Origin of the sequence: Vreelandella stevensii S18214 (genome assembly GCF_000275725.1) — a bacterium.
GTDB lineage: Bacteria > Pseudomonadota > Gammaproteobacteria > Pseudomonadales > Halomonadaceae > Vreelandella > Vreelandella stevensii.
In genome coordinates, this window is record NZ_AJTS01000029.1 from 1 (window position 1) to 57,407 (window position 57,407).

Here is a 57,407-nt window from a genome sequence, read left to right on the forward strand (position 1 = left end):
GTTTTCAAAATAGTCGAGATAAAAAAGCGGCAGGTAATGCCCGAGGGCAAACCTGCCGCAAACCACCGATCAGTACCCTGACCAGAGAGTGCCTGGCAAAGGCGTGGGCTTAGATCTCGAAGCCCAGGCCAAAATCTTCGCTGGAAATCGCCATCAAGCTACCGGCACCTGCCTGGATCATGGCGGCGTGCGCCCTGGTACGTGGCAGCAGACGCTGGTAGTAGAAACGCGCGGTATTCAGTTTGGCCGTGTAGAAAGCGGCATCTTCACCCCCCTGTGCGCTAGCGGCCTGTTTTGCAGCGCGAGCAAACAGATAGGCGACGGCGACATAGCCGGAGTACATCAGGTAATCGACGCTGGCAGCCCCTACTTCTTCACGATCCTGCATGGCCTTCATACCGATACCCATGGTGAGTTCACCCCACTGGGCATTGAGCCTGGCCAGCGGTTCGATGAATTCCTTGAGCGCAGGGTTGTCGGCTTCAGCCTGGCAGAACTTGTGAATCTCCTTGGTGAAGACCTTGAGAGATTCACCCTGGCTCATCAGCACCTTGCGGCCCAGCAGGTCCAGCGCCTGGATACCGGTCGTGCCTTCATAGAGACGCGTGATACGCGCATCACGTACCAACTGCTCCATGCCCCACTCTTTGATGAAACCGTGACCGCCAAAAATCTGCACGCCTTCATTGGTACACTCGAAGCCCACTTCCGTCAGGAAGGCCTTCACGATCGGCGTCAGCAGGCCAAGCAAGGTCTCGGCACGCTCCTTCTCTTCGCCTGCTGCGCCATGCTCGACCACATCCAGCATCTGGGCGGTGTACAGCACCAGCATGCGCCCGCCTTCTGCAAAGGCTTTTTGGGTCAGCAGCATACGACGCACGTCGGGATGGACAATGATCGGGTCGGCGGCTTTATCAGGGGCCTGAACACCTGAAAGGCCACGCATCTGCAAACGATCACGGGCATAGCTGAGCGAGTTCTGGAAGCTGGCCTCCATCAGACCAAGCCCTTGAATCCCCACGCCCAGACGGGCCGCATTCATCATGGTGAACATGCAAGCCAAACCCTTGTTCGGCGCGCCTACCAGGTAGCCCGTGGCACCATCAAAGTTCATGACGCACGTTGCGTTGCCGTGAATCCCCATCTTGTGCTCAAGAGAGCCACAGCTGACACCATTGCGCTGCCCAGGATTACCCTCGGCATCGGGCAGGAACTTGGGTACGACAAACAGTGAAATGCCTTTGGAGCCTTCCGGCGCATCCGGCAGCTTGGCCAGCACCAGATGAACGATGTTCTCGGCCAGATTGTGCTCACCGGCAGAAATGAAGATCTTGGTGCCGGTGATCTGATACGTGTCGCCCTCAGCAGGAACCGCACGGGTCTTGATCAGCCCGAGGTCGGTACCGCAATGGGGTTCGGTCAAACACATGGTGCCGGTCCATACGCCCTCGACCAGCTTGGTGAGGTAAGTGGCCTTTTGCGCCTCGGTTCCATGATGACGCAGCGCGTCTGCGGCGCCGTGGGAAAGCCCCGGATACATGCCCCACGCCAGGTTGGTGGAGCAGATCATTTCGGAGAGCATCATGGCCAGTGAAGGCGGCAGCCCCTGCCCGCCTTGCTCAGGGTCCGCCGCCAGGCTTGGCCAACCCCCTTCGACATACTGCTGGTAGGCCTCCTTGAAACCACGGGGCGCCTTGACCTCGCCACCTTCCAGCAGACAACCCTCTTCATCACCGCTCTGGTTCAATGGCAGCAGCACGTCACGAGCAAAACGAGCACCCTCTTCCAGAATCGCTCCGACAACATCGGGAGACGCTTCTTCACCGTTGGGGAGTGCCGCGTAGTGGCTGGGGTAATCAAACATTTCGTTCATCACGAAACGCATGTCACGCAGGGGGGCTTGATAGCTGGGCATGTCACTTCTCCTAAACGGGGGGATGAAAGGGCTGCTACTCAGCACACACTTTCAAACACGTGTTTGAAAATTAGCGCGCAGGCCCGACACAGTCAAGCAGTCGTTTGAATTAAACCGCAAAACCGGCTACAACTTTGGTCGCCACCCTTCTAATGGCATGTTTTTAAAATAAAAAAACCTGCCCCAAAAGCACGGGCAGGATATCCATCAGGGCTTACTGAGCGTCGATCACTGCATTCGGATGCCGCCGTCCAGGCGAATCACTTCACCATTGAGCATCGGGTTGGTAATGATCTGCTCGGCCAGCAGCGCGAACTCGTCAGGCTTGCCCAAACGCTTGGGAAAAGGCACCGCAGCGGCCAACGCCTGGGCAGCTTCGTCCGGTATCTCGCTCATCATGGGGGTTTCGAATACCCCTGGCGCAATGGCCATGACACGAATGGCGTGACGCGACAGCTCTCTGGCGGCAGGCAAACTCATGCCCACAACCCCCGCCTTGGAGGCACTGTAGGCGCACTGCCCGACTTGCCCATCGAACGCGGCAATCGATGCGGTATTGATGATGATGCCCCGCTCACCCCCATCGTCTGGCGGATTGCTGGCCATGGTGGCGGCCGCCAGACGCATGACATTGAAGGTACCTACCAGATTGATCTGAATGGTGCGCGCATAGCTCTCGAGATCTGCCGGGTTGCCTTGCCGATCCACCAGCTTGGCCACGCTGACCACGCCCGCACAATGAACCACTCCCGAAAGGCCGCTTTCGCCCCCCAGCGCAACGGCCTTGTTCACCGCCGCCTGCATGTCGTCGGCGGAGGTAATGTCGGCGATGCAGGCGTGCGCCTGAGCCCCCCATTGCTCGGCAAGGTCCGCCACACGATCATTCATGTCGCACAGCACCACCTTCCCACCCGCCTTTACCAGTCGTGCTGCCGTCGCCGCCCCTAACCCTGAGGCCGCCCCGGTAATCAAAAACGTACGATCCTTTACCTGCATGGCACTCTTCCTCTGAATGATGTCCTGTAAATCAAGAGTTGTGGCGCGCTTGCTCGGCGGCTTGAGCACGCAGTTTGAAGCGCTGAATCTTGCCGCTGGGTGTTTTGGGCAGCTCATCGACGAACTCGATGACCCGAGGAAAAGCGTGAGTAGAGAGCCGCTCGCGTACCTGCTGGCGAATCTCCTCCGCCAGCGCATCGCTGGGCTCGAAGCCATCGCGCAGCACGATGTACGACTTGATGACTTCGCCACGAATCTCATCCGGCTGCCCCACGGCGGCGGACTCGGCCACCGCCGGGTGCGTCATGACGCTATTCTCGACATCCGTTGGCCCCACTCGGTAGCCCGCCGTGGTAATGATGTCATCATCACGGCCAGCAAACTGGAACGACCCATCTTCATTACGAATGACCACATCGCCGGTCAGGTAGTAGCCGTTGACGAAGGGGTCTTTCTCCTGCCAGGTATAGCCTTGGAAAAAGTGGGCTGGCGAGCGCTTGATATCCACTGCCAGTACGCCAGGCTCGCCAGGCGGCAGCTCGTTGTATTCGGCGTCGAGAATGGCCAGACGATAGCCAGGCATCGGGACGCCCATGGCCCCCACGTGCTTGGGGTGGCCCAGGGAGTGGTGGTTGTTACAGGTCATGCCCGTTTCTGTCTGACCATAGTGATCCATCACCGGACAGCCCAACGACTTTTCCACCCAAGTGACCACCTCGGTATTGAGCGGCTCCCCTGCGGAGCTGGCCGCCCGTAGCGTCAGGGTCTGGTGAGCGTCGTCGAACAGGCCAGACGCCTTCATGAGGCGGTAGGCCGTCGGCGCGGCGGCGAAATTGGTGATCTGATGACGTTTCATGAACGCCAGCGCGCCTTCGGCACTGAAGCCAGCTTCGCAAAAGTGTGTCGTTACCCCCAACAGCAGCGGCCCAGCAATGGCGTAATACAGACCGTAGGCCCAGCCGGGGTCGGCCATGTTCCAGAAACGATCCTCCTCACGCAGGTCGACCGCCAGCTCCATATAGAGCGCAAAGGCCGTCATACCCGACAGGGGCACGGCAACGCCTTTGGGCTTGCCGACCGTCCCCGAGGTAAACATCTGCAGGAACGGCTGGTCCGGCGACAGTCGGGGCGGCGTATCGCTAATTGACGTATACGTCAATGCCGCCTGCCAATCATGATCCTGAGCGTGCTCGCGGGTAGCGCCACCCACGGCCAGCACCGGCGGGCACTGGCTCAGGCCATCGAATTTATAGCGATTGGCATGATCGGTAATCACCAGTTTGGTATCCGCGCGGCCCAACCGGTAATCGACCGCATCGGGCCCAAACGCGGTAAAGAGCGGCTGATAGACCGCACCAATCCGCCAGGTGGCGAGCACGGCCACCAGCAGCGCTGCCGAGCGCGGCAGCATGCAGGCAATTCGGTCCCCCTCCCCCAGCCCCTGGCTTTTCAGCCACCCTGCCAGATGCCCACTCTGCTGCTCCAGTTCGGCATAGGTCAGCGTATGGGTTTGGCCTTGGGTATCTTCATGCACCAGCGCCAGCACATCACCACGGCCCTGACGCACGTGCCTTCCACAGCAAGCCTCGTAGGCATTCAGGCACCCATCGTGGTGGTCATCCAGCCTGGCGACGACGCTATCTATTGAAAAATCCTCGAGAAATGTCGAATACGCGGGAAGTGAGGTTGCTGCTGATGTCGCTGTCATGACGGCTCTCTTGTGTTGTTGGTCGTGAGCACTGGGTCAGGCAGGATTCCACGTAGTATTGGTGTTATTGTCCGTTTACGTTAACGGAAGCCTACCGAATATCTCAACGCTAAAAGCATTTACTCAAGAGCGCAAGCCGCAAGCCGCTCGAGAGGGTTAGACGTTGGTCGATCAGACAGCGGTTGGAGAAGCCAGAAGGGGCCAGAAACTATCGAGAAAAAAACATCGAGAAAAAATCATCGAGAAAAAATCATCGAGACAGGATCATCGCGACCAGCTCATCGGCCAGGTCGTCCGGGGTGCGCGGGCCATTGGGATCGTACCAGCGAACGGTCCAGTTCAAGGCACCGAGAATAAAGCGGGAAACCAGAAAGCGGTCTCCATGAATGAGCCCTGCTGCCAGAGCATCGTCGATCACCTCGACCCACATGGCCTCGTAGGCATCGCGCAAATGGCTCAAGTGAGCGCTGGCCGCAGGGTCCAGGCGACGCCATTCGAACAGCGCTACCACATGGGCATTACGGTCGGCAAACAGCGTATCGAGGTGCGCGCGCGCCATGGCATGCAATCGCGCCTCTGGCTGATCGGGGCATGCCTGTAGCGCCGCTCTGGCGATGGTCAGTGCGTTCTGAGTGCCCTCCTCGATCACCGCTGCCAGAATTTCCTGCTTGTCCTTGAAGTGATGAAACAGGCTGCCAGACTTGATGCCCATTTCCTGGGCTAGCATGCGCACCGTGGTGCGGTCAAAGCCCTCTTGAACGAATAGCTGAGCGGCTAAGCGCGTCAATTCCTTGCGGCGAGGAGAGGCATTCATTACATTCATGTCATTTACACTAGCGCTTGCTTGGTTAGCTAGGAGAAGACCACAGCCCCGCCAGCGGGTCAACGCATCGCTAGCCGCTCAGCACGATAATCACAACAATCTATCAGGAGATAGGCCATGAGTAACGCTACCGACATCGTCTTTTTATCCGCCACCCGCACCCCCATGGGGGGCATGATGGGCAGCCTTTCCACCTTGAGCGCCCCGGAGCTGGCCGCCGTGGCCATTCGCGCCGCCATCGAGCGAGCAGGTATCGATGCTGCGCTCGTCGAAGAGGGCATCATGGGCTGCGTTCTGCCTGGCGGAGTCAAGCAAGGTCCGGCGCGCCAGGCCATGCGACAGGCAGGCATTCCCGATGCCAATGGTGCCACGACCATCAACAAACTCTGCGGCTCTGGCATGAAAGCGGCCATGTTGGCCCATGACCTGATCAAGGCGGGCAGTGGAGCAATAGTGCTGGCGGGCGGCATGGAGTCCATGTCGAATGCCCCCCATGTGCTGACCAAGGCACGCGGCGGCTATCGTCTAGGCCACGGTGAGCTGAAGGACCACATGTTTCTCGATGGCCTGGAAGATGCCGAAACCGGCAAGCTGATGGGGGTCTTTGCACAAGAGGTGGCCACCGAGCGTGGCTACAGCCGTGAACGGCTGGACGATTTCGCGATTGCCTCGCTGGAACGGGCCATGGCCGCCACCAACCATGGCGACCTGGATGCCGAGATGGCGCCCGTCACGGTGACGACCCGCCAAGGTGAAACCGTGGTGTCCCACGATGAGCAGCCCTTTCAGGCCAAACTGGACAAGATTCGCCAGCTGCGCCCAGCGTTTGCAAAAGATGGCACCATTACCGCCGCCAATGCGAGTTCGATCTCCGACGGCGCCTCGGCGCTGATTTTATCGAGCCATGAAGCAGCACAGCGTCACGGTGTCAAACCGCTGGCCAGAATGCTAGGGCATGCCACCCACTCGCGTCATCCCAGCGAATTTACCATCGCGCCGGTGGGAGCCATCGAGAAGCTGATGAAAAAGCTTGGCTGGGGCGTCAATGATGTAGACCTGTTCGAGATCAACGAAGCCTTTGCAGTCGTCACGCTGATGGCCATGGATGATCTGGGCCTGCCTCATGAAAAGGTCAACGTGTTTGGCGGCGCCTGTGCCCAGGGGCATCCCATCGGCTCTACCGGCTCACGCATCATCGCTACGCTGATTCATGCCTTGCGCCAGAAAGGCGGCAAACGCGGCATCGCCAGCTTGTGCATTGGTGGCGGTGAAGCAACCGCCGTGGCGGTCGAGCTGATCGACTGATTCACAGCGCGCTTCATGGCGGCAGCAATGAAGCGCGTCTGGACCATGGCTGACAAAATGGTGGAGGTTGCCACAAAAGATATATGAAAATTCATATATCAATGCCATAATGAAGGACATCGTTTTAACGGACCTTCACATGGCACACTTCGACACCTTACCCAACCTCGACCCTGCCCTGTTCAAGATTCCCAGCCCGGAATCCCTGGGGTTGACGAGCAACGACCTCCCCTCCCCCAACATCCTGCTGCTGTATGGCTCGCTACGCAAACGCTCCTTCAGCCGACTGGTCGTCGAAGAAGCCGCGCGCCTGCTCGAAGCCATGGGGGCTCAAACACGCATCTATGACCCCAGCGGACTTCCTCTCCCCGATGCCGAGGATGCCAGCCACCCCAAAGTGGAAGAGCTGCGCACGCTGGCCCAGTGGGCGGAAGGCATGGTCTGGTGCTCCCCCGAACGACATGGCGCCATGACCGGCATCATGAAGGCACAGATCGACTGGATTCCTCTGGCACTGGGGGGTGTCAGACCCACCCAAGGCAAGACACTGGCAGTCATGCAGGTGTGCGGCGGTTCCCAGTCGTTCAATACGGTGAATCAGCTGCGTATTCTGGGTCGCTGGATGCGGATGCTGACCATTCCCAACCAATCCTCGGTGCCCAAGGCCTTCATGGAGTTCGATGACGACGACCGCATGAAACCCTCACCTTTCTATGACCGCATCGTGGACGTCATGGAAGAGCTGATGAAATTCACGCTGCTGACCCGAGAGCGCAGCGACCTGCTGACCGACCGCTACTCCGAGCGCAAGGAGAGTGCCGAAGAGCTCTCCCGACGGGTCAACCAGCGCGCCATTTGAACGAGGAGTGAACATGACACAGCCACAGCCAGCCGCCCCCAGCAGCGCCGACATGGGACTTTTCGAGCGCTATTTGTCGCTCTGGGTGGCCATTGCCATCATGGTCGGTATCGCCGTGGGTCAATGGGCACCCCAGGTACCGGAAACCCTGGCGCGCTTTGAGTATGCTCAGGTGTCGCTGCCCATCGCCGTGCTGATCTGGGCGATGATTTTCCCGATGATGGCACAAATCGACTTCAGCGCGGTCGCCGGTGTGCGCCGTCAGCCCAAGGGGCTGACCATCACCACCACCGTCAACTGGCTGATCAAGCCATTCACCATGTTCGCGCTGGCCTGGCTCTTCTTCATGGTGATTTTCCGCCCGTTCATCCCTGAAGCGTTGGCCAACCAGTATCTGGCCGGGGCGATTCTGCTGGGGGCCGCCCCCTGCACGGCCATGGTGTTCGTATGGAGCTACCTGACACGGGGCGACGCGGCTTACACCCTGGTACAGGTAGCGCTGAATGATCTGATCATGCTGTTTGCCTTTGCCCCCATCGTGGTTCTGCTGTTGGGCATCTCGAACATCCAGGTCCCGTGGAACACGGTGCTGCTCTCGGTCGTGCTCTACATCGTCATTCCCCTGGCCGCTGGCTATGTCACTCGCAAAGCGCTGATGGCCAGAAAAGGCGCCGAATGGTACGACAAGGTGTTCATGAAACGCTTGGCCCCGGTCACCCCCATGGGCCTGATCGTCACGCTGGTCTTACTGTTTGCTTTTCAAGGCGATGTCATCCTGAGCAATCCGCTGCATATCGTGCTGATTGCCGTTCCGCTGATCATTCAGACCTTTCTTATTTTCTTCATCGCCTATGGTTGGGCCAAGGCGTGGCGCGTACCGCATAATATCGCCGCGCCGGGAGCAATGATTGGTGCCAGCAATTTTTTTGAACTCGCCGTGGCCGCCGCCATCGCGCTGTTTGGCCTGCAGTCTGGAGCAGCCCTGGTCACTGTGGTCGGCGTGCTGGTAGAAGTGCCGCTCATGCTGGCCCTGGTGCGTATCGCCAATAAGACGCGCGCGCATTTTCCTGCAGCCCAACCCTCCTGATGAGGACCCCGCCATGATCGTGATCTATCACAACCCTGCGTGTGGCACGTCGCGTAATACGCTGGCCATGATCGAAGCATCGGGAGAAATACCGCAGGTGATCCACTACCTGGAAACACCGCCCAGCCGAGAGCGGCTGTTGGCACTGCTGGCCATGATGCAGCTGCCCCCCAGGGCGCTCTTGCGCCAGAAAGGGACGCCTTATGATGAACTGCAGCTCGACGACCCGACGTTGAGCGATGACCAGCTCATCGACGCCATGATGGCTCACCCGCTGCTCATCAACCGGCCCATCGTCAGTACGCCCAAGGGCACGCGATTATGCCGCCCATCTGAGCAGGTATTGGCGCTCCTGGACCACCCTGTTGCACAATTTACCAAGGAAGACGGAGAGACCGTCTACTATCCCCCCACCTAACGGCCCGGCATGGGCAGCCAGGAGCGTCATGCGTCAGGTCATCGAGATGGAGCACCCTGCCGTGGCATTCATCCAGCAGCACGGAGGCGTGGTGACGGTACGCCGTTCACCACGTCATGGCTGCTGTGGCGGGACGGCACATATCGCCGTGGCAGAGCTGGGCGCGCCAAGCGACACATCGGCCTTCGAATATCATCAGTTGCCAGAGGCCGGCCTCTGGATAGAGCCGTCCCTTGCCTGGCAAGGCCTGCGATTACGAGTGGAAGGATGGTGGAAATTCAGGCGGCTGTTCTTGGATGGCGCCCCGTTAACGCCGGGGAGCCGGGATACTCAGCAGCGCTAGCGTGGCTGCCAGCATGAGCAGCGACGTCAGCCATAGCGCGGATGCGCCCCACTGGTCGATCAGCAGCCCAAACAGCAGCGGCGCCAGGGCCTGCAAGGCCCGAGCGGGCATCATGATGAGCCCCTGCCTGCGGCCAAACCCCTGCGGGCCAAACAGTGCCAGGGGCAGCGTCCCCGAGGCAATCGTCATCATGCCGTTACCCGCGCCATGCAGCAACGCAAACCCGGCGGCCGGCATGCCGAAAAACGTCAGCAACCCGGCGCCCACGGGATGCAGCGTGGTAGCGATCCTGCCTGCGAACAAGGGGTGAAAACGGCGCAGCAAAACGAACTCTCCCATGCGCGCCGCCACTTGTGCAGGCCCCACCAGAGCAGCCGCTGCAATCGCCACCGACAGAGAAACGCCACTCTCCTGCAGCAGCCTGGGAAGATGGGCGGCCATGGCCGTGGAGACGAACCAGCCCGCCGCGAACACGTACGCCAGCAGCAGCAGGGTAAAACGCGGGCGTTCAGGCGCCTCAGGCGCAGGGCTCGACGCGCTGGAGAGCGCTCGCTCGGCCTTGGGCAAGCGAGCGTTCAAGGGCATTCCCAACACGACATGGGCAAGCGCCCAGCTGGCGCAGGCAGCACGCCAGCCCCACTCGCTCTCGATGAAGGCAGTGATGGGCCAGCCAAGAGTACTGGCAAATCCTGCCACCAGGGTCACGCCGGTAATCGATGCCCTGGCGTGACTCCCCAGCAGCCGCCCCAGCGTAGCAAAGGCCGCATCGTAAAGACCCAGCGCCATGCCCACGCCCATCAGCAACCATGCCAGCACCAGTGTCACCGCCCCTTGCGCCAGCGCCAGTGCCAACAAGCCCACCGCCATGATGGCGTTCGAGGCCATCAGCACACCGCGCCCGCCCTGGCGATCGATCAGACGCCCGACGCTGGGTCCCAACATGGCGACCAGCAGCAACGCTGCCGAGAAGGCGCCAAATACCCAGCGAGTGGACAGCCCCAATTCCAGCGCCATGGGCCCCGCCAGAATGGCGGGCAGATAGTAGCTGGATGCCCAGGCAAGGGTCTGGGCACTCCCCAGGGTGAGCGTCAGACCAGCGCCAGGCGAGCGAATCACGCCACCTGCCTGGGCAGCGCCAGTGCCATGAGCGCGCTGGCAGCCACCAGCGCCGCCGCCACCCACAGGCACGCGCTCAAACCATAGGCCATGTAGAGCCACCCCGAGAGCAACGTGCCGACCAGGCGGCCCATGGCGTTGGCCATGTAGTAGAAGCCTACGTCCATGGACACGCCATCGGCACGGGCATAGTGGACGATCAGATAGCTGTGCCAGCTGGAGTTGACGGCAAATAGCACGCCGAAGGCCAGCAGCCCCACTACCAGCCACCCCACCTGTGCCAGGGGCAGCAGTGCCAGCAGAATGGCGAGCACGGCAAGCGCGGCGGCCCAGCCAGCCGTGAGCATCCGAGCGTCTCCACGGAACAGTGCGGTGAGCCTGGGCGCCTGGGTCTGCACGCCGCCGTAACCAATGATCCAGGCGGCCAACAGCCCACCCACGGTCCAGTGGCTCCAGCCATGTTGATCATAGAGGAAGACCGGCAAGGCCACGACAAACCACACGTCCCGGGAGGCGAACAGGCAGAAGCGCGCCGCCGAAAGCACATTGATGGCGCGGGACTTGGAGAAAATCTCGGAAAACTTTGGCTTGACCTTCTGTTTGCCGAGGTCAGCCTTCAACCGCCACAGCGACAGCCCCAGCACGGCACCCAGCATCAGCGCCATGGCCACCACCGCGCCGCGAAAGCCGATCAGCGTCAACAGCACGCCGCCCACAAAAAAGCCCAGCCCTTTCAGGGCATTTTTGGAGCCGGTCAACATCGCTACCCAGCGGTACAAGGCGCTGTTGGCATTGGCGCTATCAGCCGGCACCAGCACTTTCACCGCGCTTTTGGCGCTCATCTTGTTCAAGTCTTTGGCAATACCCGACAGCGCCTGGGCCGCCATGACCCAAACGACGGTGAGCATCCCGGCAGGCACCATGAGCATGGCAAGCGCCACGATCTGCAGCCCCAGCCCCACGTTCATGGTGCGGTTGAGCCCCAACCGCGCGCCCAACCACCCTCCCACCAGATTGGTCACCACCCCAAACGCCTCGTAGAACAGAAACAGCATGGCGATTTGCAGCGGCGAGTAACCCAACTGGTGAAAGTACATCACCACCAGCATCCGCAGGGCCCCATCGGTGATGGTAAACGCCCAGTAGTTGCCCGTGATCAGCATGTACTGGCGCACTTCGAAAGGCAGTGCGCCGATGCGTGCCCTGAGCGACTCAGCCACGGCGCGCCTGCTCCTTGCCCACCTTCCAGGCAAGCTCAGCGGTGCGGTTGGCATACCCCCACTCGTTGTCGTACCAGGCGTAGAGCTTCAGCTGCGTACCATTCACCACCATGGTCGAGAGCGCATCGATGACCGAACTGCGCGGGTCGGTGCGATAGTCGATAGACACCAGCGGCCGCTCCTCATAACCCAGAATCCCCTTCAGGGGCCCCTCTGCGGCCATCTTGAGCGCCTGATTGACCTCCTCGACGGTCACTTCGCGCTCGAGCTCGAATACCATATCGGTCAGCGAGGCATTGGCCAGCGGCACGCGAATCGCATGGCCGTTCAGCTTGCCGGTCAGTTCGGGAAAGATGGCGGTGATTGCCTTGGCCGAACCGGTGGTGGTGGGAATCAGGCTCATGCCGCAGGCGCGCGCCCGGCGCAAATCCTTGTGCGGTGCGTCCAGAATCGTCTGGGTATTGGTAATGTCGTGCACCGTGGTCATGGAACCATGACGAATACCGAACGTTTCCAGAATGACCTTGACCACGGGGGCCAGACAGTTGGTGGTGCAGCTGGCCGCAGTGACGATGCGGTGCGTAGCGGGGTCGAACAGATGATCGTTGACGCCCACCACCACGTTGAGCACGCCCTCCTCCTTGACCGGCGCACTGACCACCACACGCTCGACCCCCTGATCCAGATAGGCCTGCAGCTTCTCCGTGGTTTTCATCTTGCCGGAGCATTCGATCACCACATCGCACCCGGACCAGTCACCTTCGGCAATCGTCTTGTGGGCGCTGAAGGCGATGGTACGGCCATCGATGGTGATCGCCTCCGGGGTAGCGTCAATGCCCTGCCCCGGCGCCCACTGGCCATGTACCGAGTCGAACTCCAGCAGGTGAGCAAACGTCGCCGCATCGCCGCCCGGGTCGTTGATGCGCACCAGGGTTACCTCGTCGGCAGCGGCTCGCGCCCACAGGCTGCGCAGTGCCAGACGACCAATACGGCCAAACCCGTTGATACCAATGCGTAGTGACATGCTGAATCTCCAGAGCCAAGTGAACCGTCAATATATGAAAAATCATATATGAAAAATCAAAAAAAACCAGCCATCGAACCCGCAGGCGGCCACGCCCCCTGCGGGTAACCCGTGATCAGTACGGCGTGATCACCCGAAACGCCCCGTGATGTAATCGTGGGTACGCTGGTCTTGCGGGTTGGTGAAGATCTGGTCGGTGCTGTCCACCTCCACCAGATCCCCCATGTGGAAGAACGCCGTACGGTCAGCCACGCGTGCGGCCTGCTGCATGTTGTGGGTCACCATGACGATGGTATAGCTCTCGCTGAGCTCATCGATCAGCTGCTCCACCTTGGCCGTCGCGATGGGGTCGAGGGCCGAGCACGGCTCATCCATCAGGATGATGTCCGGGCTGACGGCCACAGTGCGGGCAATGCACAGGCGCTGCTGCTGGCCACCCGACAACCCGGTGCCCGGCTGATCCAGTCGATCCTTGACCTCTTCCCAGAGCCCGGCACGGCGCAGGCTGCTCTCGACGATGTCGTCCAGCTCGGCCTTGCGCTTTGCCAGACCGTGCAGACGCGGGCCATAGGCGATGTTTTCATAAATCGACTTGGGAAACGGATTGGGCTTCTGAAACACGATGCCTACCTGGGCACGCAGGAGTACCACATCGCGATCCGGGGCATAGATATCCTTGTCATCCAAGGTGATCTTGCCCTCGACCCGACAGATGTCGATGGTGTCGTTCATGCGGTTCAAGCAGCGCAGAAAGGTCGACTTACCGCAGCCAGAAGGCCCGATGAACGCCAGCACTTCGTTTTCGTACACATCCAGGCTGATACCATTGATCGCCTGACTGGCACCGTAAAAGACCTTGACGTCCTGGGCGCTCATCTTGACCTTGTCGGTGGCTTTACTGGTGCGGCTCTCGCCAGCGCCTACGCTCACCAATGGGGATGTCTTGGGCTCTGTTGAAGTATTCACTTACCACCTCGTCTCGAATTTTTTACGCAGCCAGATTGCCAGTGCGTTCAGGCTCAGCATCAACCCCAGCAGTACAATGATGGCCGCTGACGTACGCGCCTCGAAGAAATTGCGCAGCTCGTTACCCTGCCATAGATAGATCTGTACCGGTAGCGCAGCCGACTGCTCCAATGGCGTGCTGGGCACGTTGGACACGAACGCATTCATGCCGATGAGCAGCAGCGGTGCCGTCTCGCCCAGCGCCTGGGCAACGCCCAGAATGGAGCCCGTCAGGATACCCGGCAGTGCCAAGGGCAATACATGGTGGAAGACCGTCTGCACTTTCGATGCGCCGATCCCCAACGCCGCCTGGCGAATGGAGGGCGGAATCGAGCGCAGCGATGCCCTGGTAGCGATGATGATGGTCGGCAGGGTCATCAGCGTCAGCACCAGGCCGCCCACCAGCGGCGCCGACAGCGGCATGCCCAGATAGCCTATGAAGATGGAAGCCCCCAGCAAGCCGAACACGATGGAAGGCACGGCTGCCAGATTGTTGATATTGATCTCGATGAGATCGGTCAAACGGTTCTTGGGCGCGAACTCTTCCAGGTAGATGGCGCTGGCTACACCAATGGGGACCGAAAGCGTGATCACGATCAGCATCATGAACAGCGACCCCATGAAGGCCCCTGCCAGGCCCGCCGACGCAGGCGAGCTGCGCGAGTCGGTATTCAGGAACAGCGACGTACTGAAGGAGTTACGGATGACGTTCTCATCGTAAAGGCGGTCAGCCCATTCCCGGGTCTGGGCACTCAACTGCTGACGCGCATCCGGCAGCGAGCGGTCGATATTGCCCTTGATCCAGACGTCGACGTTGGCCGCCGCGAGCATTTTCACTTCCACGGTCTGGCCCAGCAAGGAAGGATCCTTGATGAACTTCTCACGCAGTGCAAAGCGCTCACCCGAGGTCACCAGGGCACGCAGATCACGTAGCTGTTGAGGCTCGACCTCGACCCCCAGCGCCTCTTCCATGGCGCGGTCGATCAATGACTGCCAGTTGACCAGTCCTGCCTGGGTCAGCCACGCGGAATAACGTTCGTTGAACGCCGACTGGCTTTCACCGCTGGCGCGCACCGGCTTCTCTTCCAGCTGGATCACTTCGGGGTCGAAGTACACCTCCGGGTAGAGCGTCGCTTGCCAAAATGCCGGCACACCGCGCATCAGAATACTGATGAACAGAATGGCGACCAGGGTCAGGCCGGTCACGACGGCGGCCAACCCGGCAAAGCGAAAACGCTTTTCCTGACGATGACGTCTTGCCAGCGAGTTTTCGATCGTGGTCAGGCGATGCTGACGGCGCTGCTCAATCGTAATAGACATGGTCGCTTACTCGTATTGCTGGCGGTATTTACGCACCACAACCAGTGCGATGACGTTCAGGCCCAGGGTAATGACGAACAGCGTCAAGCCCAGAGCAAAGGCCACCAGCGACTGTGGGCTGGCAAAGTCCATGTCCCCGGTCAACTGGTTAACGATGGTCACGGTGATGGTCGATACCGCCTCGAACGGATTACCGTGCAGTACCGGGTTATTACCGGCCGCCAATACCACGATCATGGTTTCACCGATGGCGCGGCTGGCCGCCAGCAGAAAGGCACCAACGATACCCGGCAGCGCCGCAGGCAATACCACTTGGCGAATGGTCTCGGACTTGGTTGCCCCCAGCCCCAGCGCACCATCGCGCAGTGACTTGGGCACCTGAGTAATAATGTCGTCAGAGAGTGACGACACGAACGGAATGATCATGATGCCCATCACCAGGCCCGCGGTGAGCGCGCTGGTGGCGCGAATATTGATACCGACCATATCGCCCAGGCTGGAAAGAAAAGGCCCAATGACGATCAGGGCAAAGAAGCCGTACACGATGGTCGGGATACCGGCTAGAATTTCGATGATCGGCTTGGCCACGTTACGCAGCCAGGGGGGCGCGTATTCGGCCATGTAAATCGCCGTCATCAGCCCCACGGGGATCGCCACCAGCAAGGCAATGATACTCACCATCATGGTGCCCCACAGCAGCGGCAGCAGGCCAAACTCCCCCTGCGCATCGGTGCCCGACGTGCTGAAACGGGGGTTCCAGGTCGTACCCAGGAAGAACTCTGCCGGGCTGATGAAGCTGAAGAACTTCAGCGCCTCGCCCAGCATCGACAGCACGATACCCACCGTGGTGAAAATCGCGATGGCGGAGCAGGAAGCCAGCGCAATGGAGATCACGCGCTCGACATGATTACGCGCCCGCCACTGAGGGGAAATACGCCGCCGGGCAAACACCAGCCCCACCACGGCCACCACGGCCATCAGCGCGATCAGCGTGGTGTTCTGGAAGGTCTGCAGGCGCGCCATGTGTGCGGCCGCGGCCAACTCCTCGGCGCTTCCCCCTCCGGCCACGTTACGCTCGTTGGCCAGCGCGGTGATACGCCGCAACAAGGTGTTCATTTCACGTTCGCTCATGCCTGCCACCAGCTCGGGGGGCAGTTGCTGAACGACCAGCATATCAATCAACTGTGGTGCCAACAGCGACCACAATATAAATAGGGCAAGCGCTGGCAGCCCACACCACAAGGCCACCAACGCTCCATAATAACCGGGGCGCGAATGCATTCTGACATCGTGCTCTGCCGCAACCGCGCGACTGCGTGTTAACCCCAAGTGGTAAGCCAAGGCCATTATCACGAGTAGCGTGGCTATCAAGGCAATGTTACTCATTCTCTCTCCGCCCATGATTTCCTACGTTCAAGCGCCAGCACCATTTCCATGATGCTGGCGCAATGCCTACCTGATCATCGCTGTGAAGCGATGGTGGCAGTCTTACTCTTCAACGCTTACCACGGTACGGGCTTCGAATTGAGCCAGTGCTTCAGCACGCTCTTCTTCGCTCATCGGGATCAGACCAGCGTCTTCCAGCGGGCTGCCGTAGCCAGAGATCATGTCGTTCAGGAAGAACTCGGTGTACTCGGCCAGGCCCGGGATCACGTCCAGGTGCTCGCCCTTCACGTAGAAGAACAGCGGACGAGAAACGGGGTATTCGCCAGAACCGATGGTTTCCAGGCTGGGCGTCACGCCATCCACCGTGGCCACTTGCAGACGGTCACGGTTCTGGTCGTAGAAGCTTAGACCGAAGACACCAACGGCATCTGCCTGGGCATCCAGACGAGCCAGCGTCTCGGTGTAGTCACCGGCGATTTCGACGATACGGCCATCGCCACGCAGCGAGTTACAGGCATCGCCTTCTACGTTGGCATCGGTTTCACAGCCAGCGTGGATGACTTTCTCTTCAAATACTTCACGGGTACCGTGGTTGGAAGCCGGAATCACCAGCACGATTTCCTGGTCGGGCAGGCTGCTGTCGATTTCGTTCCAGCGGGTGTAGGGGTTGTCGACCAGCTGACCATCCTGAGTGACTTGAGCGGCAGCGGCCTTGAACACGTGCTCAGGCGTCAGAGCGAACTCTTCACGGTCGATACGCGATGCAAACACGATGCCGTCGTAGCCGAACATCACTTCGAGGATGTCGTTGACGCCGTTTTCGTTACAGTTGGCTACTTCGCCACTGCGGATGGCACGAGAAGAGTTGGCGATGTCGATGGTGTTTTCACCAACGCCCTGACAGAACTGGCGCAGGCCGCCACCGGAGCCACCAGAACCGACGACCGGAGTGTTGAACTGGGAATAAGTGTTACCGAACTCTTCAGCAACGATGCTGGCAAACGGCAGTACCGTCGAAGAACCAGCGATTTGCACGGTGTCACGGGCAGTAGCAGCCGTCGATACGCCGGTAGCAAGAGCGGCAGCAACTACAACACCTAGTGTCTTTTTCGTTACTTTCATCGTCGTGTCCCCTTCTAGTTTCATGCCTGGGCTATTCGATTTGAGCCGTTCGGCAATGTTGGCGATTGGCCTTTCACACCGAGGAGTTTGCACAGCGACGATTGCAGAAATATGACAGCGGTAATTTTTTAGCGGGGAATGTTAACGAAGCGTTGGCCTGGGGCCCTATCACAGCAGCAAGCCCAGCGCCGCTAGCGTACACAGGGCCAATGAACAGCGTTGTAGCAGCACTCTATCCAGCCGATGGGCGACCGCACCCGCCAACGCATTACCGATCAACACGGCAGGCAGGAACGTCAGCGCCAGCTTGAAATGCCAGATGCTGAGCTGCCCCGCCAGCGCCAGCGTCGCCAAAGTCAGCAACGAGGTGATGACAAAGAAGGCCGCCAGATTGCCGCGCATGCGATCCGGCGAGAAGCCGTGCATCAACAGCACGATGGGCGGCCCACCAATGGCGGCCACGGTGCCGAAGATGCCCGACAGTACACCGGCCACGAACATCGTGACGCGATTCACCGGCACATGAAAACGGCACAGCGTCACGCCGACCGCAAACAGCACGATGGCGGCAATCAGCGTTTCCAGTACGGCCATGGGCGCCGCCAGCAGCAGCCAGATCCCCAGCCCGTTACCCGGCAGCCGCCCCACCAGTGCCACGCTAATCTCGCGCAGATGCACTTCGTGCCAATAGCGGCGCACCATCATCAGCGAGACCGTAAAACCGAACAGCACCAGCACCACCGGCACCAGCCGTGGCTCCAGCATCAGCAACAGCGGTGCCCCGACGACCGCCAGGCCAAACCCCGTGGCACGCTGTACGAAAGCCCCCAGCAGCAGCACCCCGGCACAGGCCAGCCATGTTGCCAGAGAAATTCCCAAAGAGAGCTCCATGGTGAGCGCCAGCCATTCGAGCATCGCCACGCCTAGACCGCCTGGGTGAGCTTTCTCACCCCGATATTACCCAGCAGCGCCGCGCCCAGCATGGTCAGCACCATCGGCCAGAGGTGCTCTACCTGGAAGAGCCCCACCAGCACACCCGCCAGCGCGCCACAGCTGAACTGAATGCCCCCCAGCAGCGCCGTGGCCGTGGCGCTGATATGGCCGAAATGATCCAACAGCGACGAGATGGCGTTGGGTGTGATCAGCCCGATCATGCCGGTAAACAGCATCACCAGCGCCACCACGACCGGCAACGAGGCCAGGCCCAGGGCCGTGGCAGCCACCAGTGCCAGCGCGGCGCATAGCTGCACCGTCAAGCCAAAGCGCAGGTTTTGCTGGGGTGTGCGCTTGCGCAGAAGATGGATATTCAGCCGATTGGAGAGCGCAATCATGACCACGTTGACCCCAAACACCAGTGGGTAAACGCCCGGAGAGAGGGAGAAATACTCCAGATAAAGAAAGGGTGAGGCCGTTACGAACGCGAAGAGGCCTGCAAACGAGGCTGCCACGGCGCAAATGTACCCCATCCCTTCCCGGTGACGCAGCACGCTGGCGTAGTTACCCAGCACCTGACGAGGAGTGGCAACAGGCAGGCCCGGGGCGCGGGTTTCAGGCAGGCGTGTTCCTAGCAGCCAGAGCAAAAAGCCTGCATAGACTGCCAGAAATACAAAGATCAGCCACCAGCCAGCAATATACAGCAGCAGGCTCCCGACCGCCGGCGCCACCAGCGGCGCCAGCATCATGATCATGGCCATGGTGGACATCACCCTGGCAGCCTCACGCCCGCTGAAACAATCCCGTACGATGGCCGCCGAATTGACCACGCAGGCTCCCCCGCCCAGCGCCTGCACGAACCGCCATGCCAGCAAGGATGTCAGGCTATCGGCGGTGGTGATCATCAAGCTGGCCAACATGAAGACCACCAGCCCGCTGAGCAACACGGGCTTGCGGCCCATGCGGTCCGACAGCGGGCCAAAACAGAGCTGCCCCAGCGCAAAGCCGAACAGAAACATACTGATGGAAAGCTCGGTATGGTGAATGCTGGCATCGATACTTTCCGCCAGCACTCCCATGGCAGGCAGGTAGGCGTCTATTGCAAAAGGGGCCAACGCCGTATTGGCCGCCACCAATAGCGCCACGCGACGCGGATTGAGTTCCATACATCTCCTCGAAAGCTACGCTGGTTGGCCGCTCGCTGGCCACTTAGGTAGGACGCTAATCATACACTCAACCCCAGGATCGCGCATCGCCCACTCAGAACTGAAACATTTGCCCATTAAGCTGCCCGTCATGATTCAAATGACGCTGTCCTGGGGGCCACGATGATACTCAAAAAGCTGGAAAACATTTCGCTACGCAACCTGAGCCTGGCCGCGCTGCTATTGATGGCAGGCTGCCTGCTGATGTTCGCCGCACTGGCTTGGCATATCATGCAGCAGAGCCAGCGTGACCTGGCTTCGCTGGAGCAGGTCAATGTCCAGCAAGCCTCCTCGCTGAATCGGCTGCACATTGCCAGCCTGGAAGGTCTCAATCGCATGGACCGTGCTCTGGAGCGCCAATTGCGTCCGTCGCTCGGTGACCCCATCGCAGCGCTGGAAGCCGTCGAGTACGAGCTGAACGAGATGTCCCAGGCGCTGGAAAGTTTCCTTCAGGCCACTCAGGACAGCCCCTATTCAGCGTTGCGCGACGCCATCGATGAGCGCGCCCATCAACTGCTGGCCAGCATGGATGCCCAGCGCAACGCGATTACCTCCGGTGACCGCAGCGGCTATCGGCAAATCACTCTGGAAGCCATGGATCATAGCGAGGCCCTGGCAGGCCATGCCCGGGCGTTTTATCAGGTAGCCGACCAGCAAGGCGTCAGTCTGATGCAGGACGCCAAGCAGCGCGCAGGTATGGTGGCCGCTGGGCTGGCGCTGGGTATGGCGGTCTCCCTGGCCCTGATGGGCGCCTTGATCTGGCTGGGCCACTTCCAGTTGCTACAGCCCATCCGCCACTTGATCGGCCATTTTCGTCATATGGCCGAAGGAGACCTGAGTGCCGAGGTTCCGGCCCGTGGCAACAACGAAATCGGCCAGCTCTATGCGGCCCTGGGGGTCATGCAAAACTCCCTGATCGAGACCGTCAAGCAACTGCATGACAACAGCCAGCACGTGTTCCAGAGTGCTCAGCGGCTGGCACTGGGTAACGAGGACCTGGCCACGCGCACCCATCAGCAAACCACCTCACTGGACAACACGGCCACCAACGTACATACCCTGACCGATAGCGTGGCCCACACCGCCGAGCATGCCCTGAAGGCCAAGGAACTGACCGAACACGCCACGACACAAGCTCAGCAGAGCCACCACACCATGGAAGCCTTTCTGTCGACCATGGAAGAGATCGATGCCCACGCCAAGCAGGTCAACGACATCGTCAACGTCATCAATGGCATTTCGTTCCAGACGAACCTGCTGGCCCTCAACGCGTCGGTGGAAGCGGCCCGTGCAGGCGAACAGGGGCGCGGCTTTGCCGTGGTGGCCGCTGAAGTGCGTTCGCTGGCCACCCGCAGCGCAGAAGCTGCCACTCAGATTCGCGGCCTGCTGGCCTCTTCCAATACCAGTATCGAGCGCGGCAACCAGCTTTCCCGAGATGCCAACCAACAGGTCGAGGAGATGGTCGGCTCGATCTCTTCGACTCACCGCCTGATTACCGATATTGCCGAAGCCGCCCACCTGCAGCATCAGAACATCGAAGAGATCAACGAGACCCTGCAGGAGCAGACCCAGGTGACCCAGGCCAATGCGCGTCAGGTCGATGCCACCGCACAGGACGCCATGTCGCTGGAGTCGGCTGCCGAAGGGATGCGAGAGCAAGCGGCCCGATTCAAGATCAGCCAGCAACCCGAGACCATCGGCTATCAGTGGCGGGCAGCGGATTCTTCGCTATCATCACCGATCAAACATACTCAACGCGAGCCAGCCTTGTTAGAGTAACCATGACTCATACAAGGAGCACTGCATGGCCACTAGTCTATTAAGCCAATTGAAAGAGATGACCACCGTGGTGGCCGATACCGGGGATCTGGAGGCCATTCGTCGCTTCCAGCCCGAGGACGCCACCACCAACCCTTCGCTGATTCTTCAGGCGGCCCAACAGGAGGAGCGCCGTGCTCGTCTGGCCAGTATCGCCAAGGAGAGCACCGACCTGGACGACGCGGTCGATCGGGTGGCGGTGGATATCGGTAGCGAAATCAGCAAGCTGGTTCCCGGCTATGTGTCCACCGAGGTCAGCGCGCGTCTCTCTTTTGACAAGGAAGCGACCATCGCCAAGGCCCACTCGTTGATCGAGCGTTATGCCGAGTACGGCGTGGGTCCCGAGCGTATTCTGATCAAGATGGCTTCCACCTGGGAAGGCATTCAGGCCGCTCACCAGCTGGAGCGCGACGGGATTCGTACCAACCTGACCCTGCTGTTCGGCTTTGCCCAGGCTCAGGCCTGCGCCGATGCCGGCGTCACGCTGATCTCGCCTTTCGTGGGGCGGATTCTTGATTGGCACAAGGCGCGTCAGCCTGATGCCGACTTCAGCGGTGCACAGGACCCGGGCGTACAGTCGGTCAAAGGGATTTACGAGTACTACAAAGGCCACGGCTACCCCACCATCGTGATGGGTGCCAGCTTTCGTAACATCGGTGAAATTCAGGCGCTGGCAGGCTGTGACCGCCTGACCATCTCCCCTGCCCTGCTCAAGGAGCTGGACGAAATCGAGGCCGACCTGCCCCGCCAACTCAGCCCTTTAGGCGCCAGCAGCTCACCGCAAGAAGCCCTGACACAAGCCGATTTTCGCTGGGCAATGAACGAAGACGAGATGGCCACCGACAAGCTGGCCGAAGGGATTCGCAAGTTCATGGCTGACCAGCGCAAGCTGGAAGAACTGCTGAGCACGCTAAGAAAGGGCTAGGCTGCGATTTTCGCACGCCTGCTCTCCAGGCGTCTGTGAACAGCCCTCTGGCGCATCATGGGCCAGAGGGCTTTATTTTGCAGGAGCCCCCTGGGCTTCCAGCATCTCCACCAGCGGCTGAAACTGCTCGCGGTTATGCTCGTTCATGTGCATCAGGATACGATGTGCTTCCAGAATACGGCCGCGCAGCCCCTCTTCGTCAGCGGGCTCCTCGGGCAGATCTTCCAGTACCGTCTCCAGCGGTGCCGACTGCTGCAGCGGTGCCGACATCAGCGTAAAGAAGCGCGCAAAACCCATCACATCCAGCATCTGCCGGACATCCGGATTATCCGCGATGATGGTTGGGGGCTGTTCCAGATGACCTTTGACGACCATGGCCACCTTGGCGAGAAAACCCAGCGCCGTCGAGTCGACGTTCGTCGCCTCGCGCAGGTCAATCATCACCGCACGCAGGCCCGGCGTTTCCGCGAGACGTTGTGCCTGGGTATCGAGTGTGGCGCAGAGTGTGAGTCTTACATCACCACACAGCTTTAGAACAAAAACACCGGAGTCGAACGCCGCCTTGATGCGGCCTTCTTCAATCAGCATGACCAAATCCGCTCACCATCATGATTGTCAGGTCATCGGGTAAAGCATCGCGGTCCTGGTTCGCCTCATCGTCCTCGTCGCCCCCACTCAGGAGCGAGTTGGTGTTGGCTAGCCGGTCTCGCAGCTGCTCAAGCGTGACACTTTCGCTTACTAGTTGCTCAAGTTCCGTGAGCCGCGTGTCGAGCGTCTTACCCGGCAAGCATTCCAATACACCATCTGAACACAGCCACAACTGGAAGTTGGCTGGCAGCGGGCAGCTAAGCGAAGGATACTCCACATCAGGGAAAAGGCCTACCGGCATTCCTTCCCCCGCCAAACGCGTCAGGTTTCCATCCGCCACCAATAATGGCATGGGAAGCTGGGCGCCGAGCGAATAGTGCAGAGTCTTTTCCTCATGGTCAATAACAGCGACAAATAAAGTGGCGTGTTTGCCGATGTCGGTATCCTGAAGTTCACGGTTCAGGGCCGATAACCAGCGGGGCGGCAGCGCCTCAGGGTCCTGACCGTCCCACTCGTTCAGCCAGCGGTTACAGAGATATTTCAGCAGCACGGTCACGAAGGCCGAGGAGGCACCATGGCCGGACACATCGGCAAAATAGAACACGCTGAAGCGCTCGTTGTAGCGCTGGTAGTCGAGAAAATCGCCCGACAAATAGAGCGACGGCGCAAACCAGTAATCGTAATAGACGCCACTGATCACCTTGGGCCTTGGCGGCAGCAGACGGCGCTGAATATGTCCGCCACTCTGCTGGTCCATTCTCAGCAGGGCCAAATGGGTTTCCAGACTTTCGTTCAGCTCCGCCAGCCGTTGTCGGTCACGGTCACGCTCCTGAGCCAGTTGATGCAGCTCGATGGCCTTGCGAATCATCCTGCGCAGCAGTTCAGCATGCCTGAGCGGGTGGACGATGTAATCCACCAATCCAGCGTCGATTGCCTTGATCAAATCCGCATCCTGGCGGGTATCACTCACGACCAGTGCGGGCAGGCGATGGGCCAGTTGCAACCACTGCTGCCTGGGCACCGCTCTAGCATGGGCGACGATCAGCGCGGTGCCCACCGGCAGATGATCGATATTGTCTGCGGCAAACACCCACATCCCGTCACAGGTAATCGCCTCGGCCAGCGCATCACGCTCGCTACCGGGTTCATCGATTACCGCGATCAACTGCTTTGCGTGATCCATGTCTAGCCTCAGTCGGCGAAGTCGTCGTCACCAAAGTCGCTATCGTCGAACTCGAAATCGTCCATGGCAAAGGGATCGTCGCCCAGCTCACCATCGTTGATCTCGAACTGTCGACGCTGCAAGTAAGCATCGCGAATGAATCGGTAGCGATCCCCACGAATCAGTGACTCCTGATCCAGCAGGCCCGCCCGCAAGTGCACGATATCCAGCGCGGTCAGGCCAGCGCGCAGCTGGTGATCGTCCATGTAGGTGATGGGGTGCGCCGCGATATCCAGCGGGAACCCCGACGCATCTCGCAGGGTACGCGGCCCCAGCAGCGGCAGCACCAGATAACGTGAATCTTCCCAGCCCCAGACGGCCAGGGTCTGGCCGAAATCTTCACGCTCGGCGGTAATCTCCATATGCGTCGCATAATCCAACAGCCCCCCGATACCCACCGTGGAGTTGATCAGAAAGCGCGACGTGGCCAGCCCCGCATTGGCAGGCTTGCCTTGCAGCAAACTGTTAATGGCCGTGCGGATTTCTCCCAGGTTGGAGAAGAAATTACCTACGCCAGTCTGCACCGGCTGAGGGGTGACGGTTTTGTACCCCGTGGCCACAGGCTTCAGTGCGTAGCGATCGAGCACGTCATTGAAAGCGAACACTCGCCGATTGAAGCCTTCCCAAGGGTCTTCCGGATGCGCTGACTGCTCAACGGCACCCTCTTCGCGCTCGCCGTCGCGCTCCTGGGGAGACGTGCTGGCACATCCCCCCATGGCCAACGTGGCCAGCAACAGAACGGGGAGCCAGGGGCGCCACGTTCCGGGAGCCGTGTCTTGCGTGGCAAACAACCTCAGCATGGGGTTTCCTCTTTTCACATCATCAACGCATCTTCAAAGTGTACAACGCCAACGCTTCGCCGCTGACGTGGTTTTCACGACGTACTTATCACAAGTACTTATCACAAGTACTTATCCAAAGTACTTAGCCCAGGTACTTAGCCTTCTCGGCGAAGGATCACGCTACCCGCGCTGTACCCTGCACCAAACGAACAGATCACCCCAATATCGCCTTCCGCCAGGTTCTCGCGATGCAGGTGGAAAGCGATGATGGACCCCGCCGAGCTGGTATTGGCGTAGCGGTCCAGGATGATCGGCGCCTGCGGCACATCAGGCTCCTGGCCCAGCACCTTACGGGCAATCAGGTCGTTCATGTGGCGATTGGCCTGGTGTAACCACATCCGCGAAAGGTCCTCACCGCTCAATTCCAGGGAGGCCAGGTGCTCGGTGATCAGCCTGGCCACCAGCGGGCAGACTTCCTTGAACACTCGCCGTCCCTCTTGCACGAACAGCTTGTCCAGGGCCAGCGGGTCGCTGTCGGTGACTCGATTGAGAAAACCGGCATTGTTACGAATGGCGTTGGAAAACTGAGTGACCAGGCGTGTCCCTAGAATCGCATAACGCTCACTGGCCACGGCCACCTCACTGCTTTCCAGTACCATAGCAGTACAAGCATCGCCGAAAATAAAGTGGCTGTCACGGTCTGTGAAATTCAGGTGTGCCGAGCAGATCTCGGGATTGACGATCAGCGCACGTTTCACCCGCCCTGCCGCAATCGCATTGGCCGCGGTCTCCAGCGCAAACGTGGCGGAGCTGCACGCCACGTTCATGTCAAAGCCGTAGCCCGACGTGCCCAGCGCTTGCTGCACTTCCACGGCCACGGCCGGGTAGGCGCGCTCCAGGTTCGAGCAGGCCACGATGACCAGCTCAATATCCGCCGCCGATACCCTGGCTGCCGCCAATGCCTGACGCGCAGCTTCGGTCGCCATCTCACACTGAATCGACGGCTCGTCGTTGTCACGTTGTGGCAGTTTAGGCCGCATTCGCTCAGGGTCAAGAATCCCGGCGGCATCGAGCACGTAACGACTCTTGATACCCGAGGCCTTCTCGATGAACTCGGTACTCGAATAGGCCAGCGCTGCCCGCTCACCCTGGGCAATGGCCTCGGCATGGCGCGCGTTCTCGCGATCTACCCATGCATTGAAGGCAGCGACCAGCGCTGCATTATCGACCGAGTGTTCCGGCGTATAGAGTCCTGTTCCGGTAATCACTGCCTGTGTCATGCCAATCTCCTTCATTGAATGCCTTGCCCGCGGGTGATCTCTTCCCAACGCTTTTCCAGGCGTTTTGCCGATACCGGCATGTGCGTGCCCAACTGCTGCGCAAACAGCGACACTCTCAATTCCTGTATCCACCAACCGAACGCCACCAGCGTCGGGTCTTCGGCCGCGCCACGGCGCTCGCTCTTGCGCCGTGCGTCAAAGCGCGCTTCGAGGACTTGGACATCCTGCATCAGCATTTGGTCCCTGCCTCGCTCCCGGGCGGCCTTTTCCAAGCGAATCAGCGCAGCTTCCATGTAGCGTGGATACTCCGTGAGCCACTCGTCCGCATCACGAATGAAGCCTGGGTAAACCAGCCGCTGCATCTGCGCACTGACATCGCTATAGACCAGCGCCAGTGCAAAATTAAGTTTCCCTTTCAGAATCTTGCTGACGGCAAGATGGCCTTTCAGTGCCTCTTCGACACGCCCCAGAACGGTCTCGGCATGGGCCACCAGTTGAGGCTGCGTCTTTGTCAGTCGCTCGGCCAGCTCACCGGCAGAACGCGGTAGCGGATGCTGTGCCACGACCTGTGTAAACACCGCCAGCAGCAAATCCTCGACCAGGGCCTGCTTGCTGCCTACCTTCGCGAACAGCAGCGCGCACTTCTCGACCCCCGATAGCCGTTTGATGGCTTTAACCTGCTCAGGCAGTTTGGCAATGGCTAACCGGGCTACCCCTTCCTGATGCGCAAACTGCGCCTTGGCGGGATGATCGAACAGGCTGACCTTGAAGTGCCCGCCCTCAGCGACCAAGGCCGGGTAGGCTTCCACGCGAATGCCCGCCTGGGTGGTGACACGAGATTCAGGCAGCGGCGATGCGGGCAGCTCTTCCAGCGTGGGTGCCTGGCTGGCCTGCTCGGCCAGCGCCTGGGCGCCGGCACTGGCGGCTTCCTCGAAGCGCCGCTCAAGGGCACGTACATCACGCCCTTGCCCCAGGGTCTTGCCACCATGATCGACCACCCGCACATTCATGCGCAGGTGGGGCGGCAGCAGGTCGAGGCGCCAGTCGTCGGGGCGAACCCGCGTGCCGGTACGCCGCCGGATGAACTCGCCAAGCGCTTCGGTCAAGGGGCGCTCGTCCGGCACCAGCGTTTCCAGGGCGGCATCGACCCAATCGGGGATGGGCACCACCTGGCGGCGCAGGCTTTTGGGCAGCGACTTGAGCAGCGCAATACACTTCTCGCGCAGCAGGCCGGGCACCAGCCAGTCGAGGGCATGGGCAGGCAGCTGCGGCAGCATCGCCGCGGGCACGGTAAGGGTGACGCCATCGTCCTCGGCATCCGGGTCGAAGTGATAGCTCACCGGATAGGCCACGCCCGCCAGGGTGAGGTGATCCGGGTACTGCGCCTGGGTCACGTCATGGGCATCACGAGCCTTGAGCGCCTCAAGATCGAACTTCAGAAGCTCGGGCTGTTGCTGCTCGGCCTGCTTGCGCCAGTGTTCGAAGCCCTTGCCATTGACGATGTCCGCCGGGATGCGCTCGTCGTAGAAGGCGAACAGGCTCTCTTCGTCCACCAGTATATCGCGCCGTCGGGCACGATCTTCCAGCGCTTCGACCTCTTCGATCAACGCCCGATTATAGGCAAAGAACGCGCCTCGCGTCTGGAATTCGCCTTCGACCAGCGCACGACGAATAAACAGCTCCCGCGACTCCTGGGGTGCAATGGGGCCATAGTGCACCCGGCGCCGCGCAACGATAGGCAGGCCAAACAGGGTCACCTGCTCGAACGCCACCACCTGGGCGCGCTTCATTTCCCAGTGGGGCTCGCTGTAGCTGCTTTTGACCAGATGCTGCGCCTGCGGCTCGATCCACTGGGGGTCGATTTTGGCCACGGTACGGGCAAACAGCTTGGTGGTTTCGATCAGCTCGAAGGCCATGACCCACTTGGGGCTCTTCCTGGCCAACCCGGAGCTGGGATGGATCATGAATTTGCGGTTGCGAGCGCCCAGGTATTCGCGGTTCTCCAACAGCGTTCCCAAATTGGACAACAAACCCGACAGCAGCGCCTGATGCAGCTTGCCAGAGGTTTTACGCCGCGCCTGCCTGGCCTGCTCTTCGCTTTCGTCTTCATCGCGAGGCAGCGGTGGCGGCACCTCGATATCCATGTCACGCAGCAGCTGACGCAGTTGGCGGAACGTATCGTGCCACTCGCGCATGCGCAGATAGTTGATGTAGTGCTCACGGCACCAGCGGCGCAGCTGATTGCCCGAGAGCGCCTCGCGAGCATTCTCGATGCCATGCCATAGGTTGAGCAAAGCGACGAAGTCGGAATCCGGGTCGTGCCAGCGCTGATGCGCCTGGTCGGCCGCCTGGCGCTTGTCGGCAGGCCGCTCTCGCGGGTCCTGAATGGCCAGCGCCGAGACCACCACCAGCACGTCGCGCAGGCTGCCCCGTTCGGCCCCCGCCAGCACCATGCGCGCCAGTCTTGGGTCGATGGGCAGTTTGGCCAGCTTACGGCCCAGCGGGCTTAACTGGTGCTTGTCGTCCACCGCACCCAGCTCGAACAGCAGCCGGAAACCATCCTTGATGAAGCGGCCGTCCGGCGGGTCGACAAACGGAAAGTCTTCGATGTGCCCCAGCTTCAGCGCCAGCATGGACAGAATCACCGACGCCAGGTTGGTGCGCTGAATTTCGGGGTCGGTAAACGCCGGGCGAGCCAGAAAGTCGTCTTCATCATACAGCCGAATGCACACCCCTTCGGCCACCCGGCCACAGCGCCCCTTGCGCTGGTTGGCGCTGGCCTGGCTGATGGGCTCGATGGGCAGCCGCTGGATCTTGGCACGGTAGCTGTAGCGACTGATACGCACCAGGCCCGGGTCGATGACATAGCGAATTCCCGGTACGGTCAGCGAGGTTTCCGCCACGTTGGTGGCCAGCACGATACGTCGCCCGCGATGGGGGGCGAACACGCGATTTTGCTCTTCGTTGGACAGCCGCGCATAGAGCGGCAAAATGTCGGTGCCTTTCAGGTCGGCACGGCGCAGCGTATCGGCGGTTTCCCGAATGTCACGCTCACCGGGCAGAAACACCAGCACGTCCCGGGGGCCGTGGAGCCAGCCTTTCTGGCGCTCGATGGCCTCGATCTCCTGCACGGCATGAAGAATACCCTCTTGCAGCGTGCGGTCTTCCTCGTCCTCTTCGCTGCGCACCAGCGGGCGATAAAGGACATCCACCGGGTAGGTACGGCCCGAGACTTCGACCACCGGAGCCGACGCGTCAGGCGTGCCGAAGTGGGCCGCAAAGCGCTCGACGTCGATGGTGGCGGAGGTGATGATCACCTTCAGGTCCGGGCGTTTAGGCAGCAAACGCTTCAGGTAGCCCAGCAGAAAATCGATATTGAGGCTGCGCTCGTGGGCTTCATCGATGATCAGGGTGTCGTAGCGCAACAGCAGCGGGTCGTGCTGGGTTTCGGCCAGCAGAATCCCGTCGGTCATCAGTTTGACCAGCGTCGTGGGCGTACTCTGGTCATTGAACCGTACCTGATAGCCCACCTGCTCACCCAGTGCCACCTCCAGCTCATCGGCAAGCCTGGCTGCCACGCTGCGCGCCGCCAGCCTGCGCGGCTGGGTGTGGCCAATCAGGCCCTGGCGTCCGCGCCCCAGCTCCAGACACATCTTGGGCAGCTGAGTGGTTTTACCCGAGCCGGTTTCACCGGCCACGACAACCACCTGGTGCTCCCGAATGGCCGCCAGAATGTCCTCGCGACGCTCGACGACGGGCAGCTCACCGGGGTAGTTCAAGGCAACACGCAAGGCTTCCCGCTGGGCCAGCAGCTGCGTGGCCTTTGCCATATCGCGGCGCAGCTCGTTGACACCACGGTCGATCGGCTTGTTGTCACCCTGCCGTCGCTTCAAGCCCGACACACGCCGGGCCAGGCGCTCACGGTCGCGTAGCATGACATCACCCAGCGATGCGTCGAGTACCGCCAGCGAAGCAGCAGGATCTTGTGGGGATTCAGTGCGAGAAGAGTGCGTGTCGGTGGTCACGTTAGGCTCGGTTTCCATCTCAGAATAAAACGTCGGCCCACTCATGGAGTGGGCCGACCATTGTACCGCTTTCAATCACGTGACGCCTAACGCCAGCCAATATGGCCGTGTATCAGGCCTTGTTGGCTTCCTGGTCGCGCAGCTGGCGGCGCAACACTTTACCCACATTGGTCTTGGGCAGCTCATCGCGGAACTCGACGTACTTGGGTACTTTGTAGGCGGTCAGCTCCTTTTTGCACCAGGCGCGCAGCGTCTCGGCATCCAGCTGGCTGTTTTGCGACACGACGAAGAGCTTGATAGCTTCGCCGGCGTTTTCATCGGCCACCCCGACGGCAGCCACTTCCAGCACGTCAGGATGCGCGGCCACGACGTCTTCCACTTCGTTGGGGTAGACGTTGAAACCGGACACCAGAATCATGTCCTTCTTGCGATCGACGATCTTGATATAGCCATCATCTTGAAGAACGGCGATATCACCGGTGTGGAACCAGCCCTGCTCATCGATGGAGTTACGCGTTTCGTCTTCACGCTGCCAGTAGCCTTTCATGACCTGAGGCCCTTGCACGCACAGCTCCCCTGGCTCGCCAAACGGCACGTCGTTGCCCTCGCTGTCCACCACCTTCACCGCCGTACCTGCCACGGGTTTGCCGATGGTGCCCAGTTGAATGGCGTCGCTGGGGTTGAAGCTGACGATGGGGGACGTTTCCGTCAGCCCGTAGCCTTCGGCAATCGGGCAGCCGGTGGTCTCTTCCCAGCGCTGGGCGGCTGCCTTGGTCAAGGCCATGCCGCCGGAAATGGTCAGCTTGAGTTTCGAGAAGTCGAGCTGGCGGAAATCATCACGGTTGCACAGGGCATTGAACAGCGTGTTCAAACCAATGAAACCGGTGAACGGCAGCCCTTTCAACTCCTTGACGAAGGCTGGCAAATCACGCGGATTGGTAATCAGCAGCGAGTGGTTGCCGGTTTCCATCAGGAACAGGCAGTTAACGGTAAACGTGTAGATGTGGTACACCGGCAGCGGCGCAATGACCAGCTCCTCACCGTCGGTCAGATGCTCCCCAATGGCCGAGCGAGCCTGCAGCATGTTGGCCACCAGGTTGCGGTGCGTCAGCATTGCCCCTTTGGGCATGCCGGTGGTGCCACCGGTGTACTGCAGCGCGGCCAGATCTTCCTGGGTGCGGTCTACCGGCCGATGGGTGAGCGAAGCGCCCTTCTTCAGCGCATCGCGAAAACCAACTGCGCTGGGCAGCGAGTAGGCGGGCACCATTTTCTTGACGTGCTTGACCACGGCATTGATCAGCCAGCGCTTGGGCACGTCGTGCAAATCCCCCAGCTGGGTGACCAGCACGTGCTTGATGTCGGTCTTGTCCAGCACCTTCTCGAGCTTGTCGGCCATGTTGGCCAGAATCAGGATGGCCTTGGCGTTTGAGTCCTTGAACTGATGAGCCATTTCACGCTCGGTGTAGAGCGGGTTGGTATTCACCACCACCAGACCAGCACGCAGTGCGCCGAAGACGGCCACCGGGAACTGCAGTACGTTGGGGAGCTGGATGGCGATCCGATCCCCCGGCTCCAGATCAGTTTCATGCTGCAGCCAGGCGGCGAAATCCGCTGATAAGCGGTCCAGGTCGGCAAAGCTGAGCGTCTTGCCCATGCAGGTAAAGGCTGGCTTCTGGGCGAAGCGCTTCACTGCCGAATGGAATACATCGGTGACCGAGTCGTACTGCTCCAACCCTTCAAGCGCTGGGCCGCGTAAAATGGGGGTGCTGGCGTGTTCGCTCATGGGGAATCTCCGCTATCCGTGTCGATGCTGTACCGACCTTGTTATTGTGGCGAGGCTATCAAGTAGTTCATGAACGCCAACCATATACGACGTCCGGCAGACTGTAAAACGAACGATTGAAACTTGCGTTTCAACTTTAGCTTAAAGCCCTTCGACCCTCACCACCGTTCTGGTCATGCCATTTCTTTAGCATAGTCAGGATTTTGGGCCATAACGCGCACGGATTTCTCCCCCACGCCATACCAGCAGTTCACCCGGCGCCATACGCTGCCAGGCTTCATTGTGGGTCAGAGGCGCGGTGGCCACCACCGAAACGATATCGTTGGGCGTGGTGTGCTCGACGAAATTGACCGTCATCTCGGCATCCGAGAGTTCCGCCTGCCCAAACGGTGCCCGTCGAGTGATGTGCGCCAGTTTGGTAGAACAGTAGCAATAGAGATAGACACCGTCCGAGAGCAGCAGGTTGAACACCCCCAGCCCGCGCAGCTGTTCACACAGCGCGTGCAGGGTTTCCCAGAGCACGTCAGGTGACTCAGGGGGCGTGGGGAAGCGCTGGCGCAGCTCGCCCATCAGCCAGCAAAAAGCATGCTCACTGTCGGTACTGCCCACGGGGGTGTAGAGCCCCAGCGGAAGCTGCTGCCAGTCACTCAGTTGCCCGTTATGGGCGTAGCACCAGGGCCGCCCCCACATCTCACGGGTAAAAGGGTGCGTATTGGCCAGCCGAACGCCCCCCACGTTGGCCTGGCGGATATGGCTGATGACCACATGGGACTTGATCGGGTAGTCGCATATCAGCCGCGCGATGGGCGAATCCACTGAGGGATGAGGGTCGCGAAACTCTCGATAGCCGCCCTCTTCATAGAACGCAATGCCCCAGCCATCGCGGTGGGGCCCCGTACCGCCGCCTCGGTGCAGAAACCCCGAAAAGCTGAAGCAGATATCCGTGGGTACATTGGCGCTCATACCCATCAACTCACACATGACAACGCCTCCCTGGCCGCTTGGGAGCTCAACGAATCACCGGCTCACGGCGGCGAACAGGCTGTGGCTCTTCGGCGCGCTGACGCCGCGCTGGGGCTTCTTCGACCGGCATCGGACGGCGCCACCACCACAATACGATGCCTACGCAAGCGCCCAGCGCCATGCCCAGCAATGCCCACAGCAAACCGCCGCGTAAACCGCTCACGCCATGTTCGAAAAAGCCCATCGCCGCTACCATGGCCGAGGGCGCCCAGCCCGTATAGAACTCGCCCTCTTCCACCAGCGGCAAGCGGTAATTGGCCGGCATCCACATGATGCCCGCCACGGCCCAGGTGATGGCCAATCGGGGCAGACGCGGTAACCAGGCCAGCGCAAAGTAAATGGCCATCATGACCAGCAGCGAGAGCCCGTAATAACTTAGCCACAGCAGTGACATTGAGTCAGCAAACAGCATAATACCCCTCATGTGGGTGGAAGCACCCGACGTTGATTTCCCGTTATGGTACCTGTCAATTTATGAAAGCACAGCCTGGTATGTACGAAGGCTCGCCCGTAGCACGCTATTATCGCGCCGATGACCCTGAATGGCACTGGTTGGAATCCCGTGACGCACCAGACGTTCAACCTTTTTTAGCCGACGCCAATCAGCAGCATGCCGACTGGTTTCGCCCCTTGACGCCGCTAGCCGACGCCCTCTACCACTCCCACTTGGCACGGCGCGAGCTGGCGGTCAAGAGTCTGGCCACGGAACTCGACCACTTTACCTGCTGGAGCGAGACAGGCGCCGACGACGACTACCCCTGCTGGTGGCGCCATCCCAACGGCCAGCCCCAGCGTAGCGAATGCTTTCTGGATGTGCGCGAGCGCGCGGCGAAGCAGCCGTTCTACGATATGGGGGACATGGCCCTCTCCCCCGACGAACAGTGGCTGGCCTGGACCGAAGACACCCAAGGGGATGAGCGCTACACCCTCTGGCTGAAAGCGTTGCCCAGCGGCACTCCCCGCCAGTTGCTCGAAGACATCGGGCCGTCGGTGTGCTGGGCAGAGGACCAAACCGCCCAAGGCGCGACGCTGCTGTTTACCCGCTTTGACGACACCCAACGCCCCGATAGCCTGTGGCGACTGTGGGTAGGGCTCAATAGCGACGCCCAGGTAGACACCGACGCTCAGGCTAGCGCACCGACACTGATCCTGCGTGAAGACGACCCGGAGTTCTGGCTGGGCGTTGGCAAGACCCGCTCGCGTCAATGGCTGATCATCGAGAGCGGCTCGAAAGATACCACGGAGGTCCACGCCCTGCCCGCCCACCAACCCGCCGCGAGCCCAGTATGCCTGCATGGGCGCACGAATGGCGTGGAGGTCAGCATCGACCATCGGCCGGGGGCTTTCTACCGGCTACACAATCAGGCAGGGCCACACTTTGCCCTGGATACGCGTGCCGACACACTGGAAGATACGGGCTGGCAAAGCCTGCTGCCCCCGCGGGAGGACGCCACGCTGGAAGGAGTCGATGCGTTCGCCTGGGGGCTGATCGTGGCCGAACGCAGTCATCAGGAAGCTCAGGTGCGGTTGAGGCAACTGAGCCTGGCCGAAGACGGCCATACGCTTATCGAAGATCACTACCTGGCGCTACCCGACACGCCTGTCTCGCAGCTTCTGGAGGACATGCCCCACTTCGATGCCCGCACGCTCCACCTGCGGGAAGAGTCTTTTACCCACCCGCCCCGCTGGTTTGCGCTGAACCTGGACAGCGGTGAGCGCACGCTACTCAAGCAAGTGCCGGTATACGGCAGCCTCTCCCCAGAGCAGCTGGTCAGCCGCCGGATCTGGGCCACCAGCCACGACGGTGAACAGGTGCCCGTTTCCGTGGTCATGCGTGCCGATCTGGTCGGGCAGCCTCTGCCGACGCTGCTATATGGCTACGGTGCCTATGGCGAAGCGCTCGACCCCTGGTTTTCGATTGCCAGGCTGGAGCTCCTGGAGCGTGGCGTAGCCTTTGCCGTGGCTCACGTGCGCGGCGGCGGCGAGCGCGGCGAACCGTGGTACCTGGCAGGCAAGATGGCCAACAAGGAAAACAGCTTTCATGATTTCCTGGCTGCCCGCGAGGCGCTGGTGTCCGAGCAGGTCAGCCAGCCTGAACGGATCGTCGCCTGTGGTGCCAGCGCGGGCGGGCTGCTGGTGGGTACCTGCCTGAACCGGGCACCAGAGGCGTTCTGCGCTGCCGTGCTCGACGTGCCGTTTTTGGATGTACTGCGCACCATGCAGAATCCCGAGCTGCCGTTGACCACCGCCGAGTACACCGAATGGGGCAACCCGGAGATCAACGAGGTTCGCGAGCGGATCGCCGCTTACTCTCCCGTGGATAATATTCGCCCTCAGCGTTACCCGGCGCTATGGATCGAAGGCAGCTGGTTCGATACCCGAGTCAGCTATTGGGAGCCCGCCAAGTTCTATGCTCGCGTGACCCAGGCTCAGCAGGGAAGCGCCCCGATTCTGCTGCACACCGACATGACCAGCGGCCACGGCGGCGCCTCCGGCAGATTCAAGGCCTGGCGCGACGCGGCACGCCAGGATGCCTTCATTCTGTGGGCGTTGGGTCTCGTGACAAGGCCTGAATAAAATGAGCCAGCGGTGATGGTCCTGCCATGGATGGCAGCGCATTGCGTTTCGCTTGGCGGTCAGGACATGGGAATGACCGCAATGATATGCTCTTCGAGATGCCGCTCCGGCACCTCATCCTGTGATACCGCAAAGCCTCTGACGCTCACTCCCTTACGATGCACTCGCTCGGCGTCGTTGCTCAACAGCGGATGCCAACCCGCCAACTTGCGCCCTTCGGCCACCCGACGGTAGCCACAAGTATGCGGCAGCCAGGTAAACTCTTTTACCAGCGCTGGCGTCAGCTGCGTGCAGTCCGGCACGCTGGCAAAGCGATTCTCGTAATCACTGCATTGGCAGCTGTGTAGATCCAACAGCCGGCAAGCAACGTTCAGAATAGCCAATTCCTGAGTGTCATCGTCATGCAGCTTCAACAGGCAGCACTGGCCACAGCCATCGCAGAGCGCTTCCCACTCTGGCGCGGTCAACTCCTCCAGCGGATAGCGCTCCCAGAAGCGCTCACGTAATGTGGTTTCCATGTTCGGTTCTCTTTCGGGTAGGTGCGTGATCGCCGACGCCGATCAACGGGCGCTGGTGTCATTGCCGCTGCTGGTCAAGTGCGCCTGACACTCGCGCCACAGCACGCTGAAGTCAGCCTCAAGAAGGGCGTAATCATCGTATAGCCAGGGGACCAGCTCGGCCAAACGATTCGGGCCTGTCAAACGCCTGCCGATGCCTGCCACCGCCTGACAAGTAAAGTCGAAGTCGGCGTAGCGGCGCAACCAGTCCTGTTCGACCAGCACGGGCATCATGCTGGCCAGCCGTTGGGGAGCAGGCCTGGCCGACAGTAGCTGGTAACAGCGCTCGATGAGCTGATGCTGCCGTTCACCCGCCTGCTGCTGGGCAATGAAGTGGTCCCACACCAGATCGAGGGCAATACCGGCATAGCGGCGCTGTTGCCTGGGAGCCCGATGACGGGCAGCCAGCACCCGGGGGTGCTGATCCACCCAGGCATCCACACGGCGGTGATGGCGAATGCCGTCGGCCACGCTGGTCGGCCAGCCGGAAAGGTCTCTGCCCTTGACCCCATCGGCAATCAGGTTGCCGTAGAGAAAACCATCGTTGCCGGGTCGTGCCAACCAGGCATGGGCCAGAAAATTCATTCTGGCATCATCACGAGCGGCGGGCAGATTCAGCGCGATGCAGGTCCAGCAGGTACGGCTCCTTGGCGGGGGGCATCTGCAGGTAGAACCCCTGCTCTTCAATGGCCGCCATGACATCGCGGGCGGCCACGCGTGCCAATGACTTCTCCTCGGTCAGGATCATGGTCAGCACCGGGACGGGCTTGCCGAAAGTCGCCATCAAGGCCTCGGGCACGTCTACCAGGCCCTTGCGCTTGTCCACGTAAAGGTACATCTCTTCTTTTCGTGAGCTTCTAAAAATCTCGCAAAGTAACTTCTCGCTCATTCCGACGTTTCCTCTAAGGCTCGTTGAAGGTCCTGACCCAGACAGACTCCGCGCCAACCGTGCAGCTCATCGAGCGGCTCGCCGGCCATGGCCTGCATGACCAGCGCTTCGATATCACGACGACGAAGCAGCATTTCCGGCGCAATCCCCAGGGCCGCAGCCTTTTCTGCCACGACCTGCTTGATGGCCTTGAAGCGGCGCTTGAAAGGCGGTTGCATGGGGTCAGGCCAGCGAGCAGGCAAGGCGCTTTCAGGACAATGTTGCGCCTGCTTCACCCAGCCTAGCAGGGCATCGCCCTCCTTCTTGACCAGCGTGGGCTTGACGCCATCCACCTCTGCCAGCTCATAGCGATTACCGGGCATTTTTTCGGCCACGGCAAACAACAGCTTGTCGCTGACCAGCCAGTTGCGCGGCAGGTCACGCCGCCGGGTCTCCCCTTCCCGCCAGATGGTCATCAGCCGATACGCTTCCAACTGGCGTGGTGCCAGACGCCACAGCTGACGCTGACGGGTATACCACTGGCCATCGCTCTCTTCGTCACGACCTGCCTGCTCGATGAGTGCTGCACACTCTTCCTCGACCCAGCCAAGCCGTCCAAGCTCGGCCAACTGGGCAACCTGACGCTTCCAGACCTGCAGCAGATAGGTCACGTCCAGCGCGGCATATTCACACTGCGACGCGGTCAAAGGCCGCTCCAACCAGTTGGAGCGAGTCTCTTCCTTGGGCAGCGTGTCACCTATCCAGTGCTCTACCAGCTTCTGATACCCCATTCCCGGATTCTCGCCCAGAAAGGCTTGCGCCACTTGGGTGTCGATCAGCGGCGTCGGCAGCGTTCCCGCCCAGTGCTGAAATACCTCGAGGTCTTCGCTGCAGGCATGCAGCAGCTTGGGAACCCGACTCTGCAACAGAGCCTTGAAAGCGGGCGTACAGGGTGTCACCAGGGGGTCTACCAGATAGGCGGTTTCACCCCCGGCAAACTGAATGAGCGCAGGCACGGGAAAGAAGGTGTTCTCACGAAAGAACTCGGTATCCAGTGCAATGACCTCTGCGCTGGCCACCTGCTGGCAGGCGGCATCCAGCGCCTCGGCGCTGTCGATCCATTGATACAAGGAGGAGGTTGAAGAGGACAATTCGGTCTTCCAGGTTGTCACAACCGCCTTGGCGCTTGCGTTTTATCCGACTTAATCGCTAGCAAAAGGCTGACGACCGTTAAAGGCACGACTCAAGGTGCCACCATCCACATACTCGAGCTCCCCCCCCATCGGGACACCGTAAGCAAGACGAGAAAACGCCACACCGTACTGAGCAAGCTGGGCTGCGATGTAATGCGCCGTCGCCTCGCCTTCTACCGTAGGGTTGGTGGCCAGCACGATCTCGCGAATGTGCCCTTCGGCCACTCGGCTTTCCAATAGCGCCAAGCCCAAGGCATCAGGGCCTACACCGTCCAGCGGTGAAAGGTGGCCATGCAGAACGAAGTAGCGACCCTGAAAGCCGCCCGCCTCTTCGATGGCGAGCTGATCCGCTGGCGACTCGACCACGCACAGCAAGCTGTCGTCGCGGCGCGGGCTCTCGCACAAGGCGCATATGTCGGCCTCGGTCAGCGTGCGGCAGTGCTGGCAATAACCCACGTCTTCGATGGCACGCAGGATCACCTCGGCAAGCCGTTGCCCGCCGGGGCGCTCACGCTCCAGAAGGTGCATCGCCATGCGCTGGGCCGTCTTGGGCCCAACGCCAGGCAGCACGCGAAACGCATCCATCAACTGCTCTATGAGGGGGGAAAAGCGCATGGATCAGAACGGCATCTTGAAGCCAGGCGGAAGGTTAAGGCCCGCCGTTGCCTCTTCCATTCTGGCTTTCGAGTTGGCTTCTACCTTGCGCACAGCGTCGTTGACGGCCGCGGCCAGCAGGTCTTCCAGCAACTCCTTGTCTTCCTCCATGACGCTTTGGTCGATGGCCACGCTGATCACATCGTGGCGGCCGTTCATGACGACCTTCACCATGCCAGCGCCCGCCTCACCATGCACTTCTGCCTTGGCGACCTCTTCCTGAGCGCGCTGCATTTTTTCCTGCATTTCCTGGGCTTGCTTCATGATGTTGCCCATTCCGCCTTTGAACATGCGGTGATCTCCTGAGTGATATGACTGAAGTGATGGGGTCAAGAGTGCGATGCGGGTTTTACCGTCGACTCAATCAGCGTAGCCCCAAAAGCGTGACGTAACTTCTCAATATTGGGGTCACGATAAAGTAGATCAACCGCTTCGGCATGCCGCTCTTGTTGAAGACGCTCTTCCTGCTGCCGAGGGGTCTCAATTCCCGTGTCCAGCGCCGCCACCTTGAAGTGCACTTTTCTGGGTAGACCAATCCCGCTCAACGCGCGCTCGATGCGCTGGTTGTGCACCTCAGCTTGCATGGCCGACTGCGATGGGTCCAGACGCAGCACCAGCGTGGCGCCATCATCGCTTTCCACCTGACAGTGTGCCGCGAGGTTGCGGGTCAACCCCCCAAGGACCAGCGCATCAAAGCATTTCAGCCATCCGGCATGATCCAGCGGGCCTGCCGACGAGGGGGATGCCGACGGCGTAGCCTGGGGATGCGGGTGTATAGGCTCTGGCTCTGGCTCTGGCTCTGGCTCTGGCTCTGGCTCTGGCTCTGGCTCTGGCTCTGGCTCTGGCTCTGGCTCTGGCTCTGGCTCTGGCTCTGGCTCTGGCTCTGGCTCTGGCTCTGGCTCTGGCGCGAGCATAGCGGCCTGATTCACTTCGTCAAGCGACCAGGGCGGCGGCTCCTCTGCTGGCTGCGCCACAGCAGAGCGACTCTCTGGTGAGCGACTCTCTGGTGCGTTTTGGGGCGGCTCAGCAGATACCCGCTCAACAGGCGTTTGCGGCGGTGCAGCCTGCGCAGCGGACGGCGCAGGCTCAGGCTTTTTTACCTCGGGCTCAACGGCCGGGGGCTGAGCAGCCGGGTCCACCGCCGGTTCACGACGCAGCGGCAGCGGCACCGTGGGCGGTTTTGGAACCCCTTGCGGGCGAAACGCCAGCATCCTCAACAGCGTCATTTCCAGCGCGCTGCGCAGGTCAGGGGCATGCGCCATGTCACCCCGCCCCTGGATGCCGATCTGGTAGTAAAGCTGCAGGTCTTCGGCGGTAAAGCGCCCAGCCAGCTGCTGAATCTGGGCGCGGTCACCGTGACTGTTATCCACCGCGTCAGGCAGCATCTGGGCTACGGCCAGCCGGTGTAAAATGGCGGTCAGCTCATCCAGCACGGCGGCAAAGTCCGGCCCCTGCTCGGCGAGCTGAGCGACCTCCTGCAGCAGCTGTTGAACGTCCACGTTCGCCAGCGCCTCTACCAGCGCCAGTACGTGACGGTGATCCAGCGTACCCAGCATCGCCGCAACATCGCCATGGCGTACCGCCCCCTGACCAAAAGCAATGGCTTGATCGGTCAGACTCATGGCATCGCGCATCGAGCCCGCCGCAGCCTTGCCCAGCAACCAAAGCGCACTCTCATCGTACTCGACGCCTTCTTTACCCAGCACGAAGCTGAGGTGTTCGACCACCCGCTCAGGTGGCATGTGCTTCAGAGTGAACTGCAAGCACCGGGAGAGCACGGTGGCAGGCAATTTTTGCGGGTCAGTGGTCGCCAGCAGAAACTTGACGTGGGGCGGGGGTTCTTCCAGTGTCTTCAGCAGCGCATTGAAGCTGCTGGTCGACAACATGTGCACCTCGTCGATCAGGTACACCTTGTAACGCCCTTGGGTAGGCGCGTACTGAACGTTGTCCAGCAGCTCGCGGGTATCTTCGACCTTGGTTCGCGACGCGGCATCGACTTCGATCAGGTCGACGAAGCGCCCCTGATCAATCGCCTCACAGCTGGGGCACTGGCCACAAGGGGTCGACGTAACGCCCTCGTCACCACGCCCATTGGCGGTGCAGTTCAGGCACTTGGCCAATATCCGTGCCAGGGTGGTCTTGCCGACGCCACGCGTGCCGGTGAACAGGTACGCGTGGTGCAAACGCCCCTGGTCAAGAGCATTGACCAGGGCGCGCTGGACATGGGCCTGCCCCACAAGCTCGTGGAATGTGCGTGGCCGCCATTTACGGGCCAGAACCTGATAGCTCATGGAGCAAAACTTCCTTGGGCGCTGTTCTTGGGTTAGGCGTCGGTGCCGTTTTCAGCAGCGCCAGCACGCTGGGCAGCTTGCTTGATCAACTTCTCGAGTTCGCCACTCTGGTGCATTTCCATCACGATATCGCATCCGCCGACCAGCTCCCCTTCTACCCACAGCTGTGGGAAGGTAGGCCAGTTGGCAATTTTAGGCAGTTCGGCACGAATATCGGGATTGTCCAGCACGTTGACGAAAGCAAAACGCTCACCGCAGCTCATCAGCGCCTGAACCGTCTGCGCAGAGAAACCACACTGCGGCAACTGAGGCGTACCCTTCATGTAGATGAGAATCGGGTTTTCAGTGATTTGACGCTGGATATTGTCAGCCGTGGTGCTCATGGGATGCTCCTCGATAAAAGATATGGTCTCTTCCAGTGTACGCAATTCGGCCACTGGCTTTAACCCTGCGACCGGGTCATCGTCAGTCTTGATCCTGCAGGTCAATACCTGAGCAAACGACTCGGTCATATTGCGTGGCGGATATTCTACGCATGCCGCTTGCGTTGCGCATCCCCTGCGGCCTCGCTAGGATGGTGTTTTTGCGCGGAGAGACGTCACCATGGCGACACGCCATTTCCTTACCCTGCTGGATTTGACCCCTGAAGAGCTGGACTATCTGATTCAGCGCGCCATCAAGATCAAGACGGATCTCAAGGCCAACGGACCGGTTTACACGCCGCTGCCCAACCGCACTCTGGCAATGATTTTCGAGAAGTCCTCCACGCGCACCCGTGTTTCCTTCGAGACCGGCATGGCCCAGTTTGGTGGCCACGCCCTGTTTCTGTCTCCCCGCGACACCCAGCTGGGTCGCGGCGAGCCCATCGAAGATACCGCCCGCGTGCTGGCCGAAATGGTCGATGCAGTGATGATCCGCACCTTCTCCCATGCAGGGCTGGAAGCGTACGCCAGCGCCAGCAGCGTGCCGGTCATCAATGCCCTCAGCGACGACTACCACCCCTGCCAATTGCTGGCAGACGTCATGACCTGGACCGAGCTGCGCGGCAGCGTCAAGGGCAAGACCGCCGTATGGATCGGCGATGGCAACAACATGTGCCACTCGTGGATCAATGCTGCCCGCCAGTTCGGTTTCCGCTTGAGAATTTGCTGCCCGGAAGGCTACGAGCCCCGCGACGACATCATGCAAGCCGCCGGCGACTGCATCACTCTGTTGCGCGACCCACAGCAAGCCGCTCAAGGCGCTGACCTGATCACTACCGACGTCTGGGCCTCCATGGGCCAGGAGCAGGAGCAAGCGAAGCGAGAAGCCGATTTCGCGGGCTTCCAGGTAACCGAAGCGATGCTCGATAGCGCTCACGCGGACGTCCTGTTCTTGCACTGCCTGCCAGCACATCGCGGCGAAGAGATCAGCCATACGCTGCTCGATGACCCGCGCTCGGTGGTCTGGCAAGAGGCAGGCAACCGTCTGCACGCACAAAAAGCCTTGATCGAGTTTCTGCTGCTGGGCAAGGTAGACGCCTAGTCGACGACAATGCCTGCTCACCCTGTGAGCGGGCATCGGCAGCGCAAGAGCCGGATGGCAAGCAACCATACCGCCATATGAAACACACAACAAAAAACGCCGCGTAAGATACGCGGCGCTTCGAAATTTTGGTGGAGCCTAGCGGGATCGAACCGCTGACCTCAACACTGCCAGTGTTGCGCTCTCCCAGCTGAGCTAAGGCCCCACATGCTGCCATTGCGGCAGCGGTGCGAATATTACTCCAGCACTTGCGTGAGGTCAAGAAATAAAGTGAACAAGCATTAACTAATTCTCCTTTGCCAAGAGCTGTGGCACTCTATACCCACGCAGCGTGCGTATCGCCCTAGTTCACGATGATTACCTGCAGGAGCCAGTCCCTTGATCAACGTTTTAATTGCCGATGATCACCACCTGGTGAGAACCAGTATCGCCCACCTGCTGAACGAAGAGAGCGATATCAAGATTGTGGGTGAAGTGGATGATGGCGAAACCTCAGTGACGCAAAGCCGACAATTGAAGCCCGACATCGTGCTGATGGATATTCGCATGCCGGGCATCGGCGGCCTAGAAGCCACCCGACGCATCAATCGCACGCTCTCGGACGTAAAAGTCATTATCCTCACGGCACACCTTGAAGATAGCGTACTGCGGCGCATGCTCGAAGCAGGCGCATCCGGCTTTCTCAGCAAGGGCGCCGACGCCACGGAAATGACCGAGGCCATCCGCCAGGTGTTTCACGGACGCCGCTATGTCAGCCAGGAAATCGCCCAGCGGCTGGCCCTCTCTCACTTCGATGATGAAGACAATCCTTTTAGCCACCTCTCGCATCGCGAACTGCAAATCGCGCTGATGATCGTCAACTGCCAGCGCGTACAGGACATCTCGGACCGTTTGCACCTGAGCCCTAAAACCGTCAATACCTACCGCTACCGCCTGTTTGACAAGCTACAAGTGGCTACCGACGTAGAGTTGACGCACCTCGCTCTGCGCCACGGGCTGGTGGAGGGCTTTGACGCCATCCTGGGATAGACCTACCATCGCTGCTTCTGCCCATGAGAAGCGCCGTTGATTCGCCATGCCCTTTGATGCCAAGCAGTTCCTCAGCTCCGTCAGCGCCTCTCCCGGCGTCTATAAAATGCTCGACGAACAGCAGAACACGCTCTACGTCGGCAAGGCCAAACGCCTCAAGGCACGCCTGGCCAGCTATTTCCGCGGCCAACTCAATGCCAAGACCCAGGCCATGGTCTCGCGCATTGCCGATATTCAGATCACCGTCACGCGCAGCGAAACCGAAGCGTTACTGCTGGAACAGACGCTGATCAAGGAACTACGCCCGCCCTACAATATCCTGCTGCGGGACGACAAATCCTATCCTTTCGTATTCGTGACCGACCGCCACCCCTACCCCGCTCTGGAGTACAAGCGCGCCCGGCAACGGCGTGGTGACGGCAAATACCTCGGCCCCTACCCCAGCAGCGGCGCGGTCAGGGAGAGCCTGACCCTGATGCAGAAAATCTTTCGTATCCGCAACTGTGAAGATAGCGTCTTCGCCCATCGCTCCCGTCCGTGCCTGCAGTACCAGATCGAACGCTGTAGCGCCCCCTGCGTGGACTACATCTCACAGCCAGAGTATCAGCGGGATGTCGACCATGCGGTCATGTGTCTGGAAGGCAAGAGCGAACACGTCACGCAGCTACTCACCGCAGAAATGGAGGCGGCGAGCCGGGCGCTCGATTTTGAAGAAGCCGCCCGCCTGCGTGACCAGATCCAGCAGCTGCGTCAAATGCAGCAGCGCCAGTTCGTCGATAACGAGAGCGGCGATGCAGATATTTTTGCGCTGGCTCAACGCCCCGGCGCACTGGGCATTTCCATCCTCAGCGTCCGCGATGGGCGCCTGCTGGGCGCGCGGCATCACACCCCCAAAAACGACCTTGACCTCCCCCCTGAGGCACTGCTGACCGAAGTGGTCAGCCAATACTATTTCGGCCAGCCCCATAGCGTGCCCAGCGAAGTGATCACCAATCTCCCGCTGGAAGACAGCGCGCTGATTGCCGACGCGCTTGCCCAACAGGCAGGCAAAAAAGTCCGCGTGACCCACCAGGTACGCGGTCATCGTGCCCAGTGGCAGCACCTGGCCATGACCAATGCCGAGCAGCAGCTCGCCTCGCAGTTGGCCAACACCACGCAGCTCACCGAACGCTTCACGTCACTGCAGCAAGCGCTGGGGCTACCCTCACTGCCGGAGCGTCTGGAGTGTTTCGACATCAGCCACAGCCAGGGCGAAGCCACCGTGGCTTCCTGCGTGGTGTTCGACCATCAGGGGCCACGCAAGAGCGACTACCGCCACTTTCGCATCGAAGGCGTGGCCGCAGGCGATGACTACGCCGCCATGCAGCAGGCGCTCACGCGACGCCTCAAGCGCGTAAAAAGCGGCGAAGCCATTGCACCTGACGTGCTGATCGTGGATGGTGGCAAGGGGCAACTGAACATGGCACGGCAAGTGCTGACCGACCTGCAGGTAACAGGGATCGTGCTGCTGGGCGTCGCCAAGGGCACCACGCGCAAGGCTGGGCTCGAAACCCTGTTTCTGGAAAGCAGCGACAACCCGCTGGTACTGGAGCCCGCGTCACCTGCCCTGCACCTCGTTCAGCATATTCGTGATGAGTCGCACCGCTTCGCCATCGCCGGGCATCGCGCAGCGCGTGACAAGGCGCGGCGCACGTCCACCCTGCAGGATATTCCCGGCATCGGCCCCAAGCGGCGCCGCGAATTGCTCAAGTTTTTTGGCGGCCTGCAGGGCGTGCAAAAGGCCAGCCGTGACGAACTCACTCGGGTGCCGGGCATCAGCGCCGCCCTGGCAGAGACGATTTATGTCACTCTGAACGGATAAAGCGGTGGTTAACATGGATGCAATGCGCCAAGGGGGATAGAATGACCGGGCACATTACACTCCGACTTTCATGATTCTCCGGCAAGGATCGCGCCCTGCGATGAATATACCCAACATACTGACACTGGCACGAATCGCGTTCATCCCACTTCTGGTAGTGCTTTTCTACCTGCCCTTTGGCTGGAGCATGCCGATGGCGGCCGGGCTGTTTGCCCTGGCATCGGTGACGGACTGGCTGGACGGCTATCTTGCCCGCCGCTGGAACCAATCGACACCGTTTGGCGCATTTCTGGACCCGGTAGCCGACAAGCTGATGGTCGCAGTGGCACTGGCGCTGCTCATCGAGCGCTTCGACACGCTGATATTGACGCTCCCCGCGCTGGTCATTATCGGTCGAGAAATCGTCATTTCGGCCCTTCGGGAGTGGATGGCCGAAATGGGCAAACGTGGCATGGTGGCCGTGTCGTGGATCGGCAAGCTCAAGACCACGCTGCAGATGGTCGCCATTCTGGTACTACTTGCGTTTCCGCCAGGCCATGAGATGGCCATGCTGGGCGTGGCTATCCTGTATGCTGCGGCGACCCTGACCTTGTGGTCCATGATTCAGTACCTGCGTGCAGCATGGCCGCACCTTAGCCGCTCGATGTAGTCGGGCTAAGCTCGCTTTTTTAAGCACTTAACGAATTGATTGATTGACAATCGCTGGGCGATGCGTATAATTCGCCCTCGAGTCAAGCGGGAATAGCTCAGTGGTAGAGCATCGCCTTGCCAAGGCGAGGGTCGGGAGTTCGAATCTCCTTTCCCGCTCCAATTTGGTTCAATCCAATGACTTGTCAGGCTGGATGGCAGAGTGGTTATGCAGCGGACTGCAACTCCGTGTACGCCGGTTCGATTCCGACTCCAGCCTCCATTTCCCCAGTGTATCGATTTTTTTCGACACACTGCCCGGATGGCGAAATTGGTAGACGCAAGAGACTTAAAATCTCTCGGAGGTAACTCCGTGCCGGTTCAAGTCCGGCTCCGGGCACCAATATGCAAGACAACGACGCTGCGAGATCATCTGATCGACGCGGCTTTTTTTGTGTCTGGCCATCGCCTATCATCTGTTCTTTTTGATGCTAGCCATCCACTTGCACTTGTTAGTCATGGAGGAGCGGGGCCAATGAGCACGTCAACATCCGACATCGTCATTATTGGTGGCGGCGTCGCCGGCCTCACGCTGGCACTGGAAGTGGCCGACCAACGCTCGGTGCTGCTGGTGCGCCCCGCCCAGGACGACAAAGGGGCCAGCCGCTGGGCCCAGGGCGGGATTGCCGCCGTTCTATCCCCGGACGACCAGCTCGAAGACCATGTCCAGGACACGCTGATTGCCGGGGACGGCCTGTGCGATGAAGCAGCCGTACGTTTTACGGTCAGCCACGGGCCTCAGGCCATTCAGTGGCTCATCGACAACGGTGTGCCGTTTACCCCAGACTCGGACCCCGGCGCCCGCTACCCCTTTCACCTCACCCGAGAGGGCGGCCATAACGCAAGACGCATCATTCATGCCGACGATGCCACAGGCCGCGCCGTGGTCGATACGCTGCTGGATAAAGTCGCTGTCCACCCCAACATCACCCAGCGCAGCGACCTGACCATTCTGCACCTGCTCCAGAACGCCTCTGGCCACTGCCTGGGTGCACTGGGCATCGACAGCGGCGGCAATCTTCACCACCTGCTGGCTACGCATACTGTACTAGCAACGGGCGGCGCCAGCGGCCTGTATCGCCATACGACGACTCCCGCCCCCAGCAGCGGTGAAGGCATGATGATGGCTGCCGAGCTGGGTGCTACCCTGTGCAACCTGGAGTTCCAGCAGTTTCACCCCACCTGCCTGTTTGACCCTGACGGCCCTGCGTTTCTGATCAGCGAGGCCGTGCGAGGAGAAGGCGGCCACCTGCTCAACGAAGCGGGAGAGCGCTTCATGCTGGCGCTGGATGCGCGTGCCGAACTAGCCCCTCGGGACATTGTGGCCCGCGCCATCGATGCCAATATTCAGCAGGGTACGCTGGGGCATGTCTGGCTGGACGTCCGCCACCTGGGCGACACCAACCTACGCCACCACTTCCCGACCATCCTGGCCCACTGCGCATCACGGGGCATCGACATCACCCAGGAACCCATTCCCGTGGTGCCCGCCGCTCACTACAGCTGCGGCGGCATTGCCACCAATAGCGCAGGCGCAACCGACGTGGCAAACCTTTACGCCATCGGCGAGACCGCCTATACCGGCTTGCACGGCGCCAATCGCATGGCCAGCAACTCTCTGCTGGAGTGCCTGGTCTACGCCCGCAGCTGCGCCCTGCACCTGCTCGACCAGCCGCAGCCAGCGACCTGCCAACTACCTGAAGCGCTGGCTAACAGACCCATTGATGCGCGCACTATGGTAGACCGGAACGCCCTGGACGAGCTGCGCAACGCCATGCGTAGCGTGATGAGCCAGCATGTTTCCATTGTGCGTAGTCAGCAGGGCCTGAACACCGCCTATGCAGCGTTGGAGAACATGGTGCTGAATCTGAAAGCGCTGGATCCTGAGCGGCGGCACCCCGACAGCCTTCAGCTAGGCCAGGCACTGGCGCTGGCACAGTTGACGACGCTGGCAGCCTTGCAGCGTCATGAGTCACGCGGCCTGCATTACTCCGTTGACTGGCCCTCGGCCCAACCAGACAGCCAACCTTCGCGGCTGACGCTGAGCGATCTGGCCCAAGAGGCTCACTAACGACCAGGACGGTGCAGGCAGCGGCGCAGCTGGCGCTGCTCTGCGGCAGGCAGGCTGTCAGGCCATATCCAGATACGCTGCCTGCCGACACGTAGCCCCACCAGCCAGGGCCCCAGATAGTCACAGCGCAAAGGCTGCTCGGGGCCTATCTCACCGGTAGGCAACAACCAGCTTCCCACCCAGTACTGACCCGTATGCACGAGCTGCAGCGACCCTGTCGGTTGGCGGCAGTGGCTTGCCCACCACAGCGCCCCCCCCGCCACTACGGCCACCCCGACCCACACCGCGCTGACGAGGAGCATCAATAGCAGCATGCACCCCATCAACAATGCGGCGTAAACGCCGCTGGCTACGCTAGAGCGTGCGATAGGCAGTGTTATCGGTGGTTTCTGCATGCTCGACGATCATTTGTACCATTTGGCGCAGCTCCGGATCCTCCGGCCACTCCCGGTGCATTAGCCAAACGAACAAATCCTGGTCTTCTTCTTCGATCAACCGCTGGTAGGTCTGCTGCTGCTCATGGGTGAGTGACTCGAAGCGTGCTTCCAGAAACGGAATCAACAGCAAGTCCAACTCCCACATGCCGCGCCGGGAGTGCCAATAGAGCCGCTTGCGCAGCACAGCTGCTGGGGATGTATCGTCGTTCAACGCCACTTCTCCACGTAAAGGGAATGAAAAGGCAGTATACCGGAGCGACAGGGTCGCGCCAGCGCTCGGCTTCGCCTATGCTGTTACTCAGCCTTGAGCTCACCAAGCTAGTACCTTGTTTTATCTGAATTGTTTTATGCCGTTTGGCGAAGTATGCTGATTTCGATGGTGTCGAGGTCGCATGCGCAAGAACGGCCTTTAACGTTTGCAGGGAGCCAACCGATGACCAAATCTGAACTAATCGAACAAATCGCGATGCGTCAACCGGAGCTGTCCGCCAAGGAAGTCGAAACGGCGGTGCGTATCATCCTCGATGATATGACCGATGCCTTGTCCAGCGGCGGGCGGGTCGAAATACGTGGCTTTGGCAGTTTTTCACTTCATTACCGCGAACCACGCACCGGACGCAATCCCAAGACGGGTGACCCGGTGGAGCTGGACGGCAAGTATGTCCCCCACTTCAAGCCCGGCAAAGAGCTCCGGGAACAGGTGGATGCCAGCCGAGCGCTAGGCTATTGAACCTGAGCAAGCGGCCCCTGCGACGTTCTTCAGGATGACGTCACGCTTGGACTCAGCCACAATAGCACTACCGTGAACGCCACTAACCAGGAAACACACATGCGTTGGATCAAAGGGCTAATTCTAGCCGTCATTCTACTGATAGTGCTGCTGGTCGGCATTCTGTTTGCCGTCAATAATCAGCAAACCATTGCCTTGAACCTGATCTGGACAGAGCTGCCAGCCGTCTCGCTGTCGGTCTGGCTGCTGGCGACACTAACGCTGGGCGTAGTGGTCGGCATGATCGCCATGCTGGGCGTGTACGTACGCCTGAGAGCCAAGCTGGTGCGTAGCGAGCGCCATAACAAGCAGCAGCGCAAGGAGCTCGACCGCCTCCGCACCCAGGAGTTCAAGGAACTGGCATAAATGCAAGATGCCGTGCTGCTGGGCGTGCTGTTGACCGCCATTGTGTTGGGCTTTGCGCTTGGGGTCAGGCATGCGACCAGGCGCCAGCAGCAGGCCCCCTTGTCACGCCCCCCTGATCTATCCCGGGAGTACTTCGTTGGGCTGAACTATCTACTCAACGAGCAGCCCGACGAAGCCATCAATACCTTCATCCATGCCCTCGACATCAATAGCGAGACGGTAGAGACGCACATCGCCCTGGGCAAGCTGTTTCGCGCCCGCGGTGAAGCGGACAAGGCCGTCAGCATTCATCAAAACCTGCTGGCCCGCCCCTCCCTGTCGACAGAAACCAACGAACACGTTCAACTGGAGCTGGCCCGCGACTTCATGGCACTGGGCGTGCATGATCGCGCCCAGCGGCTGCTGGGCAGCGTTCTCGAGTACTCAAGCAACGAGCCGCTGTGCCTGGAAGCACGCCGACTGTTGATCGACCTGCTGGAGAGAGAACAGGACTGGCATGCAGCGCTGGAGACCGCCCAACCCCTGATCAAGCTGCAGCCAGCCATGCGCCGCCCCGCGGCCCATTGGCTGTGTGAACTGGCAGAACAGGAGATCTCTCAGGCAAGCCGCCCATTGGCTCGCAAACACCTGAAAAAGGCACTGCAGCTCGATGAGCGCTGCGTCCGAGCCACGCTTCTGCTGGCCGAGCTGGACATGGAGAACGGCCACTATGCCAAGGCCATCGAGCGGCTCGACCAAATTCCTCAACAGGATATCGCCCACGTCCCCACCATGCTGCCGGTCTTGCAGCGCGCCTATACCCGCAACGATGACCTGGACGGCCTGGAAAACCATCTGTATCGGCTGTTGGGGCAAGCCCCCTACACCAGCGTCATGATTACCCTGGGAGCCCTCATCCACCAACGAGAAGGCGTCGACAGCGCCATCGAGCGGATCGGCACCTGGTTACGAGAAGCGCCGAGCCTGGGCGGCCTCGACTATCTGGTGGACCTTTATCTCGAAAGCGAGAAACTCTCAGGCAAAGCTTCTCCCGACACACGGCTACTGCTGCTCAAGCATCACACGGACCAGCTGCTGTCCGGCCGACATCGTCACCGCTGCCGCCGCTGCGGCTTCAACAGCGACAGCCTGAGCTGGCAGTGCCCCAGCTGCAGACGCTGGGGCACCATCAAACCCATCACGGGCGTTCAGGGCGAATAGCCGCTCGCCTCCAGCCTCAGACGCTCGCCAGCTCGCTTTCGATAGCGACCAATGCCGCCATTGGGTCTTCTGCCTGAGTGACCGGCCTGCCGATGACCAGATGAGTGCTACCCGCCTGCATGGCCTCTGCAGGTGTCATGATCCGCTGCTGGTCATTGGCCACGGCAAAACGGGGACGAATTCCCGGCGTCACCTTGAGGAAGGCATCGCCATACCGAGCCTTCAGAGGTGCCGCCTCGTGGGCAGAGCATACCACTCCCGCCAGGCCACTGGCATGCGTCAACGCCGCGAGGCGATCCACATGGGCATCGATCCCGCCGTTCACGCCAACACTGGCCAGGTCGTCTTCCTGCATGCTGGTCAGTACGGTGACGGCGATCAAGTGCGTGTTCAAACGATGATCTGCCAATCGCTGCGCTGCTGCCTCCATCATCTTGCGCCCACCGGAGGCATGAACATTGACCATCCACACCCCCTGCTCTGCCGCCGCCTGCACCGCGCTGGCAGTGGTGTTGGGAATGTCATGAAACTTGAGATCCAGAAACACTTCGAAGCCCCGGCCATGTAACGCCTCCAGTACCGCCGGGCCGCTACGCGTGAACAGCTCCTTGCCTACCTTCACACGGCAACGGGCCGGGTCGAGCTGATCGGCCATGCACAGCGCTGCGTCAAGCGAAGGGTAATCAAGGGCAATGATGAGAGGTGAGTCGGTGGACACGCGCTTACTCCGTGCTCGTTATGTCAACAGTGGAAAGGTTCATGCCTATCAAGAACCCGTTCAATGGGCGACGGTCTGCCGCCTGACTAGTGTACCAGCCCTCGCTGGGGGGCTGTGTAAGCGATTGCCGACATCCCTCATGGCAAACGGATTACAAAAACTATCGGCAATGGCTTACAGCGCGAGGCGCGCCAAAAGATTAAGTTGACTAAGGACGCAAGCAATTCAGTCATGCTGGCGATCAAGGAGGCTCGTCTCTTGGCGAGCCGAGCGACGAACCAACACCGATGAGGTACTTCACATGCAGAAAACGTTCAAGGGATTTGTAGCCGCACTCGTGATGTCACTGTGCCTGGGTTTGTCCAGTGCCGCGCTGGCCCAGGCAATCGCCCCCATCAATGTCAATAGTGCCGACGCCGAGCTGCTGGCAGAACTACCGGGCATTGGCCCCAGCCGGGCGGCAGCCATCATCGAGGAGCGCGAGACCAACGGCGCCTTCGAGAGCGCTGACGACCTGACACGGGTCAGCGGTATCGGCCCGGCCACCGTTGACCGGATGCGCGACCAGGTCGTGGTAGAGGATTAATCACATCATAAGCAACATCATGACCACCCCGCCCGTCACGGCAAGCCTTACGCCCATACCGTGACGGGCACCATTCGGCAAGGGGCACTAGGGTGGTCAAAGCAGTGCCTGCCGTCGATTACAGCACATCACCAGGCACGCGCACTCGCCCTTCCATCAATACCCGGGCACTGCGACTCATGACCGCCTGATCGATTTGCCAGCGCCCCTCCACCAGACTGGCCTTGGCCCCTACCCTGAGCGTGCCGGAAGGATGACCAAAAGTGACCGACTCCCGCTCGCTGCCGCCTGCGGCCAGGTTCACCAGCGTCCCCTGAATGGCCGCTGCTGCGGCAATGGCCACGGCCGCAGTGCCCATCATGGCGTGATGCAACTTGCCCATGGAGAGCGCCCTGACCAACAGATCGATCGATTCGGCCTCGACCTGCTTCCCACTGGAAGACGTATAGCCCGCCGGTGGTGCCACGAACGCCACCTTGGGCGTGTGCTGACGGCTGGCGGCCTCGTCTACATGGGCAATCAAGCCCATCTTGACGGCCCCATGGGCGCGTATTCTTTCGAACCGGGCCAGTGCATCCGGGTCGCCGTTGATCGCCTCTTGCAGCTCACAGCCGCTGTAGCCCAGGGCTTGCGCGTCGATGAACACGGTAGGAATACCCGCATTGATCAGCGTCGCCTTGAGCACTCCGATGCCGGGCACCTCCAGCTCATCCACCGGCTGCCCCGTGGGGAAGATCGCCCCCTCACCGTCGGCAGGATCCAGAAACGCCACCGGAATCTCGGCAGCAGGAAAGGTGACGCCGTCCAGTTCGAAGTCTCCGGTTTCCTGAACGGCGCCGTGGCTGATCGGCACCTGGGCAACGATGGTTTTCTGTATGTTGACCTGCCAGATGCGCACTTCCACGACGCCGTGTTCAGGCACCCGCGCGGGGTCGACCAACCCATTGGCCACGGCATAGGGGCCCACCGCCGCAGACAAGTTGCCGCAGTTACCGCTCCAGTCCACGAAAGGCTTGTCGATGGACACCTGTCCAAACAGGTAATCCACATCATGCTCCGGGGAAGTACTTTTCGAGAGAATCACCGCCTTGCTGGTGCTGGACGTGGCACCGCCCATCCCATCGATCTGTTTTTCATAGGGGTCGGGGCTACCCATTACCCGCAACAGCAGCCTGTCTCGCGCCTCACCCGGCTGCTGCGCAGCGGGAGGCAGGTCACTGAGGGTGAAAAACACCCCTTTGCTGGTGCCACCTCTCATGTAGGTGGCGGGAATACTCATCTGCGCTGCGTGCGCCATGGTCACTCTCCTGACAACGGCCTGACACGCGTCAGGCCGTCGATGTTCACTCGTTGGGCTTTCCCTTTCGATGCTACGCTGGGACAACGCGGCTAGACAGCGGCGCTGGACTCCAGAAAATCCTGCGCAAAGCGTTGCAGCACACCACCGGCGGAGTAGATGGTGACCTCCTCGGCGGTGTCCAGGCGGCACACCACCGGCACACGCTCCACAGCCCCCTGCTGGCGATGGATCACCAGCGTCAGTTGGGCTCTGGGGGCAGGCGTTCCTTCCACGTCATAGATTTCGGTGCCATCCAGCGCCAGCGTCTTGCGGGTCGTGCCCTCCTCGAACTGCAGCGGCATCACGCCCATCCCCACCAGATTGGTGCGGTGGATACGCTCGAAGCCTTCCGCCACGATCGCTTCGACCCCAGCCAAGGCCACGCCCTTGGCCGCCCAGTCACGGGATGAGCCCTGGCCATAGTCGGCACCCGCGATAATGATCAGCGGCTGTTTGCGCGCCATATAGGTCTCGATGGCTTCCCACATGCGGGTCACGGTGCCTTCCGGCTCGATACGCGCCAGCGAACCTTGCATGACCTTGCCCTGCTCGTCGTGCACCATCTCATTGAAGAGCTTGGGATTGGCCAGGGTGGCCCGCTGGGCGGTCAGGTGGTCGCCGCGATGGGTGGCGTAGGAGTTGAAGTCCTCCTCCGGCAAACCCATGGCATGCAGATACTCGCCAGCGGCGCTGTCCATGAGGATGGCATTGGACGGCGACAGGTGATCCGTGGTGATGTTGTCCGGCAGGATGGCCAGCGGGCGCATGCCTTTCAGCCCCCGCTCTCGGGCCATGTTGCCCTCCCAATAGGGAGGCCGCCGGATATAGGTGCTCTGCGGGCGCCACTCGTAGAGGGGGCTCACCTGAGGTCCGGCACGCTTGTCCAGGTCGAACATGGGAATGTAGGTTTCACGGAACTGCTCCGGCTTCACCGACGCCTTGACGATGGCATCGATTTCGCTGTCTTCCGGCCAGATATCCTTGAGAGTGACCGGATTGCCCTGGGCGTCGTGACCCAGCACGTCCTGCTCGATATCGAAACGGATGGTGCCCGCAATGGCATAGGCCACCACCAACGGCGGCGAGGCCAGAAACGCCTGTTTGGCGTAAGGGTGGATACGCCCATCGAAGTTGCGGTTACCCGACAGCACCGCCGTGGCATAGAGATCGCGACGAATGATCTCCTCCTGGATACTCGGCTCCAATGCGCCGGACATGCCGTTGCAGGTGGTGCAGGCGTATGCCACGACGCCGAAGCCCAGCGCTTCCAGCTCGCCCATCAGCTCGGCTTCTTCCAGGTACATCTTGACCGTCTTCGACCCCGGAGCCAGCGAGGTCTTGACCCACGGTTTGCGGGTCAGGCCAAGGCGGTTGGCGTTTCGGGCAATCAGGCCTGCCGCCACCATGTTGCGCGGGTTGGACGTATTGGTACAGCTGGTGATGGCCGCAATGATCACCGCTCCATCGGGCATCTTGCCGGCGGCCTCCTCTTCCCGAGCCTTGTCCAGCCCGACGGCAATGCCGCGCTTGGCAAGCTCCGTGGTAGGCAGGTGGGCATGGGGGTTGGAAGGCCCCGCCAGGGTACGCGTCACGCTGGACAGGTCAAAGCGCAGGATGCGCTCGTAGACAACCTGCGTCAGGTCATCGGCCCAGAGCCCGGTATGCTGCGCGTAGGCCTTCACCAGGGCTACCTGCTCATCGTCACGGCCGGTCAGCTTGAGGTAGTCGATGGTCTGGTCGTCGATATAGAACATCGCCGCCGTGGCGCCGTACTCCGGGGTCATGTTGGAGATGGTCGCCCGATCTCCCACCGACAGCGCGTCGGCACCTTCCCCGAAGAACTCCAGATAGGCGCCGACCACGCGCTCGCGGCGCAGAAACTCGGTAATCGCCAGCACCATGTCGGTGCCAGTGATACCGGGCTGCAGCTTACCCGTCAGCTCGACACCCACGATATCGGGCAAGCGCATCATGGAGGCGCGTCCCAGCATCACGCTCTCGGCTTCCAGCCCACCGACCCCCACGGAGATCACGCCCAGCGCGTCCACCATGGGCGTGTGGCTGTCGGTGCCCACGCAGGTGTCCGGGTAGGCCACCTGCACGCCCTGCTCATCCGGGCGGCACTGCACCACCGGAGACATCTTTTCCAGGTTGATCTGGTGCATGATGCCGTTGCCGGGAGGAATCACGTCGACGTTCTCGAACGCCAGCTTGGTCCAGTTGATGAAGTGAAAGCGGTCGTCGTTACGCCGATCTTCCACCTGACGATTCTTCTCGAAGGCGTCCTTCTCGAAACCGGCGTGCTCCACAGCCAGCGAATGGTCGACGATCAGCTGCGTCGGTACCACCGGGTTCACCTTGGCAGGGTCACCGCCCTTCTCCGCAATGGCGTCGCGCAGCCCGGCCAGGTCGACCAGCGCGGTCTGGCCCAGGATGTCGTGGCACACCACCCGGGCCGGGTACCAGGGAAAGTCCAGCTCCTGCTTGCGCTCGATCAGTTGCTTGAGGGCGTCGGTCAGCAGCGCCGGATCACAGCGCCGAACCAGCTGCTCGGCCAGCACCCGAGACGTATAGGGCAACTGGGCATAGGCACCGGGCTGGATCTCCTCGACGGCCTGACGCGTATCGAAAAAGTCCACTGGTGCGCCCGCCACCGACACATTCGGCAGCGGCTTGCGATAATTCGTGTTCATGATGCCTCTCACTTGGTCACAGAGCCAAACGCCTAGTCACGGGCTTCAATGGGCACCCATTCGCTCTTCTCCGGGCCGATGTAGTCGGCGCTGGGGCGAATAATGCGGTTATTGGCACGCTGCTCGAATACGTGGGCGGCCCAGCCGGTCAGCCGCGACATGACGAAGATGGGCGTGAACAGTTTGGTCGGAATATCCATGAAGTGGTATGCGCTGGCGTGGAAGAAATCGGCATTGCAGAACAGTTTCTTCTCCCGCCACATGACCTCTTCGCAACGTACCGATACCGGGTAGAGCACGGTGTCGCCGACGTCGTCCGCCAGCTTCTTCGACCACTCCTTGATGATCGCATTGCGCGGGTCGGACTCACGGTAGATGGCATGACCAAAGCCCATGATCTTCTCTTTGCGCTCCAGCATGCCGAGCATCTCTCGCTCGGCTTCTTCGGGCGAGCGCCAGTGCTCGATCATCGCCATGGCCGCCTCGTTGGCGCCACCGTGCAGCGGACCGCGCAGGGAGCCAATCGCCCCGGTGACACAGGAGTGCATATCCGACAGCGTCGAGGCACACACCCGTGCGGTGAACGTGGAGGCATTGAATTCGTGCTCGGCATAGAGAATCAGCGAGACGTTCATGACCCGAGCATGCAGCTCGGAAGCGGGCTCACCACGCAGCATGTGCAGAAAGTGACCGCCCACCGAGTCATCGTCGGTCTGGGTGTCGATGCGCACGCCGTCGTGGCTGAAGCGGTACCAG

52 protein-coding genes and 4 tRNA genes (1 of these 56 running past the window's edge) are annotated in these 57,407 nt (G+C 60.7%); 20 read left to right on the forward strand and 36 right to left on the reverse strand.

Translation table 11 applies throughout. From position 1 onward, the window contains the following. Positions 1-109: 109 nt before the first annotated feature. The 4 genes from HSS18214_RS0105550 to HSS18214_RS0105565 form a co-directional block, all read right to left on the reverse strand. Positions 110-1,915 carry an acyl-CoA dehydrogenase C-terminal domain-containing protein gene (locus HSS18214_RS0105550; protein WP_016914312.1) on the reverse strand — a complete coding sequence of 602 codons (1,806 nt, stop codon included), beginning with the start codon at positions 1,913-1,915 and terminating at the stop codon, positions 110-112. 228 nt (positions 1,916-2,143) lie between these two features. After that, the gene (locus HSS18214_RS0105555; RefSeq protein WP_016914313.1) at positions 2,144-2,911 is read right to left on the reverse strand and encodes an SDR family NAD(P)-dependent oxidoreductase; all 768 of its coding nucleotides are present in this window, start codon (positions 2,909-2,911) and stop codon (positions 2,144-2,146) included. Between the two features lie 31 nt (positions 2,912-2,942). Next, a complete protein-coding gene (locus HSS18214_RS0105560) occupies positions 2,943-4,619 on the reverse strand; it encodes an AMP-binding protein (protein ID WP_026001748.1) in 1,677 nt (558 codons plus the stop codon). A 250-nt stretch (positions 4,620-4,869) separates the two neighbouring features. Next, positions 4,870-5,433, reverse strand: a complete 564-nt coding sequence (locus HSS18214_RS0105565; protein WP_016914316.1) for a TetR/AcrR family transcriptional regulator — start codon at positions 5,431-5,433, stop codon at positions 4,870-4,872. A gap of 126 nt (positions 5,434-5,559) precedes the next feature. Here HSS18214_RS0105565 and HSS18214_RS0105570 point away from each other — a divergent pair, with 126 nt between their 5' ends. From HSS18214_RS0105570 to HSS18214_RS0105590, 5 genes are all read left to right on the forward strand, one after another. Then, positions 5,560-6,747, forward strand: a complete 1,188-nt coding sequence (locus tag HSS18214_RS0105570) for an acetyl-CoA C-acyltransferase (RefSeq protein ID WP_016914317.1) — start codon at positions 5,560-5,562, stop codon at positions 6,745-6,747. 139 nt (positions 6,748-6,886) lie between these two features. After that, complete coding sequence (arsH, locus tag HSS18214_RS0105575; protein WP_016914318.1) at positions 6,887-7,606, forward strand: arsenical resistance protein ArsH; 720 nt, start codon at positions 6,887-6,889, stop codon at positions 7,604-7,606. 13 nt (positions 7,607-7,619) lie between these two features. Then, entirely contained in the window at positions 7,620-8,693 is a 1,074-nt protein-coding gene (gene arsB, locus HSS18214_RS0105580) for an ACR3 family arsenite efflux transporter (protein WP_016914319.1), read from the forward strand. Positions 8,694-8,706: 13 nt separating this feature from the next. After that, positions 8,707-9,111, forward strand: a complete 405-nt coding sequence (gene arsC, locus HSS18214_RS0105585) for an arsenate reductase (glutaredoxin) (RefSeq protein ID WP_016914320.1) — start codon at positions 8,707-8,709, stop codon at positions 9,109-9,111. Between the two features lie 28 nt (positions 9,112-9,139). Further along, the gene (locus HSS18214_RS0105590; protein ID WP_026001749.1) at positions 9,140-9,454 is read left to right on the forward strand and encodes a CC/Se motif family (seleno)protein; all 315 of its coding nucleotides are present in this window, start codon (positions 9,140-9,142) and stop codon (positions 9,452-9,454) included. On the opposite strand, the gene HSS18214_RS0105595 is transcribed toward HSS18214_RS0105590, so the two are convergent. From HSS18214_RS0105595 to HSS18214_RS0105635, 9 genes are all read right to left on the reverse strand, one after another. Continuing rightward, positions 9,419-10,570 (reverse strand): MFS transporter, encoded by a 1,152-nt coding sequence (locus tag HSS18214_RS0105595; RefSeq protein ID WP_026001750.1) that lies wholly within the window; start codon positions 10,568-10,570, stop codon positions 9,419-9,421. The genes HSS18214_RS0105590 and HSS18214_RS0105595 overlap by 36 nt on opposite strands. Then, a complete protein-coding gene (arsJ, locus tag HSS18214_RS0105600) occupies positions 10,567-11,790 on the reverse strand; it encodes an organoarsenical effux MFS transporter ArsJ (RefSeq protein WP_016914322.1) in 1,224 nt (407 codons plus the stop codon). Before arsJ ends, HSS18214_RS0105595 begins: the two co-directional genes overlap by 4 nt. Continuing rightward, complete coding sequence (locus HSS18214_RS0105605) at positions 11,783-12,814, reverse strand: ArsJ-associated glyceraldehyde-3-phosphate dehydrogenase (RefSeq protein ID WP_016914323.1); 1,032 nt, start codon at positions 12,812-12,814, stop codon at positions 11,783-11,785. Before HSS18214_RS0105605 ends, arsJ begins: the two co-directional genes overlap by 8 nt. A 129-nt stretch (positions 12,815-12,943) precedes the next feature. After that, positions 12,944-13,690 carry a phosphate ABC transporter ATP-binding protein PstB gene (pstB, locus tag HSS18214_RS0105610; protein WP_050980293.1) on the reverse strand — a complete coding sequence of 249 codons (747 nt, stop codon included), beginning with the start codon at positions 13,688-13,690 and terminating at the stop codon, positions 12,944-12,946. Positions 13,691-13,780: 90 nt separating this feature from the next. Beyond that, positions 13,781-15,139 (reverse strand): phosphate ABC transporter permease PstA, encoded by a 1,359-nt coding sequence (gene pstA / locus HSS18214_RS0105615; RefSeq protein ID WP_016914325.1) that lies wholly within the window; start codon positions 15,137-15,139, stop codon positions 13,781-13,783. A gap of 6 nt (positions 15,140-15,145) precedes the next feature. Then, complete coding sequence (pstC, locus tag HSS18214_RS0105620; protein ID WP_026001751.1) at positions 15,146-16,525, reverse strand: phosphate ABC transporter permease subunit PstC; 1,380 nt, start codon at positions 16,523-16,525, stop codon at positions 15,146-15,148. Positions 16,526-16,627: 102 nt separating this feature from the next. Next, on the reverse strand, positions 16,628-17,647 hold the full coding sequence (locus tag HSS18214_RS0105625; protein WP_040460850.1) for a substrate-binding domain-containing protein: 1,020 nt from the start codon (positions 17,645-17,647) through the stop codon (positions 16,628-16,630). 168 nt (positions 17,648-17,815) lie between these two features. Next, the gene (locus HSS18214_RS0105630) at positions 17,816-18,562 is read right to left on the reverse strand and encodes a sulfite exporter TauE/SafE family protein (protein WP_016914328.1); all 747 of its coding nucleotides are present in this window, start codon (positions 18,560-18,562) and stop codon (positions 17,816-17,818) included. A gap of 8 nt (positions 18,563-18,570) precedes the next feature. Further along, positions 18,571-19,746, reverse strand: a complete 1,176-nt coding sequence (locus HSS18214_RS0105635; RefSeq protein WP_016914329.1) for a multidrug effflux MFS transporter — start codon at positions 19,744-19,746, stop codon at positions 18,571-18,573. Positions 19,747-19,908: 162 nt separating this feature from the next. Between HSS18214_RS0105635 and HSS18214_RS0105640 the strand changes: the two genes are divergently transcribed. Further along, positions 19,909-21,564 (forward strand): methyl-accepting chemotaxis protein, encoded by a 1,656-nt coding sequence (locus tag HSS18214_RS0105640; RefSeq protein WP_016914330.1) that lies wholly within the window; start codon positions 19,909-19,911, stop codon positions 21,562-21,564. Positions 21,565-21,589: 25 nt separating this feature from the next. Next, positions 21,590-22,528, forward strand: coding sequence for a transaldolase (gene tal, locus HSS18214_RS0105645; protein ID WP_026001753.1), 939 nt, complete (start codon positions 21,590-21,592; stop codon positions 22,526-22,528). A gap of 72 nt (positions 22,529-22,600) precedes the next feature. Here tal and HSS18214_RS0105650 read toward each other — a convergent pair whose 3' ends face one another. The 8 genes from HSS18214_RS0105650 to HSS18214_RS0105685 all read right to left on the reverse strand — a co-directional run bounded on the left by HSS18214_RS0105650 (position 22,601) and on the right by HSS18214_RS0105685 (position 33,643). After that, complete coding sequence (locus HSS18214_RS0105650) at positions 22,601-23,116, reverse strand: STAS domain-containing protein (protein ID WP_016914332.1); 516 nt, start codon at positions 23,114-23,116, stop codon at positions 22,601-22,603. After that, positions 23,106-24,299: a PP2C family protein-serine/threonine phosphatase gene (locus HSS18214_RS0105655; RefSeq protein ID WP_016914333.1), complete on the reverse strand. Its 1,194-nt coding sequence runs from the start codon at positions 24,297-24,299 to the stop codon at positions 23,106-23,108. Before HSS18214_RS0105655 ends, HSS18214_RS0105650 begins: the two co-directional genes overlap by 11 nt. Before the next feature lie 8 nt (positions 24,300-24,307). Further along, positions 24,308-25,138 (reverse strand): MlaA family lipoprotein, encoded by an 831-nt coding sequence (locus HSS18214_RS0105660; RefSeq protein WP_016914334.1) that lies wholly within the window; start codon positions 25,136-25,138, stop codon positions 24,308-24,310. Between the two features lie 137 nt (positions 25,139-25,275). Next, a complete protein-coding gene (locus HSS18214_RS0105665; RefSeq protein WP_016914335.1) occupies positions 25,276-26,400 on the reverse strand; it encodes a beta-ketoacyl-ACP synthase III in 1,125 nt (374 codons plus the stop codon). A gap of 11 nt (positions 26,401-26,411) precedes the next feature. Continuing rightward, positions 26,412-30,443 carry an ATP-dependent RNA helicase HrpA gene (gene hrpA, locus HSS18214_RS0105670; RefSeq protein WP_016914336.1) on the reverse strand — a complete coding sequence of 1,344 codons (4,032 nt, stop codon included), beginning with the start codon at positions 30,441-30,443 and terminating at the stop codon, positions 26,412-26,414. Positions 30,444-30,537: 94 nt separating this feature from the next. Further along, positions 30,538-32,208: an AMP-binding protein gene (locus HSS18214_RS0105675; protein ID WP_016914337.1), complete on the reverse strand. Its 1,671-nt coding sequence runs from the start codon at positions 32,206-32,208 to the stop codon at positions 30,538-30,540. 195 nt (positions 32,209-32,403) lie between these two features. Continuing rightward, positions 32,404-33,189: a class II glutamine amidotransferase gene (locus HSS18214_RS0105680; protein ID WP_016914338.1), complete on the reverse strand. Its 786-nt coding sequence runs from the start codon at positions 33,187-33,189 to the stop codon at positions 32,404-32,406. A gap of 28 nt (positions 33,190-33,217) precedes the next feature. After that, positions 33,218-33,643 carry a hypothetical protein gene (locus HSS18214_RS0105685; protein WP_016914339.1) on the reverse strand — a complete coding sequence of 142 codons (426 nt, stop codon included), beginning with the start codon at positions 33,641-33,643 and terminating at the stop codon, positions 33,218-33,220. Positions 33,644-33,705: 62 nt separating this feature from the next. Here HSS18214_RS0105685 and HSS18214_RS0105690 point away from each other — a divergent pair, with 62 nt between their 5' ends. Continuing rightward, positions 33,706-35,808: a S9 family peptidase gene (locus HSS18214_RS0105690; RefSeq protein ID WP_040460852.1), complete on the forward strand. Its 2,103-nt coding sequence runs from the start codon at positions 33,706-33,708 to the stop codon at positions 35,806-35,808. A 59-nt stretch (positions 35,809-35,867) separates the two neighbouring features. Here the strand turns inward: HSS18214_RS0105690 and HSS18214_RS0105695 are convergent, their stop codons facing one another. The 8 genes from HSS18214_RS0105695 to grxD are packed head-to-tail and all read right to left on the reverse strand — an operon-like array spanning position 35,868 to position 41,754. Continuing rightward, the gene (locus tag HSS18214_RS0105695; RefSeq protein WP_016914341.1) at positions 35,868-36,326 is read right to left on the reverse strand and encodes a YcgN family cysteine cluster protein; all 459 of its coding nucleotides are present in this window, start codon (positions 36,324-36,326) and stop codon (positions 35,868-35,870) included. Positions 36,327-36,368: 42 nt separating this feature from the next. After that, positions 36,369-36,950: an acyl carrier protein phosphodiesterase gene (locus tag HSS18214_RS0105700; protein ID WP_016914342.1), complete on the reverse strand. Its 582-nt coding sequence runs from the start codon at positions 36,948-36,950 to the stop codon at positions 36,369-36,371. 10 nt (positions 36,951-36,960) lie between these two features. Next, the gene (locus HSS18214_RS0105705) at positions 36,961-37,254 is read right to left on the reverse strand and encodes a YcgL domain-containing protein (protein WP_026001755.1); all 294 of its coding nucleotides are present in this window, start codon (positions 37,252-37,254) and stop codon (positions 36,961-36,963) included. Continuing rightward, positions 37,251-38,384 carry a ribonuclease D gene (gene rnd, locus HSS18214_RS0105710; protein WP_026001756.1) on the reverse strand — a complete coding sequence of 378 codons (1,134 nt, stop codon included), beginning with the start codon at positions 38,382-38,384 and terminating at the stop codon, positions 37,251-37,253. Before rnd ends, HSS18214_RS0105705 begins: the two co-directional genes overlap by 4 nt. Positions 38,385-38,435: 51 nt before the next feature. After that, positions 38,436-39,041 carry a recombination mediator RecR gene (gene recR, locus HSS18214_RS0105715; protein WP_026001757.1) on the reverse strand — a complete coding sequence of 202 codons (606 nt, stop codon included), beginning with the start codon at positions 39,039-39,041 and terminating at the stop codon, positions 38,436-38,438. Positions 39,042-39,044: 3 nt separating this feature from the next. Next, complete coding sequence (locus HSS18214_RS0105720) at positions 39,045-39,371, reverse strand: YbaB/EbfC family nucleoid-associated protein (protein WP_016914346.1); 327 nt, start codon at positions 39,369-39,371, stop codon at positions 39,045-39,047. A 38-nt stretch (positions 39,372-39,409) separates the two neighbouring features. Continuing rightward, positions 39,410-41,371, reverse strand: coding sequence for a DNA polymerase III subunit gamma/tau (dnaX, locus tag HSS18214_RS0105725; protein WP_016914347.1), 1,962 nt, complete (start codon positions 41,369-41,371; stop codon positions 39,410-39,412). Positions 41,372-41,403: 32 nt separating this feature from the next. After that, positions 41,404-41,754 carry a Grx4 family monothiol glutaredoxin gene (gene grxD / locus HSS18214_RS0105730; RefSeq protein WP_016914348.1) on the reverse strand — a complete coding sequence of 117 codons (351 nt, stop codon included), beginning with the start codon at positions 41,752-41,754 and terminating at the stop codon, positions 41,404-41,406. Between the two features lie 220 nt (positions 41,755-41,974). Here grxD and argF point away from each other — a divergent pair, with 220 nt between their 5' ends. Continuing rightward, complete coding sequence (gene argF / locus HSS18214_RS0105735) at positions 41,975-42,895, forward strand: ornithine carbamoyltransferase (RefSeq protein ID WP_016914349.1); 921 nt, start codon at positions 41,975-41,977, stop codon at positions 42,893-42,895. A gap of 129 nt (positions 42,896-43,024) precedes the next feature. Here the strand turns inward: argF and HSS18214_RS0105740 are convergent. Beyond that, a tRNA-Ala gene (locus HSS18214_RS0105740) sits at positions 43,025-43,100 on the reverse strand. Positions 43,101-43,273: 173 nt separating this feature from the next. On the opposite strand from HSS18214_RS0105740, the gene uvrY reads away from it, so the two are divergent. The 7 genes from uvrY (at position 43,274) to nadB (ending at position 48,543) form a co-directional block, all read left to right on the forward strand. After that, positions 43,274-43,924, forward strand: a complete 651-nt coding sequence (gene uvrY / locus HSS18214_RS0105745; RefSeq protein WP_016914350.1) for a UvrY/SirA/GacA family response regulator transcription factor — start codon at positions 43,274-43,276, stop codon at positions 43,922-43,924. A gap of 46 nt (positions 43,925-43,970) precedes the next feature. Continuing rightward, positions 43,971-45,785, forward strand: coding sequence for an excinuclease ABC subunit UvrC (gene uvrC / locus HSS18214_RS0105750; RefSeq protein ID WP_016914351.1), 1,815 nt, complete (start codon positions 43,971-43,973; stop codon positions 45,783-45,785). Between the two features lie 100 nt (positions 45,786-45,885). Continuing rightward, positions 45,886-46,434, forward strand: a complete 549-nt coding sequence (pgsA, locus tag HSS18214_RS0105755; protein WP_016914352.1) for a CDP-diacylglycerol--glycerol-3-phosphate 3-phosphatidyltransferase — start codon at positions 45,886-45,888, stop codon at positions 46,432-46,434. 86 nt (positions 46,435-46,520) lie between these two features. After that, positions 46,521-46,595 (forward strand) — tRNA-Gly (locus HSS18214_RS0105760). A gap of 26 nt (positions 46,596-46,621) precedes the next feature. Next, a tRNA-Cys gene (locus HSS18214_RS0105765) sits at positions 46,622-46,695 on the forward strand. 33 nt (positions 46,696-46,728) lie between these two features. Beyond that, positions 46,729-46,815 (forward strand) — tRNA-Leu (locus HSS18214_RS0105770). Between the two features lie 132 nt (positions 46,816-46,947). Next, positions 46,948-48,543, forward strand: coding sequence for an L-aspartate oxidase (gene nadB, locus HSS18214_RS0105775; RefSeq protein WP_016914353.1), 1,596 nt, complete (start codon positions 46,948-46,950; stop codon positions 48,541-48,543). Here nadB and HSS18214_RS0105780 read toward each other — a convergent pair. After that, a complete protein-coding gene (locus tag HSS18214_RS0105780) occupies positions 48,540-48,857 on the reverse strand; it encodes a hypothetical protein (RefSeq protein ID WP_016914354.1) in 318 nt (105 codons plus the stop codon). The genes nadB and HSS18214_RS0105780 overlap by 4 nt on opposite strands. Positions 48,858-48,897: 40 nt before the next feature. Next, positions 48,898-49,191, reverse strand: coding sequence for an FAD assembly factor SdhE (locus HSS18214_RS0105785; protein ID WP_016914355.1), 294 nt, complete (start codon positions 49,189-49,191; stop codon positions 48,898-48,900). A 222-nt stretch (positions 49,192-49,413) separates the two neighbouring features. Here HSS18214_RS0105785 and HSS18214_RS0105790 point away from each other — a divergent pair, with 222 nt between their 5' ends. The 3 genes from HSS18214_RS0105790 to lapB all read left to right on the forward strand — a co-directional run bounded on the left by HSS18214_RS0105790 (position 49,414) and on the right by lapB (position 51,315). Then, a complete protein-coding gene (locus HSS18214_RS0105790) occupies positions 49,414-49,710 on the forward strand; it encodes an integration host factor subunit beta (RefSeq protein WP_016914356.1) in 297 nt (98 codons plus the stop codon). 99 nt (positions 49,711-49,809) lie between these two features. Next, on the forward strand, positions 49,810-50,115 hold the full coding sequence (locus HSS18214_RS0105795; protein WP_016914357.1) for a lipopolysaccharide assembly protein LapA domain-containing protein: 306 nt from the start codon (positions 49,810-49,812) through the stop codon (positions 50,113-50,115). After that, positions 50,116-51,315: a lipopolysaccharide assembly protein LapB gene (gene lapB / locus HSS18214_RS0105800; protein ID WP_016914358.1), complete on the forward strand. Its 1,200-nt coding sequence runs from the start codon at positions 50,116-50,118 to the stop codon at positions 51,313-51,315. Positions 51,316-51,331: 16 nt separating this feature from the next. Here the strand turns inward: lapB and pyrF are convergent, their stop codons facing one another. Then, positions 51,332-52,033, reverse strand: a complete 702-nt coding sequence (gene pyrF, locus HSS18214_RS0105805) for an orotidine-5'-phosphate decarboxylase (RefSeq protein WP_016914359.1) — start codon at positions 52,031-52,033, stop codon at positions 51,332-51,334. A gap of 301 nt (positions 52,034-52,334) precedes the next feature. Here pyrF and HSS18214_RS0105810 point away from each other — a divergent pair, with 301 nt between their 5' ends. Continuing rightward, positions 52,335-52,619 (forward strand): ComEA family DNA-binding protein, encoded by a 285-nt coding sequence (locus tag HSS18214_RS0105810; protein WP_016914360.1) that lies wholly within the window; start codon positions 52,335-52,337, stop codon positions 52,617-52,619. A 118-nt stretch (positions 52,620-52,737) separates the two neighbouring features. On the opposite strand, the gene prpF is transcribed toward HSS18214_RS0105810, so the two are convergent. The 3 genes from prpF to prpC form a co-directional block, all read right to left on the reverse strand. Then, on the reverse strand, positions 52,738-53,916 hold the full coding sequence (gene prpF / locus HSS18214_RS0105815) for a 2-methylaconitate cis-trans isomerase PrpF (protein WP_016914361.1): 1,179 nt from the start codon (positions 53,914-53,916) through the stop codon (positions 52,738-52,740). A gap of 92 nt (positions 53,917-54,008) precedes the next feature. Next, entirely contained in the window at positions 54,009-56,651 is a 2,643-nt protein-coding gene (gene acnD, locus HSS18214_RS0105820; protein ID WP_016914362.1) for a Fe/S-dependent 2-methylisocitrate dehydratase AcnD, read from the reverse strand. A 32-nt stretch (positions 56,652-56,683) separates the two neighbouring features. Next, positions 56,684-57,407 carry the 3' portion of a bifunctional 2-methylcitrate synthase/citrate synthase gene (prpC, locus tag HSS18214_RS0105825; RefSeq protein WP_016914363.1) on the reverse strand. 404 nt of this gene lie beyond the right edge of the window, so only the last 724 of its 1,128 coding nucleotides appear in the window; the start codon falls outside the window, past its right edge; the stop codon is at positions 56,684-56,686.

Coding starts and splice junctions, on each gene's coding strand:
- HSS18214_RS0105680 (WP_016914338.1), bottom strand. CDS start 33,189: ATGTGTGAGTTGATGGGTATGAGCGCCAATGTACCCACGGATATCTGC.
- HSS18214_RS0105655 (WP_016914333.1), bottom strand. CDS start 24,299: ATGGATCACGCAAAGCAGTTGATCGCGGTAATCGATGAACCCGGTAGC.
- HSS18214_RS0105720 (WP_016914346.1), bottom strand. CDS start 39,371: ATGTTCAAAGGCGGAATGGGCAACATCATGAAGCAAGCCCAGGAAATG.
- grxD (WP_016914348.1), bottom strand. CDS start 41,754: ATGAGCACCACGGCTGACAATATCCAGCGTCAAATCACTGAAAACCCG.
- HSS18214_RS0105700 (WP_016914342.1), bottom strand. CDS start 36,950: ATGAATTTTCTGGCCCATGCCTGGTTGGCACGACCCGGCAACGATGGT.
- arsH (WP_016914318.1), top strand. CDS start 6,887: ATGGCACACTTCGACACCTTACCCAACCTCGACCCTGCCCTGTTCAAG.
- HSS18214_RS0105705 (WP_026001755.1), bottom strand. CDS start 37,254: ATGAGCGAGAAGTTACTTTGCGAGATTTTTAGAAGCTCACGAAAAGAA.
- HSS18214_RS0105550 (WP_016914312.1), bottom strand. CDS start 1,915: ATGCCCAGCTATCAAGCCCCCCTGCGTGACATGCGTTTCGTGATGAAC.
- hrpA (WP_016914336.1), bottom strand. CDS start 30,443: ATGGAAACCGAGCCTAACGTGACCACCGACACGCACTCTTCTCGCACT.
- HSS18214_RS0105685 (WP_016914339.1), bottom strand. CDS start 33,643: ATGCTGTTTGCTGACTCAATGTCACTGCTGTGGCTAAGTTATTACGGG.
- HSS18214_RS0105790 (WP_016914356.1), top strand. CDS start 49,414: ATGACCAAATCTGAACTAATCGAACAAATCGCGATGCGTCAACCGGAG.
- dnaX (WP_016914347.1), bottom strand. CDS start 41,371: ATGAGCTATCAGGTTCTGGCCCGTAAATGGCGGCCACGCACATTCCAC.
- acnD (WP_016914362.1), bottom strand. CDS start 56,651: ATGAACACGAATTATCGCAAGCCGCTGCCGAATGTGTCGGTGGCGGGC.
- HSS18214_RS0105780 (WP_016914354.1), bottom strand. CDS start 48,857: ATGCTGCTATTGATGCTCCTCGTCAGCGCGGTGTGGGTCGGGGTGGCC.
- pstC (WP_026001751.1), bottom strand. CDS start 16,525: ATGAGTAACATTGCCTTGATAGCCACGCTACTCGTGATAATGGCCTTG.
- pstA (WP_016914325.1), bottom strand. CDS start 15,139: ATGTCTATTACGATTGAGCAGCGCCGTCAGCATCGCCTGACCACGATC.
- HSS18214_RS0105635 (WP_016914329.1), bottom strand. CDS start 19,746: ATGGAACTCAATCCGCGTCGCGTGGCGCTATTGGTGGCGGCCAATACG.
- HSS18214_RS0105560 (WP_026001748.1), bottom strand. CDS start 4,619: ATGACAGCGACATCAGCAGCAACCTCACTTCCCGCGTATTCGACATTT.
- HSS18214_RS0105605 (WP_016914323.1), bottom strand. CDS start 12,814: ATGTCACTACGCATTGGTATCAACGGGTTTGGCCGTATTGGTCGTCTG.
- HSS18214_RS0105630 (WP_016914328.1), bottom strand. CDS start 18,562: ATGCTCGAATGGCTGGCGCTCACCATGGAGCTCTCTTTGGGAATTTCT.
- arsC (WP_016914320.1), top strand. CDS start 8,707: ATGATCGTGATCTATCACAACCCTGCGTGTGGCACGTCGCGTAATACG.
- HSS18214_RS0105565 (WP_016914316.1), bottom strand. CDS start 5,433: ATGAATGCCTCTCCTCGCCGCAAGGAATTGACGCGCTTAGCCGCTCAG.
- tal (WP_026001753.1), top strand. CDS start 21,590: ATGGCCACTAGTCTATTAAGCCAATTGAAAGAGATGACCACCGTGGTG.
- HSS18214_RS0105690 (WP_040460852.1), top strand. CDS start 33,706: ATGAAAGCACAGCCTGGTATGTACGAAGGCTCGCCCGTAGCACGCTAT.
- prpF (WP_016914361.1), bottom strand. CDS start 53,916: ATGGCGCACGCAGCGCAGATGAGTATTCCCGCCACCTACATGAGAGGT.
- HSS18214_RS0105695 (WP_016914341.1), bottom strand. CDS start 36,326: ATGGAAACCACATTACGTGAGCGCTTCTGGGAGCGCTATCCGCTGGAG.
- recR (WP_026001757.1), bottom strand. CDS start 39,041: ATGCGCTTTTCCCCCCTCATAGAGCAGTTGATGGATGCGTTTCGCGTG.
- HSS18214_RS0105810 (WP_016914360.1), top strand. CDS start 52,335: ATGCAGAAAACGTTCAAGGGATTTGTAGCCGCACTCGTGATGTCACTG.
- HSS18214_RS0105625 (WP_040460850.1), bottom strand. CDS start 17,647: ATGAAAGTAACGAAAAAGACACTAGGTGTTGTAGTTGCTGCCGCTCTT.
- argF (WP_016914349.1), top strand. CDS start 41,975: ATGGCGACACGCCATTTCCTTACCCTGCTGGATTTGACCCCTGAAGAG.
- arsB (WP_016914319.1), top strand. CDS start 7,620: ATGACACAGCCACAGCCAGCCGCCCCCAGCAGCGCCGACATGGGACTT.
- HSS18214_RS0105665 (WP_016914335.1), bottom strand. CDS start 26,400: ATGACACAGGCAGTGATTACCGGAACAGGACTCTATACGCCGGAACAC.
- pgsA (WP_016914352.1), top strand. CDS start 45,886: ATGAATATACCCAACATACTGACACTGGCACGAATCGCGTTCATCCCA.
- nadB (WP_016914353.1), top strand. CDS start 46,948: ATGAGCACGTCAACATCCGACATCGTCATTATTGGTGGCGGCGTCGCC.
- HSS18214_RS0105590 (WP_026001749.1), top strand. CDS start 9,140: ATGCGTCAGGTCATCGAGATGGAGCACCCTGCCGTGGCATTCATCCAG.
- HSS18214_RS0105650 (WP_016914332.1), bottom strand. CDS start 23,116: ATGCTGATTGAAGAAGGCCGCATCAAGGCGGCGTTCGACTCCGGTGTT.
- pstB (WP_050980293.1), bottom strand. CDS start 13,690: ATGAGCGCCCAGGACGTCAAGGTCTTTTACGGTGCCAGTCAGGCGATC.
- HSS18214_RS0105570 (WP_016914317.1), top strand. CDS start 5,560: ATGAGTAACGCTACCGACATCGTCTTTTTATCCGCCACCCGCACCCCC.
- HSS18214_RS0105555 (WP_016914313.1), bottom strand. CDS start 2,911: ATGCAGGTAAAGGATCGTACGTTTTTGATTACCGGGGCGGCCTCAGGG.
- lapB (WP_016914358.1), top strand. CDS start 50,116: ATGCAAGATGCCGTGCTGCTGGGCGTGCTGTTGACCGCCATTGTGTTG.
- HSS18214_RS0105675 (WP_016914337.1), bottom strand. CDS start 32,208: ATGAGCGAACACGCCAGCACCCCCATTTTACGCGGCCCAGCGCTTGAA.
- HSS18214_RS0105795 (WP_016914357.1), top strand. CDS start 49,810: ATGCGTTGGATCAAAGGGCTAATTCTAGCCGTCATTCTACTGATAGTG.
- HSS18214_RS0105660 (WP_016914334.1), bottom strand. CDS start 25,138: ATGCTGAGGTTGTTTGCCACGCAAGACACGGCTCCCGGAACGTGGCGC.
- uvrC (WP_016914351.1), top strand. CDS start 43,971: ATGCCCTTTGATGCCAAGCAGTTCCTCAGCTCCGTCAGCGCCTCTCCC.
- HSS18214_RS0105640 (WP_016914330.1), top strand. CDS start 19,909: ATGATACTCAAAAAGCTGGAAAACATTTCGCTACGCAACCTGAGCCTG.